A 44,364-nucleotide genomic window follows, 5' to 3' on the forward strand; every position below is an offset into this window, starting at 1 on the left:
GTCCCGATCCCCGTCCCGGCCCCGGTCTCCCGTCACAGCCCCAGCCGCGAGACGGCCTTGCCCGCGTCCAGTCCGCACGAGCCGCCCCCGGCGTGCGACCAGGCCGCCCCGCAGAGCGCCCGCAGCCCGTCGAGCACGTCCCCGTCCCCCTCCAGCACCAGTTCGTTCCCGCGCGCCGACGCCGTCCAGTCCCCGCACACGAAGCCGCGGCCGGTCTCCGTCACCTCGGGCTGCCCGGTGAGCAGCCCCCGCAGGTCCGCGTCCACGTAGGTGGGGCGGTGCCTCGGCCCGGCGGCCACCAACTGCGCCGCGTCCGTCACCCCGGTGAGCACCAGCAGGGAGTCCACCCCGCCGTTGAAGGCGCCCTCGATGTCCGTGTCCAGCCGGTCCCCGACCACCAGCGGGCGCTCGGCCCCGGTCCGCAGCACCGTCTCCCGGTGCATCGGCGGCAACGGCTTCCCGGCGACCTGTGGTTCGGCCCCGGTGGCGATCCGTACGACCTCCACCGCCGCCCCGTTGCCCGGCGCGATGCCCCGGGCACCCGGAATCGTCAGATCGGTGTTGGACGCGAACCACACCGCCCCGCGCGCGATCGCGTACGCGGCCTCGGCGAACCGCCCCCAGGCCATGTCCGGCCCGCCGTACCCCTGCGCCACCGCGACCGGTTCGTCGTCCGCGTGCTCCACCGGCACCAGGCCCCGCTCCCGCAGCGCGACCCGCAGCCCCTCGCCGCCCACCACCAACACCCTGGAACCGGCGGGCAGTTGGTCGGCCATCAGCCGGGCCACCGCCTGCGCCGAGGTGATCACGTCGGTCGGTTCGGCCGGAATCCCCAGCTCGGTGAGGTGCTCGGCCACCGCCGCCGGGGTCCGCAGGGCGTTGTTGGTCACGTACGCCAGGTGCATCCCGCCGTCCCGCGCCGTGCGCAACGAGTCGACGGCGTGGACGATCGCCCGGCCGCCCGCGTACACCACTCCGTCGAGATCGAGCAGCGCCGTGTCGTACGCCTCGTACAACGCGGTGCTGCTCCCCCTCGGTCCGCTCCTGCTCACCTGACTCATCCGTCGCGCTCCTCGCTCCATGCTTCCGTCCGATCATCGCTCATCGCCCGTCGCTCACCGGAGCCGCCCGCATACGATGCAGAAATGAACACACCAAGTCCGGCCGACCAGGGGCTGCGCCTGATCCCGTTCCGTGGACTGCGATACGTCCCCGAGCAGGTCGGCAGCCTCTCCGCGGTGACCTCACCGCCGTACGACGTCGTCGTTCGACCCGACGGGCTGCACCACTTGGAATCGGCGGATCCGCACAACATCGTCCGGCTGATCCTGCCCCAGGCCGACACCGCCGCCGCCCGCCACAAGCAGGCGGCCGAGACCCTGAACCGCTGGCTCTCCGAGGGTGTCCTCGCACCCGATGCCGAGCCGGCCCTGTACGTCTACGAGCAACGCGACGCGGAGATCCTGCAACGCGGCATCGTGGGCGCCCTCGAACTCTCCGCCCCCGCCGACGGCATCGTCCTGCCGCACGAGGACGTGATGTCCGACGTCGTCGAGGACCGGGCCGACCTGATGCGCACGACGGCCGCCCATCTCGAACCGCTGCTGCTCACCTACCGCAGCGACGACGGCGGTCCGGGCGCGACCGCCGTCATCGAGCGGACCGTGGACCGCCCTCCGCTGCTCGCCACCACCACCGAGGACGGCTTCCGCCACCGGCTCTGGGCGATCACCGATCCCGACGACCGGGCCGAGATCGACACCGACCTGGCACGCCGCCAGGCCCTGATCGCCGACGGCCACCACCGCTGGGCCACGTATCTGCGACTGCAGCGGGAGCACACCGGTCACGGCCCCTGGGACTTCGGCCTGGTCCTCCTGGTCGACACCGCCCGCTACCCGCTCCGGGTGCGTGCCATCCACCGGCTGCTGCGCCGCCTCCCGGTCGCCGACGCGCTCGCGGCGCTGGACGGTCTCTTCCACGTCCGGGCCCTGGACGGACCCCTCCCGCAGGCCCTGGAGGCGCTCGCCGAGGCCGCCTCGGAAGGCAACGCGTTCCTGCTCGCGGGCGACGGCGGGTTCCATCTCGTCGACCGCCCGGACGCCGCCCTGCTGGCCCGCGCGGTTCCCACCGACCGCCCGGACGCCTGGCGGACCCTGGACGCGACGGTCCTGCACTCGGCCCTGCTCGACGACGTCTGGCGAATCCCCGACGCCCCCGAGCACATCGCATACATCCACGACACCGCGGCAGCCGTCGAGCAGGCCGAACGCCTCGGTGCGACAGCGGTCCTGATGCATCCGGTACGGGAGGAGGTCGTCCGCGACCTCGCCCGGCAGGGCGTCACGATGCCCCGCAAGTCGACCTCCTTCGGCCCCAAGCCGGCCACCGGCCTCGTCCTGCGCAGCCTCACCCTCGACTGACCCGCGCCGACGACGGAGGGCGGCATCCCTTTCCTGGATGCCGCCCTCCGTCATGACTCACGCCTGGGACGCGCCGTTCCCGTCCTCGGTCCCGGCCTCGGCCTTGTCGGCCGCACCGTCCGCGGCGTCCGCGGCGTCCGCGACATCACCCTTGCCGGTGTCCTCGTCCGCCTTGTCCTCGTCGGCGTCTGTGGCGACGGCCGGGACGACGGCGGTGTCGTCCTCGTCGTCCCCGAGGGCGTCGACGAACTCGACGCCGTCCAGCTCCGCGAGCCGGTCCGAGGCGTCCGTGGAACCGTCCTTGTCCGCCTCCAGCGCCTTGCCGAACCACTCGCGCGCCTCGTCCTCACGCCCTGCGGCCAGCAGCGCGTCGGCGTACGCGTAGCGCAGCCGGGCCGTCCACGGGTGCACGGCGCTCGATGCGAGTTCGGGGCTCTGCAGCGTGACGATGGCGGCGTCGATCTGCCCCATGTCCCGGCGGGCTCCGGCCGCCACCAGCCGCATCTCGACCTGACCGGCCTTGTCGAGCTTCTGCACCTCGGGCTCGCCGGCCATGGCCATCGCCCGCTCGGGCCGCCCGAGTCCGCGCTCGCAGTCGGCCATGACGGGCCAGAGCTCCACGGAACCGGTCATCCGCTTCGCCGCCCGGAACTCCGCCAGCGCCTCGGAGTACTTCTGCGTCGCGTACGCGGCGAACCCGGCCGCCTCACGCACGGCGGCGACCCTGGAGGCCAGCCGCAGCGCGATCCGCGAGTACGCGTACGCCTGCTCGGGGTCCTCGTCGATCAGCCGGGCCACCATGACGAGGTTCCTGGAGACGTCCTCGGCCAGGGTCTTCGGCAGGCTCATCAGCTCCTGCCGCACGTCCTTGTCGATCTCGTCGCCGGTGACGTCCTCGGGAATCGGGAGCCGCTTGATGGGCTCGCGGTCCCGGTCGTCACGACGCTCGTACCCACCGCGGTCGTCACGCCCCCGGTAGCCGCCCCGGCCACCACGGTCGTCCCGCTGCCCGCGGTAGCCCCCACCCCGGTTGTCGTCCCGCCGGTCGTCCCGACGGGGGCCACGGTCCCGGTCGTCGCGGCGGAAACCGCCGCCGCGGTTGTCGTCGTCGCGGCGCAGGCCACGCGGACGGTCGTCACGACGCTCGAACCCACGACCACCACGGTCATCATCACGACGCGGACCACGGAACCCACCACGGTCGTCATCCCGACGCGGCCCACGATCCCGATCCCGGTCATCACGGCGGAACCCACCACTGCGGTTGTCGTCCCGCCGGTCGTCCCGACGCGGACCACGGTCCCGGTCCCGGTCATCACGCCGGAAACCGCCACCGCGGTTGTCGTCGTCGCGGCGCAGGCCACGCGGACGGTCGTCACGACGCTCGAACCCACGACCACCACGGTCATCATCACGACGCGGACCACGGAACCCACCACGGTCGTCATCCCGACGCGGACCACGGAAGCTACCGCCGCGGTCGTCGTCCCGACGGGGGCCACGGTCCTGGTCCCGGTCGTCGCGGCGGAAACCGCCACCGCGGTTGTCGTCACGCCGGTCATCACGGCGGAACCCACCACTGCGGTTGTCGTCCCGCCGGTCGTCCCGACGCGGACCACGGTCCCGATCCCGGTCATCACGCCGGAAACCGCCACCGCGGTTGTCGTCGTCGCGGCGCGGGCCACGCGGACGGTCGTCACGACGCTCGAACCCACGACCACCACGGTCATCATCACGACGCGGACCACGGAACCCACCACGGTCATCATCACGACGCGGACCACGGAACCCACCACGGTCATCATCACGACGCGGACCACGGAAGCTACCGCCGCGGTCGTCGTCCCGACGGGGGCCACGGTCCCGGTCCCGGTCGTCGCGGCGGAAACCGCCACCGCGGTTGTCGTCACGCCGGTCATCACGGCGGAACCCACCACTGCGGTTGTCGTCCCGACGCGGACCACGGTCCCGATCCCGGTCATCACGCCGGAAACCGCCGCGGTCGTTGTCCCTACGGGGCCCGCCGGCCCGGTCGTCACGGCGACCGCTGAAGCCGCCCCGGTCACCACCGTCCCGGCGACGCGGCTCGCGCTCCGAACGATCGTCGGGAGAGTTGGTGGACATCGGCGTGACTCCTGTCATCGGGTACTACAAGACATTCTGGCGCAGTCGGACATCCAACGCGCTCCGGAAAACAAAAAGGACCCTTGGTCCCAGCGTMKACGCTGGGACCAAGGGTCCTTCAAAGATTGTTCGGCGGCGTCCTACTCTCCCACAGGGTCCCCCCTGCAGTACCATCGGCGCTGAAAGGCTTAGCTTCCGGGTTCGGAATGTAACCGGGCGTTTCCCTAACGCAATGACCACCGAAACTCTATCGGGCCACCCCGCAAAACGGGGTATCGGCGCTTAGCGAACAAGCACACTTTTCAATTAATTAGTGAAGCTGTTCAACCGGTGCGACTGTTCGCAGCCCGGGAACAACACAGTGGACGCGAGCAACTGAGGACAAGCCCTCGGCCTATTAGTACCAGTCAGCTCCACCCGTTACCGGGCTTCCACATCTGGCCTATCAACCCAGTCGTCTACTGGGAGCCTTAACCAATCAAGTTGGTGGGAATACTCATCTCGAAGCAGGCTTCCCGCTTAGATGCTTTCAGCGGTTATCCCTCCCGAACGTAGCCAACCAGCCATGCCCTTGGCAGAACAACTGGCACACCAGAGGTTCGTCCGTCCCGGTCCTCTCGTACTAGGGACAGCCCTTCTCAATATTCCTACGCGTCGGGACAACACGACACGAGAGCGGGACAACCAGTCGGAATAGGACCGGCCGTCCACAGCGTCCTCGCTGTGCAATTGCCTGCCGGAACCCGAAGGATCCCGCAGGACTTTCAAAGGAACCACCAACCTGCCGTAGCAGGCCGGGGTATCAACATATCTGGCGTTGACTTTTGGCACGCTGTTGAGTTCTCAAGGAACGGACGCTTCCTTTGTACTCACCCTCTCGGGCTTTCCTCCGGGCTTTTCCCTCCGGTCTTGCGTTTCCGACTCTATCAGATCCTTRCGGACCCGATTCCCGGRCAGCGGGATTCGCCTTCCAGGTCCTCCGCTTCCGCGTTTTCCCTTTCCGGCGGTTCCGACTCTACCAGAACCTTTTCCCGTTCCGTTTCCGGACCGGATTCCGAATTCTCGGTGACCGTCGAAGTGGTCTTTTGCCTTTCGGCTTCCGCTACGTTAACCGATTTCCCTGGTGGCTCATAATCGAGCCGAGGAAACGAATTACGGCATGCCGAATTCGCACCCGTCCGGGTGAGTCGTAGGTAGTGGTTGGCCGCTGCCAGGTGCTCGGATTCGGTCCGGATGGACTGAATCGACAGCAGTACCCGTTCAAGCGGCTCGGACAACATTAGGTGTCCCTCAAGGGTGAGTCAAGTTGCGCGGCGGCGTGGCACATGGGCCCGGTAGGGACTCACCGTGGGATCTCCGTCGATCCAGAAGCGCCAGGGATGTACGGCCCCGTCGCCGCCCACCCCGGTGCGCGGACCGTTGCGTACCTGGTCGCGCGGTGGTGGGGTGCCGTGCAGCACGGAGAGCTGGGCCCCGGGGTGGGCGATGGCGTCGGTGCCGTTCAGTGCGCGGTCGATGCCGAGGGCGGTCGCCAGGCGGGCCGGCCCTTTGGCCAGTTCCTTGTCGTTGCGGGCCGAGTTCCGACGTTCGCGGGTGAGTTCCGCGCCGACCTGGATGTCGCCGGCGCGGAGCAGGACCCCGCTCGCCCTGCCCTCCGGGCCGCACACCAGATTGAGGCAGTGCCACATGCCATAGGTGAAGTAGACGTACGCGTGTCCCGGCGGTCCGAACATGACGCTGTTGCGCGCGGTGCGGCCCCTGAAGGCGTGCGAGCCGGGGTCGATCTCCCCCGCGTACGCCTCCACCTCGGTGAGACGGAGTTCGATCGAGCCCTCGGGGGTGGTGCGCACCAGGGTGCGGCCCAGGAGGTCGGGGGCCACGTCCAGTACGGGGCGGTCGAAGAAGTCGCGTGTCAGTGGCGTACGGTCCATGCCCTCGATCATGGCGGTCGAGGGTACCGGGAACCGACTACGGTCGTGACGCGTATGTAGGGGTCAGGACCAAGGAGGAGTAAACATGGGCTTCAAGCGGCTGCTCGCGAGTCTGGGTGCCGGTGGTGCTTCGGTGGAGACCGAGCTGACCGAACTCAATGTCGTACCGGGTGGGGTCGTCCAGGGCGAGGTGCGGGTCCAGGGCGGATCCGTGGCCCAGCAGATCGAGGGACTCTCCGTCGGCCTGCAGGCCCGGGTCGAGGTCGAGGGCCAGGACACCGAGACCAAGCAGGACATCGAGTTCACCAAGCTTCGGCTCGGTGGGGCGTTCGAGGTGCAGGCCGGTGCCGTGCACGTTGTGCCGTTCGGGCTGGAGATCCCCTGGGAGACGCCGATCACGATGTTCGCCGGGCAGCACCTGCACGGCATGAACATCGGTGTGACCACGGAGCTGGAGATCGCGCGGGCGCTGGACTCGGGCGACCTGGACCCGATCAACGTGCACCCGCTGCCGGCCCAGCAGGCCATCCTGGACGCCTTCGGGCAGCTCGGTTTCGGTTTCCGCAGCGCGGACATGGAGCGCGGTCACATCCGCGGCACGCGCCAGCGGCTGCCGTTCTACCAGGAGATCGAGTTCTTCCCGCCGCAGCAGTACCGCGGGCTGAACCAGGTCGAGCTGTCCTTCGTCGCGGACGACCGCGAGATGGACGTCGTCCTGGAGATGGACAAGAAGCCGGGGCTCTTCAGCGAGGGCAGCGACTCGTACCGCTCGTTCAAGGTCGGGCTGAACGACTACCAGGGGACCGACTGGGCGGCGTACCTCAACCAGTGGCTCGCCCAGGTCGGCGGTCGGCGCAACTGGCTCTAGGGTCGGTGGGGACCGGCTGACAGCAGTGACAGAACGAAGCGATCAGGAGAGGTGCTGACGTGACCGAGCCGAAGAGGGCGCCGCTGCCGCACGACTTCCACCCCGAGGTGCCGTCGTTCACGGTGGTGAGCGAGGACCTCGCCCCCGGTGCCGTGCTGGCGGACGCCCAGGTGTTCGCGGGCGGGAACACCTCGCCGCAGCTGCGGTGGGAGGGTTTCCCGGCGGAGGCCAAGAGCTTCGCCGTGACCTGTTTCGACCCCGACGCCCCGACGGGCAGCGGGTTCTGGCACTGGGTGGTCTTCGACATCCCGGCATCGGTCACCGAGCTTCCGGCCGGTGCGGGAAGCGGGAAGTTCGAAGGGCTGCCCGCCGGTGCCGTGCAGGTCCGCAACGACTACGGCTCGAAGGACTTCGGTGGCGCCGCACCGCCGGCCGGGGAGAACCACCGCTACGTCTTCACCGTGTACGCGGTGGACACCGAGAAGCTGGGTGTCGACAGCGACGCGTCGCCCGCGGTCGTCGGATTCAACCTGCGTTTCCACACGCTGGGCCGTGCCCAGCTGATCGGCGAGTACGCGTCCCCCGCCCAGGAGGCGTGAGCCGAGAGTTTCCCCGCTGTTCGCCCTGCCCTGGTCCCGAGGAGACCGGGGCAGGGCATTTTTTATTGCGTTGTCCATCCCGGCCCGCCCCGCCAGAGTTGATCCGGGCCTGCCAGGGGGCGGGCGGCACACGGGAGGTGGGCGAGATGCGGGACACGCTGGTGCTGAACGCGAGCTTCGAGCCGCTGTCGACGGTGACGTTGAACCGTGCGGTGGTGCTGATCCTGCAGGACAAGGCCGTCGTCGAACAGTCGCACCCCGACCTCCGCATGCGTGGCGCCGCCGTGGACATTCCGGTGCCCCGGGTGATCAGGCTCTGCCGGTACGTACGGGTGCCGTTCCGAAGACACGCCCCGTGGTCCAGGAGGGGGGTGCTGGTGCGGGACCAGCACCGGTGCGCGTACTGCGGGCGGCGGGCGAGCACCGTGGACCACGTCGTCCCGCGGGCCCAGGGCGGTCAGGACACCTGGCTCAACACGGTTGCCTCCTGTGCCGAGGACAACCACCGCAAGGCGGCCCGGACGCCCGAGCAGGCGGGGATGCCGCTGCTGCGGCAGCCGTTCGTCCCCTCCCCCGCGCAGGCGATGCTGCTGGCACTGGGGGCCGACGCGGGGGCGGAGCTGCCGGACTGGCTGGACAGTGCCGCGGCGTGACCGGCGTACGTGTTCCGTCGTGACGGAAGCCCGTCCCTCCGGGGGCGGGCTTTTGCGCGTCGGCCGGGTCAGCGCAGCAGCAGCTGGACGATGGCGACCGTGCCGACCGCGACGATGAGGACGCGCAGGACGGTAGGGCTGAGGCGGCGGCCTATCTTCGCGCCGATCTGGCCGCCGATCGCGGAGCCGACGGCGATCAGGACGACGGCCGTCCAGTCGAAGTCCGCGACGAAGAGGAAGAAGAGCGCGGCAATGCTGTTGACGATGGCGGCCAGTACGTTCTTGACCGCGTTGAGTCGCTGCATGGTGTCGTCGAGCAGCATGCCCATGAGGGAGAGGTAGATGATCCCCTGGGCGGCGGTGAAGTAGCCGCCGTAGACGCTGGCGAGCATCAGCCCGACGAAGAGGAGCGGGCCGCCGTCGGGGCGGGCGGGGGTGCCGTCGTGGTCGCGCCGGCGCTGGACGGCTTTGCTGATGCGCGGTTGCAGGATGACCAGGACGAGGGCCAGTGCCACCAGGATCGGCACGATCGTCTCGAAGGCCGTGGAGGGCAGGGCCAGCAGCAGGACGGCGCCGGTGAAGCCGCCGATGAGGGCGGCGACGGAGAGTCTGAGCACGCGGCTGCGCTGCCCGGTGAGTTCCGCGCGGTAGCCGATGGCGCCGCTGATGGAGCCGGGGATCAGGCCGAGGGCGTTGGAGACGGTGGCGGTGACCGGTGGCAGTCCGGTGGCGAGCAGCACGGGGAAGGTGATCAGTGTTCCCGAGCCGACGATCGTGTTGATCGTTCCGGCGCTGATGCCCGCGACGAAGACGGCGAGCATCTCCCAGATGTTCATTGCGTGTCCCCCCGTGCGGGATCGGTGCTTGGTGCACTGATCATGCACGAGGGTGTGTACACGTCAGTCGACTGGGGTGCCGTACCGGTCCTCAGTCGACCGGGGGCTCCTCGCGGCGTTCCTTGCTTGCGCCGGTGTCGAACCCGGGGGCGCCGTTGCCGAGGTTGCCGAAGGCTCCACTGAGGCCCTTGAGCGCGTCGCCGATCTCGCTGGGCACGATCCAGAGCTTGTTGGCGTCGCCCTCGGCGATCTTCGGGAGCATCTGGAGGTACTGGTACGAGAGGAGCTTCTGGTCCGGGTCCCCGGCGTGGATGGACTCGAAGACCGTACGGATGGCCTGGGCCTCGCCCTCGGCGCGCAGGGCCGACGCCTTGGCCTCGCCCTCGGCGCGCAGGATCGCGGACTGCTTCTCGCCCTCCGCGGTGAGGATCGCGGACTGGCGCGTTCCTTCGGCCTGGAGGATCGCGGCGCGCTTGTCACGGTCGGCGCGCATCTGCTTCTCCATCGAGTCCTGGATGGAGGTGGGCGGCTCGATCGCCTTGAGCTCGACGCGGTTGACGCGGATGCCCCACTTGCCGGTCGCCTCGTCGAGGACGCCGCGGAGGGCCGCGTTGATCTCCTCGCGGGAGGTCAGGGTCCGCTCCAGGTCCATGCCGCCGATGATGTTGCGGAGGGTGGTGACGGTGAGCTGCTCGATCGCCTGGATGTAGCTGGCGACCTCGTAGGTCGCGGCCCGCGCGTCGGTCACCTGGTAGTAGATGACGGTGTCGATGTTGACGACCAGGTTGTCCTGGGTGATCACCGGCTGCGGCGGGAACGGCACGACCTGTTCGCGGAGGTCGATGCGGTTGCGGATCGAGTCGATGAACGGAACGACGATGTTCAGGCCGGCGTTGAGCGTACGGGTGTAGCGGCCGAAGCGCTCCACGATGGCGGCGCTGGCCTGCGGGATGACCTGGATCGTCTTGATCAGGGCGATGAAGACGAGCACCACCAGAATGATCAGGACGATGATGATCGGTTGCATCGTTCCTCGTTGCCCTTCGGTTGCCGACGGATCGCGATGATCGAGGTCGAGATCGCGGGAGGGGCCGGCTGTCGTGACGGCCCCGGTCTCAATGATGATCTACATCGAGTCTGGCAGAACAGGCCCTGCCTTGTGGGTGGTTCGGTCACATGACGACTGCCGTTGCTCCGTCGATGTCGACGACATCGACCTGTTGGCCCGGGTCGAAGCTCTGGTCCCCGTCGAAGGAGCGGGCGGACCAGATCTCCCCGGCCAGCTTGATCCGGCCGCCGCTGCCGTCGACCCGTTCCAGGACGACGGCCTGACGGCCCTTCAGCGCGTCGATGCCGGTGGAGAGTTGGGGCCGGTCATTGCGGTGTCTGGCGGCGATCGGGCGGACCACGGCGATGAGCGCCACGGAGACCACGACGAACACCAGCACCTGGGCCACGATGCCGCCGCCGAGTGCCGCGACGACCGCCGCGGCGACCGCTCCGACGGCGAACATGCCGAACTCGGGCATCGCGGTCAGGACGAGCGGGATGCCCAGTCCCACCGCGCCGATCAGCCACCACACCCACGCGTCGATGTCCACGTGGTCATGGTAGGACCGCGAAGGCCCTCACGGACAGGGCACAATCGGGCAGCCCTGGCCCGTCGCGCCGGTCAGGTCCGCGGCGCGCGCCGGGTTCGCCCGTGCCCGTCGCCGTATCCGTCCGGGTCCGGGGCCCGCTGCGGCCCCGTGGCCGGCGGAAAGGCCCTACGGGGGCGGGGGCCTCAGGAGAGCGGCAGGCCGTGGGCGGTGTACCGGTCGCCGGTGTGCTCCACGACGAGCGGCAGGCCGAAGCAGAGGGAGAGGTTGCGGGAGGTGAGCTCGGTCTCCATGGGGCCGGCGGCGAGCACCTTGCCCTGGCGGATCATCAGGACGTGCGTGAAGCCGGGGGCGATCTCCTCGACGTGGTGGGTGACCATGATCATGGAGGGGGCGTACGGGTCGCGGGCCAGTCGGCCGAGGCGGCGGACCAGGTCCTCGCGGCCCCCGAGGTCGAGTCCCGCCGCCGGTTCGTCGAGGAGCAGCAGCTCGGGGTCGGTCATCATGGCGCGGGCGATCAGGGTGCGCTTGCGCTCGCCCTCGGACAGGGTGCCGAACTTGCGGTCGAGGTACTCGGTCATGCCGAGCCGGTCGAGGAAGGCGCGGGCGCGCTCCTCGTCGACGGCCTCGTAGTCCTCGTGCCAGGTGGCGGTCATGCCGTACGCGGCGGTGAGCACGGTCTGCAGGACGGTCTGGCGCCGGGGCAGCTTCTCGGCCATGGCGACGCCCGCGATGCCGATGCGGGGGCGGAGGTCGAAGACGTCGGTGCCGACGCCGCCGAGCTGCTCGCCGAGGACCTTGGCGGTGCCGGTGGTCGGGAAGAGGTAGCTGGACGCGATGTTGAGGAGGGTGGTCTTGCCGGCGCCGTTCGGGCCGAGGATGACCCAGCGCTCCCCCTCCTTGACCGACCAGGAGACGTCGTCCACCAGAGCGCGTCCGTCGCGGACCACGGATACGTCCACCAGCTCCAGTACATCGCTCATGGCGCGTTGTCTCCCCATGCAGTGTCGAGATCGTCGCGTGCCTGTGGGCACAGCTCCCAGGGAAATCTACGCCACCGCGCGAGTGCTTCCGGCGCTGGGCCCGTGTGACCACGGGGCCCCGGCCGGTTCCCTAGGCTGTCGCCATGCTTTCGGAACCACGCTCAGGGCTGTTGGCCGCTTGGGGAAACGCGCTTCTGGCGGGACTCGTGTCGCCGGACGACGCGGTGCTCGCCATTGTCGGAAAGGACGCGGTGCACCGCGTCGAGGGACTGCCGGGCGAGGCGGGGCCGGTCGGGCTCACGCTGGCGCTCGGGCGGTTGCGGGGGCTGGGGGTGACGGGGTTCCGGGTGGCGCTTCCGGCGCCCGGCCATCCGCTGGGTCTGAGCGGGCCGCCGGACTTCAACGCGCGGGCGCTGGAGGCCGAGGAAGCGGTGGTGGCCTTCGGTGCGCCGTACGGGCTGGTTCCCGAGGTGCGCGAGGCGGGGCCGGCGGGGGATCTGCACGTCGAGGTGGTGTGGCGGTGTCTGGCGGTGCGGGAGGCGCCGCCGGCCGACGTGCCGTCGCTGGGCGAGGCGGAGCGGGAGCTGGCCGAGGCTCTGCGGGACGCGACGGCGGTGCTGTCGCGGCTGGACGTGGCCGGTTCGGGGCCGGTGGCCGAGGCCGCCGTGGACGCGTACCGGGCGCGGACGGAGCGGGGGCGCGAGGTGCTGGCCCCGGGGTATCCGCCGCGGGCGGTGCGGGTGCTGGAGCTGGCGCAGCGGGTGGGGCTGCTGATCTCGGTGGCGTACGGGAACGGGCACGGCGGTGCGGTGAGCGCTTCGGAGATCGCGGCCCGGGGCGAGGCGCTGCGGCCGGTGGAGCGGGTGGCCCGGCGGGCGCAGGTCGCCGCGTACAACGCGTATGTGGAGGAGCGGGAGCGGGGGCGGTAGTCCGGTCCGGGGTTCGGGGCCGGTGCGGCCTGCGTGCTGTGCGGTGCCGCGGGGCGGGGCGGACGTGTCGTGTCCGTCCCGCCCCGCGGCGCACGACCGCGGGACCGGTCGATCCGTCCGGTCGGCCGGGTCAGCCGTTCAGGCCGAGGTTGCCGAAGGCCGGGTTGAGCAGGCCGATCACGTTGACGGTGTCGCCGACCGCGTTGACCGGGACGTGCACCGGGGCCTGGACGGTGTTGCCGCCGGCCACGCCCGGGGAGTGGGTGGCGATGCCGTCGGCGCCCGCGCCGTGACCGGTGGCGGAGGCCGCGCCCGCGCCGCCGGCGATGATTCCGCCGGCGATCATGGCGACGGCGGCGGCCTTCTTCAGGTTCTTCACTTCGGGGTCCTCCTGGTGTGGCTGCGGCCGACCGCCGCAGCTCCCTGGAGAACGCCTCTCCCCGGTACGGGTTGCGCCGTCCGGGTGACATACACCCGACAGTATGAATCTCAGCCCGGGGGGCGACGGTCCGCTCCACCGGCGTCCGGCTCCACCGGTGGCCGGACCCGCCGGTGGTCAGCTCGCCGCTCCGTGCCGGACGGCCCACAGGGCCGCCTGGGTCCGGTCCGAGAGGTCCAGCTTCATCAGTATGTTCGAGACGTGCGTCTTGACGGTCTTCTCGGAGAGGACCAGCGCTCGCGCGATCTCGCGGTTGGAGCGGCCGTCGGCGATCAGGCCCAGCACCTCCCGCTCCCGTTCGGTGAGGGTGTTCCCCCGGCCCGTCCCCCCGCCCGGTTCCTCCTGGGCGAGCAGGGCCTCCGCGACCTCCGGCTGGAGCAGTACGTGTCCCGCGTACACGGAACGGATCGCACCGGCCAGGGCGTCCGGGTCGACGTCCTTGTACACGTAGCCGGAAGCCCCGGCGCGCAGTGCGGGGACCACGGTGCGCTGCTCGGTGAAGCTGGTGACTATGAGGACCCTGGCCGGGTTCTGGAGTTCGCGCAGTGTGCGCAGCGCCTCGATGCCGTCGGTGCCGGGCATCTTGATGTCCATCAGGACGACATCGGGACGGAGCTCCTCGGTCCTGGCCACGCCCTCGGCGCCGTCGGCCGCCTCGCCGACCACCTCTATGTCGTCCTGGATCTCCAGGAACGTGCGCAGACCGCGGCGGACCACCTGGTGGTCGTCGACCAGCAGCACCCTGATGATCTTGTCAGCCACCGGGTACCTCCATCTCGATCGTGGTGCCCTCGCCGGGCGCCGATTCAACGGTGAGCCTGCCGCCGACGCCACTGGCCCGGTCGCGCATCGACACCAGGCCCAGGTGCCGGCCCGCCTGCCGGGTCGCCGCGGGCTCGAAGCCGCTGCCGTCGTCGGCGATCCGCAGCAGCGTGCCGCCGTCGCGCCGGGCCAGGGTGACCGCGACGTGTTCCGCACCGGAGTGGCGCAGCGCGTTGTGCAGGGCCTCCTGGGCGACCCGGAGCAGCGCCTCCTCCTGGGCGGCCGGCAGGGCCCGTACGCCCAGGCTCTCGAAGGTCACCCGGGCCGTGTGGGCCCGGTCCAGGACCTGGACTTGGGTACGGAGCGTGGCGACGAGACCGTCCTCGTCGAGCGCGGCGGGGCGCAGCTCGACGACGGCGGCCCGCAGCTCGTCCACGGCTTCGGCGGCGAGCACGGCGACCTGTTGCAGCTCGCCCTTGGCGCGGGCCGGGTCGCGGTCGACCAGGGCGGTGGCGGCCTGGGCCGTCAGCCGCAGGGAGAAGAGCTTCTGGCTGACCGCGTCGTGCAGCTCGTGGGCGAGCCGGGAGCGTTCCTCGGCGATGGTGAGCTCGCGGCTGCGTTCGTACAGCCGGGCGTTGGTGAGGGCGATCGCGGCGTGCTGGGCGAGGATGGCCAGCAGGTCCTCGTCCTCGGCGGTGAAACCGCAGCTGCCCTCGGGTTTGGGGCAGCGCTTGTTGGCGAGGAAGAGCGCGCCCATGACCTCGTCGCCGTCCCTGATGGGCAGGCCGAGGAAGTCGGACATGTCGGGGTGGGCCTCGGGCCAGCCCTCGAAACGGGGGTCCTTGCGGACGTCGGCGAGGCGCTCGCACTTCGCCTCGCGGAGCATCGCGGCGAGGATGCCGTGCTGCCTGGGCAGGGGGCCGATGGCCTTCCACTGCTCGTCGCTGACGCCGTCGACGACGAACTGGGCGAAGCCGCCGTGGTCGTCGGGGACGCCCAGCGCGGCGTACTCGGCGTCCAGCAGCTCGCGGGCCGAGGCGACGATCGTCTTCAGGACGTCACGCACTTCGAGGTGTCGGCTCATGGCGAGCAGCGCGGCGCTCACGGCGGCCAGGCCCGATGGCGTGCGGTGGCTCATGGACCTCACCGTACCGGCGGGGTGCGCACGCCGTATCGGCCTGTGGACGGCCCCGCATTAGGACCGTGGGACTAGGCCGCCCGGCCCGTGGGCACACGGCGGGACCTCCGCCCGCTGCCGGGTCCCGCATGCCTCACCGCCCGGTCCTGCCTGCCCCGCGGCCCGGTCCCGCCTGCCCCCGCGGGTGCGCCGCAGAGCGTCCGAGGCGGTCGACGCACCTCCCACAGGGTCGGATCATGACACTCCGAATTGCGGAAGCAACGGTTGGTGAAACTGTTACGCGCCCGATGTGAGGCCGCGCATAGGACCCACATCACTTACGAAGTCGACTAGTGGAGACATAAGCGCCGCATCAATGGGCATGAGAACGGGCCCGCACGACCGGGCCGGGCACTGATCCACTACTCGGGTTCGTACGTCACACCTTTGCCACCCGATTTTGCCGCCGCTAAGAATTGCTCCCGTCCCCGACGGAGATGCGAAACGCGCTTCCCGTCTTCGTCCTCCGTGAGGACTTCCGCGATTCGAAGAGGTACGTCTGCATGTCCGCGTCCAGCACCACCGGCCGTCGCCGTCGCCTGAACAAGGCCCAGAAGTTCTCCGTCGCGGGTGTTTCCGCCGCCGCGGTCGCCGCGCTCTCGTTCTCGCTCGTCCCCGCCAACGCCGAGCCCAAGACCGAGGCCGAGGCTCCCGTCTCCGCCGCCCCCGTGGTCCTCGCGTCGGCCGCCGGTGCCCCGCAGGCCAGGACGGTGCAGGCAAGCATCATCGAGCAGCACTCCACCGCCGAGAAGCTGGTGAAGGCCGCCGACCTCGCCAAGGCCAAGAAGGCCGCCGCCGAGAAGGCCGCCGCCGCCAAGAAGAAGGCGGCCGCCGAGGCCAGGGCCGCGGCGAAGGCCGAGGCAAAGGCGAAGGCCGCCTCCCGTGCGAAGGCGAAGGCCGTCGCCGAGCGCACCGAGACGCGTGCCGCCAGCCGCTCCCAGGCCCGCACCCCGGTGTACGCCAACAACCTGGACGGCTGGATCCGGCAGGCCCTGGACGTCATGCGCGCCAACGGCATCCCGGGCTCGTACGAGGGGCTGCACCGCAACATCATGCGCGAGTCGACCGGCAACCCGAACGCGGTCAACGGCTGGGACGTCAACGCCCAGAACGGCACCCCGTCCTGCGGTCTGCTGCAGGTCATCCAGCCGACGTTCAACGCGTACCACGTGCCCGGCACCTCGTCGAACATCTACGACCCGGTCGCCAACATCACGGCCGCCGCCAACTACGCGGCCGACAGGTACGGCTCGATCGACAACGTCAACAGCGCGTACTGAGCCGGCGCCCGGACGCCGCACGCACATGCCGAAGGGCGGCACCCCGCAGGGTGCCGCCCTTCGGCGTCCGGTACCGGCGCGTCCGCCCCGGTACCCGTGATCACTTGCGCATGACCTCGGGCTCGTGGCGGCGCAGCAGCCGCGCGACCGCGAAGCCGCAGATCACGCCGAGGAACAGGAGCACCGTGATGTTGATGCCCCACTGACCGGCCGAGTGCTCCCACAGCGGGTCCAGGTCGGTCGGGTTCTTCGGGTCCCACGGCGGCATCAGGTGCGCCAGGTCGAGCGTGGCGCCCGCGCCCGCGATGGCCCAGCGGGACGGCATCAGCCAGGCGAACTGCTCCAGGCCGGGCGAGCCGTACACCTGGAAGAGGATGCCGGTGAAGACGACCTGGACGATCGCGAACATGACCAGCAGCGGCATGGTCTTCTCGGCGGTCTTCACCAGCGAGGAGATGACCAGGCCGAACATCATCGAGGTGAAGCCGAGCGCGATGATCGTCACGCAGAGCTCGACGGCCGGCGGCATGAACAGGCCCTCTTCGGGCAGGTCGCGGGTGGCGAAGCCGATGCCGCAGATGATGACGCCCTGGAAGGCGGTGATCACGCCGAGGACGATCACCTTGGACATCAGATAGGCCGAGCGGGAGAGGCCGGTGGCCCGTTCCCGTTCGTAGATGACGCGTTCCTTGATCAGTTCTCGTACGGAGTTGGCCGCCGCGGAGAACGTCATCCCGATCACCAGGATCAGCATGATCGTTCCGGCGTCCCCGTTGAACCGGGACGGCGGCTTCGGCGGTGCCAGGCCGAAGTCGGCCGGGATGACCACGCTGACGACGCCGAGCACGGCGGGCAGGATCACCATCAGACCCATGAAGCCCTTGTCGGACGCGATCACCGAGACGTAGCGGCGCATCAGCGTCCACAGCTGGGCGGACCAGCTCTGCGGCTTCGGCGGGCGCATCTGCTGCGGGGGCGGCATGTGCACGGACTGCGCGGCGACGGCGTCGATGTCCGCGGCGTACATCTGGTAGTGCTGCGAGCCGCGCCAGCGGCCCGCCCAGTCGTAGTCGCGGTAGTTCTCGAACGCGGAGAAGACGTCCGCCCAGGTGGTGTAGCCGAAGAAGTTGAGCGCTTCCTCCGGCGGGCCGAAGTAGGCGACGGAACCGCCCGGCGCCATGACGAGCAGCTTGTCGCAGATGGCCAGCTCGGCGACGGAGTGCGTGACGACCAGGACCGTGCGGCCGTCGTCGGCCAGGCCGCGCAGCAGCTGCATGACGTCGCGGTCCATGCCCGGGTCGAGACCGGAGGTCGGCTCGTCGAGGAAGATCAGCGACGGCTTGGTGAGCAGTTCGAGCGCGACGGAGACGCGCTTGCGCTGACCGCCGGAGAGCGAGGTGACCTTCTTGTCCTTGTGGATGTCGAGCTTGAGCTCGGCGAGGACTTCGAGGATCCGGGCCTGGCGCTCCGCCTCGGTGGTGTCCGCGGGGAAGCGGAGCTTGGCCGCGTACTTGAGCGCCTTGATGACGGTGAGTTCCTTGTGCAGGATGTCGTCCTGCGGGACCAGACCGATGCGCTGGCGCAGCTCGGCGAACTGCTTGTAGAGGTTCCGGTTGTCGTAGAGGACGTCGCCCTGGTTGGCGGGCCGGTAACCGGTGAGCGCCTTGAGCAGGGTGGACTTTCCGGAGCCGGACGGGCCGATGACCGCGATGAGCGACTTCTCCGGGACGCCGAAGGAGACGTCCTTGAGGATCTGCTTCCCGCCGTCGACCGTCACCGTGAGGTGGCGGGCGGAGAAGGAGACCTCACCGGTGTCGACGAACTCCTCGAGCCGGTCGCCGACCAGGCGGAAGGTCGAGTGACCGACACCGACGATGTCGTTGGGGCCGATGAGCGCGGAGCCGGACTTGGAGAGCGGCTGACCGTTGACGTACGTGCCGTTGTGGGATCCGAGGTCGCGGATCTCGAAGCGGCCGTCGGGGGTCGCGTGGAATTCGGCGTGGTGGCGCGAGACCTGGAGGTCGGAGACCACCAGCTCGTTCTCCAGCGCACGACCGATGCGCATGACGCGGCCGAGGGCCAGCTGGTGGAACGTGGTGGGGCTGCGGTCGCCGTACACCGGCGGGGCCCCCGCGGCACCGCCCGCGCCGGGAGTGTTCGGCATGCCCTGGTGCGGGACCTGGGGCTGCGGCTGCACGGGCTGCTGGGGCTGCCCCTGGGGGGCCTGCTGCCAGCCCTGCTGCTGCGGAGCGGGGTTCTGCGGGGCGGGCCAGCCCGTGCCGCCCTGCTGCTGCGGCTGCTGCGCGGGGGCCTGCGGGGCACCCGCGCCCTGGCCGCTGTACGCGGCGCCCGCCGGGGCGCCCAGGCTCAGCAGCGGCCCGTCGGTGGCGTTGCCGAGATGCACGGCGGAGCCGGGACCGATCTCCAGCTGCTGGATCCGGCGTCCCTGCACATAGGTGCCGTTGGTGCTGCCGTGGTCCTCGATGAACCAGCTACGGCCGTTCCAGCTGATCGTGGCATGCCGCCACGAGACCCTTGCGTCGTCGATCGTCAGGTCGCCCTGCGGATCGCGCCCGAGGGTGTACGACCTGGACGGATCGAGCGTCCAGGTCCTTCCATTCAATTCCAGTACGAGTTCCGGCACTCCGCGCCCCACTAGTTGTCCCCCGAGTTGCCCCCATCACAGGGAGCCTAGGGATGCTGAACATCGTGGGGAACTATTCCAGGAGCGGTCCCGGATACGAAAGTCGGACGGGGTGAAGACCCTGCCGAGACCTGCATCGTTACGGTGTCGGCACGAAAAACTGCGGACAGGAGCCGCAAGTCCCGACGAATGGCGGCAGATCGTCGGCAAGCGGGCCGAAGTACGGCATTCACCCGTGAACGCGGGACGATCCAGGTCATACACGCTCCGTCACCTTCCGGGTACGCGACCCGGTCACCGGGGATCCACCCGGTGGCCACCCGGCGTTCCGGGGAGGCGTCGCCCCCGGCCGTTTCCCGCCCGCGCCCGGTGCCCGGCGCGGGCGGGAAACGGGGTCGACGCGCTGTCCGGCACTCGGGACGGACCTTCGGTGCCGCGGGAGGGACCGATACGGTGGAAGCACCATGAGCGCATCTCAGCCCCCTCAGTCCTCCCGGTCTCCTGAGCCCTCCGAGCCCCTCCGGGGCGCGGACACACCCACCCTTCTCGTGAAGATCTTCGGGAAGGACCGTCCCGGCATCACCGCCGGGCTCTTCGACACCCTCGCCGCCTACTCGGTCGACGTCATCGACATCGAGCAGGTCGTCACCCGTGGCCGCATCGTCCTGTGCGCGCTGGTCACCGCCCCGACCTCGGGCGGCACCACCGAGGGCGACCTGCGGGCGACCGTGCACAGCTGGGCCGAGTCCCTGAAGCTCCAGGCCGAGATCATCTCCGGCACGGGCGACAACCGGCCGCGCGGCCACGGGCGTTCCCACGTGACGGTGCTCGGGCACCCGCTGACCGCGGAGTCGACCGCCGCCATAGCGGCCACGATCACCTCCACCGGCGGCAACATCGACCGCATCTTCCGGCTGGCCAAGTACCCGGTCACGGCGGTCGAGTTCGCGGTGTCGGGCACCGGCACCGCGGAGCTGCGCACGGCCCTGGCCACGGAGGCGGCCGGGATCGGCGTCGACGTGGCGGTGGTGTCCGCCGGGCTGAGCCGCCGGGCGCAGCGGCTGGTCGTCATGGACGTCGACTCGACACTGATCCAGGACGAGGTCATCGAGCTCTTCGCCGCCCACGCGGGCTGCGAGGACAAGGTGGCCGAGATCACCGAGCGGGCGATGCGCGGCGAACTCGACTTCGAGCAGTCGCTGCACGCGCGGGTGGCGCTGCTGGCGGGGCTCGACGCGTCGGTGGTGGACAAGGTGCGCGCCGAGGTGCGGCTGACGCCGGGCGCGCGCACCCTGATCCGTACGCTGAAGCGGCTCGGGTACCAAGTGGGCGTGGTTTCGGGCGGGTTCACCCAGGTCACCGACGACCTGAAGGAGCGGCTCGGGCTCGACTTCGCCTCCGCCAACACGTTGGAGATGGTCGACGGGAAGTTCACCGGGCGGGTCGTCGGCGACATCGTCGACCGGGCCGGCAAGGCCCGGCTGCTGCGCAGTTTCGCCAAGCAGGCCGGGGTGCCGCTGGCGCAGACCGTGGCGATCGGTGACGGTGCGAACGACCTGGACATGCTGAACACGGCCGGTCTCGGGGTGGCGTTCAACGCCAAGCCGGTGGTCCGCGAGGCCGCGCACACCGCGGTGAACGTGCCGTTCCTGGACACCGTGCTGTATCTGCTCGGCATCACCCGCGAGGAGGTCGAGGCCGCCGACGGCCTCGTCGACTGACGCGTTCCCGCACGGCACTTCTGTAGGAACGTTCCTGCGGTGGCGGCCCCGTGACGGGTCCCGTACCGGGACGTTCCCGTACGTGCAGGGGCCCCGGTGCGATCGCACCGGGGCCCCTGCACGCGCCCGTCCCTTTCCCCGCCCGTACGCGCACCGGCCGCCCCGCGGCGAGCGGGCGCGTCGAGCCGGCGGGGGCCGCGGGATCAGTCGTTGGGCGTCCAGTACTCGACCAGCTTGCCCACTCCGTGTTCCACGCCCTTCCAGGAGCCGTTGAACTCGACGACGGCGAACGCGGCGGTCGGGAAGCCGCCGCGGGACATCCGGGCCAGGGCGTCGCCCTCGGCCGAGTTCGAGAGGGCGTCGGCGACCGCGTGCATGCCGGGGTTGTGGCCGATGACGAGAAGGTCGCGCACGTCGTCGGGGGTTTCGTTGATCAGGGCGATGAGCTCGCCGGGGGACGCCTCGTACAGGCGCTCCTCGTACACGGTCCTCGGCCGGTGCGGCATCTCGTGCACCGCCAGCTTCCACGTCTCGCGGGTCCTGGCAGCGGTGGAGCAGAGAGCCAGATCGAGGACGATCCCGGAGTCGACGAGTTTGCGGCCTGCGACGGGGGCATCCTTGCGGCCGCGCTCCGCGAGGGGCCGCTCGTGGTCGGAGTCCTGCGACCATTCCGCCTTTGCATGCCTGAGAAGGACGATCCTGCGAGGTGTATCGACGCTCATACACCTCAGCTTCGCACGAAACCGCCCGCCCGGCGCAGGGTGTTGACGTGCTCGTGCGACGGGCGCGGGCGGCTCGGGCCGGTCCTCGGGGCCGGGGACGGAGTGCGTCGGCCGGTCTTCGGGCCGCGGGCGGACGGCGTCAGGCGCTCACCAGGGCCATGACACGTGCGAGAAGTCGGCCGATCGCGGGGTCGGTGGTCGCGGCCTGCGCGTCACCGGTGCCGATGATCAGCAGCATCAGCGCGGCGAACGCGACCGCCGGCAGCGCCACGGCCCACCACGGCAGCCGGACCTCGACGCCGCCCGTGGCCGGGTGGGTGGTCCGGGGGTGGTGGTGCGTACGGGCCGCCATGTCCGCCTCCGTGGGGCTTCGGTGCCGAATCCGGGGGTTGCCGGTTCCGATACCGAGAAACCTACGGATCCGCGGGCGCCGTTCCCATCCGGTGACCCACCCACTTCACCCTGACCCCAGCCCCCTAGGGGATGGTGGGGACAGCCCCACCCCCGGCCGAGGCGCCGGGCCGGATCAGGGGGAGGCGACCGAGGCGATCACCGCGACCACCACGGTGATCAACAGCATCGCCCCGAGCACGAGGAGGAGCTTCTTCTGGCCGTTCTGGGGATTCGGGTCGAGCACAGGAGACATGGGCACAGTCTCCCACCTCAGCATTCGTCCTCGATCGTCCGGGCCCGCCCCGCCAGGAACCCGGCCGCCATCTGGGGCACCATGAGGCCCGCCATCAGGGCGATCGGCACCTCCCAGCCGCCGGTGTGCTGGTAGAGCACGCCGATCAGCAACGGTCCGGGGATCGAGATCAGGTAGCCGACGGACTGCGCGAAGGCGGACAGCCGCACGACTCCGGCACCGGTGCGCGAGCGCATGCCGATCATCGTCAGGGCGAGCGGGAAGGAGCAGTTCGAGATCCCCAGGAGCAGCGCCCAGGCCCAGGCCCCGCCGGCCGGTGCGAGGTAGAGGCCGGCGTATCCGACGAGGCCGCAGCCGCCGAGGAACAGGACGATCGGGCCCTGGTTCCGCATCCGGGAGGCGACCTTCGGGATGACGAACGCGAGGGGCACCCCCATCGCCATGGTCACGGCGAGCAGCGCGCCCGCGGTGCCTGCCGAGACCCCCGCGTCGCGGAAGATCTGCGGCATCCATCCCATGGTGATGTACGCGGCGGTGGCCTGCAGGCCGAAGAAGCAGGCGAGGGCCCAGGCGGTGCGGCTGCGGGTGATCCGGAGGGCCGGGGCGTCCTGGCCCCGGCCGCCCGGCCGGGCCGAGGGGCCGCGCCGGTCCCGTACCACCGGGAGCCAGGGCAGGATCGCGACGGCGGCGAGCGCGGCCCAGACGCCGAGGCCGAGCCGCCAGCTGCCGCCCAGCGCGCTGGTCATGGGCACGGTCACGGCGGCGGCGAGCGAGGTGCCGAGGGCCAGGGCCATCGAGTAGAGCCCGGTCATGGAGCCGACGCGGTCCGGGAACCAGTGCTTGACGATCACCGGCATCAGGACGTTGCTGACGGCGATGCCCATGAGGGCCAGGGCGCTCGCGGCGAGGAAGCCCGCGGTACCGCCGACGAGCGGACGGATCACCAGGCCGGCGGTGATGGCGATCATTCCGGCGCAGACGACGGCGCCGGGCCCGAAGCGGCGGGCGAGGCGGGGCGCCATGATGCCGAAGACCGCGAAGCAGAGCGGCGGCACGGAGGTGAGGACACCGGCCACGCTGCCGCTCATGTGCAGGCCGTCCCGCACCTCTTCGAGGAGGGAGCCGAGGCTGGTGATGGCGGGGCGGAGGTTGAGTGCGGTGAGGACCAGCCCGACGGCGACCAGCCGGAGCAGCCAGGGCGCGGGCCCGGAAGCGGGCCGGGTCGCCCCCGGGCCCTGCGGGGCGCGCGGGGCCGGGGAATCCATGGGGGCTTCCGCCGTGGCGGCGGGGCTGAGGGCCCGGGTCTGGGGCTGATTCTCGTCGGACATGACTCCATCATAGAATCATGGGATGATTGGTTGTCCAATCCTCCGAGAACGTTCGGGGACCCCCGGGGAACCGTGAGGTGTTCGCGGGACGGCGCGAATCGTCCCCGCTCCCCCGGACACCTGGAGCAACCCGCGCGCGTTGGGCGAGTGGGGCGGCCCGAGCACCTCGAACCACCCGCCCCGCACCCCGACTCCCCACAACCCGACCAAGGAGCACCATGACGCTGACGTCCCCGCGGCGTTCGGCACTCGCCGACCAGGTGATTGCCCAGCTGAGGAATCAGATCACCTCCGGCGAATGGCCCGTGGGTTCCCGGATTCCCACCGAGCCCGAGCTGGTGGAACAGCTGGGGGTGGCCCGCAACACGGTCCGGGAGGCGGTGCGCGCCCTCGCGCACAACGGCCTGCTCGACATCCGGCAGGGCTCGGGCACCTATGTCATCGCCACCAGCGAGCTGGCCGGGGTGATGCGCCGCCGCTTCGCCGCCGCCGATCCCCGCCACGTCGCCGAGCTGCGCGCCACCCTGGAGTCGTCGGCGGCCCGGCTGGCCGCCGTGCGGCGCACCGAACGGGACCTGAAGCAGCTGGACGCGCTCATGGCGCGGCGGGAGGAGACCTGGGCCGCGAACGACGCCGAGGCGTTCGTGGCGGCGGACGCGACGCTGCACCTGGCCGTGGTCGCCGCCTCGCACAACGACGTACTGACCGGCCTCTACGCCGACCTGGCCGATCTGCTGCGCGACTACCTCAGGGACGACATCGGTCACGAGCTGCGGCCGGAGAACCACATGGACCACAGCAGGCTGGTCGAGGCGATCCGGTCGGGGGACGCGGAGACGGCGGCCGCCGAGGCCGCGGGCCATGCGCTGAGCTGCCGGGCGGACCGGGTCTGAGCGGACCGGGCCCCAGGGGCCGTCCCGCGGGGCCTCTCCCACGGACCGGTACACGCGGCCCCGCGCCCGCAGACCGGGCGCTCCGGAAACGGCGCCCGCGACCCGCGCTCCGGGGTGGTGTTCACGATCCGCGTTCCTGGGCAGCGCCCGCGACCCGTACTACGGAACAACGCTCATGGTCCGCATCCCCGAACGACGCCCACGGTCCGCGTTCCCGGACGGCGCCCGCGGACCCGTGTTCCGGGGCGGCGCTCAGAGCTCGTCCCGCACCCGGTGCGTGATCCAGGCGGCGTCGACTTCCTTCCAGCAACGGTCGTCCAGCCGTACGGTCCGCCCCGGGGCCACGTCGACCGGGGCCGCGTCGGCGTCGATGTCCCACCAGCGGCGGCACTCGGTGTGCAGCTGCACGCGGTCGGTGGAGGGGTACGGATTGTGGCAGTAGGCCACGACCCGGGAGCCCAGCACGGAGGTACGGCATTCGGCTCCGGCGGGTTCCGGGCCGGTGGCGGCGGGTGCGGGGGCCGGTGCCCCGGCTCGGCCCGCCATGGATATCCCCATCGGGGCGGCCAGCGCGGCGACGGCCATGGAGGCCGCCAGCAGGGCCCAGGTCCGGCGACGCGTGGAGCGCATGGCGTCCTCCCTCCCCCGCAGCCTGACCAGAAGTCCGGTTCACCACATTCTGCGGTGGATCGACCTTCTTTTCGACTTGAGTGGCCCGGGGGTGGACCTCGATCGGCCCGGGGCCGGGCGAGGACGCGCGACGGCCGCGTACCGCCCGGTCCGGGGCGGTACGCGGCCGTGTCACAGCCTGTGGTGCGGGATCAGGCACCCATCATGTGCACGCCACCGTCGACGTGGATGATCTCGCCCGTGGTCTTCGGGAAGAAGTCCGAGAGCAGGGCGACGACACCGCGTCCGGCCGGCTCCGGGTCCGCCATGTTCCAGGCCAGCGGGGAGCGGGTGTTCCACACGTCCGCGAGCTCGATGAAGCCCGGGATGGACTTCGCGGCCATGGAGCCGATCGGTCCGGCGGAGATCAGGTTGCAGCGGATGTCGTCCTTGCCCAGGTCGCGGGCGAGGTAGCGGGAGGTGGCCTCCAGCGCGGCCTTGGCCGGGCCCATCCAGTCGTACTGCGGCCAGGCGTACTGCGCGTCGAAGGTGAGGCCGACGATCGAGCCGCCGTCGTTCATCAGCGGCTTGCAGGCCATGGCGAGCGACTTCAGCGAGAACGCCGAGACGTGCATCGCCGTGGCGACGGACTCGAACGGGGTGTTCAGGAAGTTGCCGCCGAGCGCGTCCTGCGGCGCGAAGCCGATGGAGTGGACGACGCCGTCGAGCGAGCCGAGCTCGTCGCGGACCAGGCCGGCGAGGCGGTCCAGGTGCTCGGTGTTGGTCACGTCCAGCTCGATGACCTTGGCGGGCTTCGGCAGCTTCTTGGCGATGCGCTCGGTCAGCGTGGGCCGCGGGAAGGCGGTCAGGATGACCTCGGCGCCCTGCTCCTGGGCCACCTTGGCGGTGTGGAAGGCGATGGACGACTCCATCAGCACACCGGTGACGAGGATGCGCTTGCCGTCGAGAATTCCGCTCATGCTGATCAGTGACCCATGCCCAATCCGCCGTCAACGGGGATGACGGCTCCAGTGATGTACGACGCGTCGTCGGAGGCGAGGAAGCGCACCGCGGCGGCGATCTCCTCGGGCCGCGCGTAGCGGCCGAGCGGCACCTGGGACACGATGCCCTTGCGCTGCTCCTCGGTGAGCACCTGCGTCATGTCGGTGTCGACGAAGCCGGGCGCGACGACGTTGAAGGTGATGTTCCGCGAGCCGAGTTCACGGGCCAGGGACCGGGCGAAACCGACCAGACCGGCCTTGGAGGCGGCGTAGTTCGCCTGCCCGGCGGAGCCGAGGAGCCCGACGACGGAGGAGATGAGGACGACCCGGCCCTTCTTGGCGCGCAGCATGCCGCGGTTGGCGCGCTTGACGACCCGGAAGGTGCCGGTGAGGTTGGTGTCGAGCACGGACGTGAAGTCCTCCTCCGACATCCGCATCAGCAACTGGTCCTTGGTGATACCGGCGTTGGCGACCAGTACCTCGACGGGGCCGTGCTTCTCCTCGATCTCCTTGTAGGCCTGCTCCACCTGTTCGGCGTCCGTGATGTCGCAACGGACCGCCAGGCAGCCCGCTTCGGTGAGGACTTGGGGCGGCTCGCCGGAGCGGTAGGTGATCGCGACCTTGTCGCCGTTGTCGGCGAAAGCTCGGGCGATGGCGAGGCCGATGCCCCGGTTTCCTCCGGTGACGAGAACCGAGCGGCTCAACGGATCACCCTTTCGATAGCGGTCTGGTACATCGAAAACCTATCGGTACCACCCGCCCGGCGAGGACTCGGCCCCTGACAGCGCCTTCGGCCGGGCACTGTGGGGTTCCTACAGATGATCGCCCATGGGGCGCATCCCGGCTGGCCCCGGCGGGCGGCGCCGGATATCCCCGGGTGCGGTCACCGTGCGGCGTGATTCACTTCCGTGGTGTATCGAGAAGGGAATTCCCTGTGCCCCATGAGGTAGATCAGTCTTTTCTGGCCCTGCCCCTGCGCGCCCTCGCCGACGCGGCGCTCGCCCGCGCGCGGGCGCTGGGCGCCGCGCATGCCGACTTCCGCTTCGAGCGGGTGCGCAGCGCGTCCTGGCGGCTGCGGGACGCCCGGCCCGCGGGCTCCTCGGACACCACCGATCTCGGGTACGCGGTGCGGGTGGTGCACGGCGGCGCGTGGGGGTTCGCGTCCGGCGTCGACCTGACGATGGACGCGGCGGCGAAGGTGGCCTCGCAGGCCGTGGCCATGGCGAAGCTGTCGGCGAAGGTGATCGCGGCGGCCGGCTCGGACGAGCGGGTCGAGCTGGCGGACGAGCCGTCGCACGGCGAGCGGACCTGGGTCTCGGCGTACGAGGTCGATCCCTTCGACGTGCCGGACGAGGAGAAGGCGGCGCTGCTCGCCGAGTGGAGCTCCCGGCTGCTGGGCGCCGAGGGCGTCGCGCACGTGGACGCCTCGCTGACGGCCGTGCACGAGAACAAGTTCTACGCGGACACGGCGGGCACCGTGACCACCCAGCAGCGGGTCCGGCTGCACCCGGAGTTCACCGCGGTGGCCGTGGACGGGACGACCGGCGAGTTCGACTCGATGCGGACGATCGCCCCGCCGGTGGGACGCGGCTGGGAGTACATGACCGGGACCGGCTGGGACTGGGACGACGAACTGGCGCGGATTCCCGGCCTGCTGGCCGAGAAGATGCGGGCGCCGAGCGTCGAGGCGGGGACGTACGACCTGGTCGTCGACCCGTCCAACCTCTGGCTGACCATCCACGAGTCGATCGGCCACGCCACGGAGCTGGACCGGGCGCTGGGCTACGAGGCGGCGTACGCCGGGACCTCGTTCGCCACCTTCGACCAGCTGGGGAAGCTGGCGTACGGCTCCTCCGTGATGAACGTGACCGGTGACCGCACCGCCGAGCACGGGCTCGCAACCATCGGGTACGACGACGAGGGCGTCGAGGCGCAGTCCTGGGACCTGATCAGGAACGGGACGCTGGTCGGGTACCAGCTGGACCGGCGGATCGCGAGGCTGACGGGGCTGGGCCGGTCCAACGGCTGTGCCTACGCGGACTCGCCGGGTCACGTCCCCGTCCAGCGGATGGCGAACGTGTCGCTGCGGCCGGAGCCGGGCGGGCTGTCCACGGAGGACCTGATCGGCGGGGTGGAGCGCGGGATCTACGTGGTCGGCGACCGGTCCTGGTCGATCGACATGCAGCGCCACAACTTCCAGTTCACCGGGCAGCGGTTCTTCCGCATCGAGAACGGCCGGCTGGCCGGTCAGCTGCGCGATGTCGCCTACCAGGCGACGACGACGGACTTCTGGGGCTCGATGGAGAAGGTCGGCGGCCCGCAGACGTACGTCCTGGGCGGCGCCTTCAACTGCGGCAAGGCCCAGCCCGGCCAGGTCGCGGCCGTCTCGCACGGCTGCCCCTCCGCCCTCTTCCGGGGCGTGAACATCCTCAACACGACGCAGGAGGCCGGACGATGAGCCGCGTCAGCAAGCCGCACGAGATCGTCGAGCGGGCGCTCGAACTGTCCACCGCGGACGGGTGCGTGGTCATCGCCGACGAGGAGTCGTCGGCGAACCTGCGCTGGGCCGGCAACGCCCTCACGACGAACGGGGTGACGCGGGGGCGGACCCTGACCGTCATCGCGACCGTGGACGGTGCGCAGGGCACCGCGTCCGGGGTGGTGTCGCGGTCGGCCGTCACCGCGGACGACCTGGAGCCGCTGGTGCAGGCCGCCGAGGCCGCCGCGCGCGGGGCCGGTCCCGCGGAGGACGCCCAGCCGCTGGTCGGCGGGGTGCCCGTGTCGCCCGGCTTCACGGACGCGCCGGCCGAGACGGGCTCGGACGTCTTCGCGGAGTTCGCCCCGGCGCTCGGCGACGCCTTCGCCCGGGCCCGTTCCGGCGGCCGTGAACTGTACGGCTTCGCCAACCACGAGATGACCTCCACCTACCTCGGCACATCGACGGGGCTGCGGCTGCGCCACGACCAGCCGAACGGGACGCTGGAGCTCAACGCGAAGTCGCCCGACCGGACCCGCTCGACCTGGGCGGGCCGTTCCACGCGCGATTTCAAGGACGTCGACCCGGCCGAGCTCGACACGGAGCTGGCGCGGCGGCTGAGCTGGTCGGAGCGCCGGATCGAGCTGCCCGCCGGGCGGTACGAGACGCTGCTGCCGCCGACCGCGGTGGCCGATCTGCTGATCTACCAGCTGTGGTCGTCGACGGCGCGGGACGCCGCGGAGGGCCGGACGGTGTTCTCCCGGCCGGGCGGCGGGACCAGGCTCGGCGAGAAGCTGTCCGGGCTTCCGCTGACGCTGCGCAGCGATCCGCACGCGCCGGGGCTCGAATCGGCGCCGTTCGTGATCGCCCACTCCTCCGGGGACAGCGCCTCCGTCTTCGACAACGGTCTGCCGCTGGCGCCGACCGACTGGATCCGGGGCGGCGAGCTGGCGCACCTGACGACCACCCGGCACACGGCGGGGCTGACCGGGCTGCCGGTCGCGCCGGCGATCGACAACCTGGTGCTGGACGGCGGCGGCGAGCGGTCCTTGGACGAGATGGTGGCGTCCACGACCGGGCGCGGGCTGCTGCTGACCTGCCTCTGGTACATCCGGGAGGTCGACCCGGCGACGCTGCTGCTGACCGGGCTGACCCGCGACGGGGTGTACCTCGTCGAGGACGGCGAGGTCGTCGGCGAGGTGAACAACTTCCGGTTCAACGAGTCGCCGGTGGACCTGCTGTCCCGGGCCACCGAGGCGGGCCGCACCGAGAAGACACTGCCGCGCGAGTGGGGCGACTGGTTCACCCGGGCCGCGATGCCCGCGCTGCGCATCCCCGACTTCAACATGAGTTCGGTGAGTCCGGGCGTGTGACCCGCCTAGACTGACTGTTGCAGTTCACCACACGTCTGAGGAGAGAAAGAACCGTGACGGACATCGTCGACGAGCTGAAGTGGCGCGGGCTGTTCGCCCAGTCCACCGATGAGGACGCACTGCGCAAGGCTCTCGCGGACGGTCCCGTCACCTTCTATTGCGGTTACGACCCCACCGCGGCGAGCCTGCACGTCGGGCATCTGGTGCAGGTGCTCACCATGCGCCGGCTCCAGCGGGCCGGTCTGCGTCCGCTCGCCCTGGTGGGCGGGGCCACCGGTCAGATCGGTGACCCGCGGCCGACCGCGGAGCGCACGCTGAACGATCCGGAGACGGTCGCCGGCTGGGTGTCGCGGCTGCGGGCCCAGATCGAGCCGTTCCTGTCCTTCGAGGGCGAGAACGCGGCGGTCATGGTGAACAACCTGGACTGGACCTCGGGCATGTCCGCGATCGAGTTCCTCCGGGACATCGGCAAGCACTTCCGCGTCAACAAGATGCTGACCAAGGACTCCATCGCCCGGCGGCTGGAGTCCGACGAGGGCATCAGCTACACCGAGTTCAGCTACCAGCTGCTCCAGAGCATGGACTTCCTGGAGCTGTACCGGCGCTACGGCTGCACCCTCCAGCAGGGCGGCAGCGACCAGTGGGGCAACCTCACCGCGGGTCTCGACCTGATCCACCGCCTGGAGCCGGGCGCCGAGGTGCACGCGCTGGCGACCCCGCTGATGACGAAGGCGGACGGGACGAAGTTCGGCAAGTCCGAGGGCGGGGCCGTCTGGCTCGACCCGACGATGACGACGCCGTACGCGTTCTACCAGTTCTGGCTGAACGTGGACGACCGGGACGTCTCGCGGTACATGCGCATCCTCAGCTTCCGCAGCCCCGCCGAGCTGGAGGAGCTGGAGAAGGTCACCGAGGAGCGTCCGCAGGCCCGGACGGCGCAGCGCGCGCTGGCCGAGGAGCTGACGACGCTGGTGCACGGCGCCGACCAGTGCGCCGCGGTCATCGCGGCGTCGAAGGCGCTCTTCGGCCAGGGCGAGCTCGGCGAGCTGGACGCGGCGACGCTGGACGCCGCGCTGTCCGAGGTGCCGCACGCCCGGGTCACCGAGCTCGGCCCCCTGGTGGACCTGCTGGTGGAGGTCGGTCTGACGCCGAGCAAGTCGGGTGCCCGTCGCACGGTGAAGGAGGGCGGCGCGTACGTGAACAACGTCAAGGTCACCGACGGCGAGAGCGCACCGGCCCGTGAGGAACTGCTGCACGGGCGCTGGCTGGTGCTGCGCCGGGGCAAGAAGAACCTCGCCGCCATCGAGGTCACCGGCTGATCCCGGAGCCGATCGGCACTGCGGCCGGACACGCGTACGAGCGTGTCCGGCCGCAGTGCGTCGTGCCGGTGGTTCAGGTCTTCTGTCTGGTGCCGCGGAGCGAGGCCCACAGCATGTCGCCGACCCCGACGACGGCCACCGCGCCGATCAGCTGGAGCAGATGGCGCGTCCAGTCGATGCCCTTGGTTTCGTTCACACCGATCCAGGTGGCGACCGCGTTGCCGAGGACGCTGCCGATGATGCCGAAGACGGTCGTCAGCCAGAGGGGGATGTTCTGTTTGCCGGGCAGGATCGCCTTCGCGATCAGGCCGAGCACCAGCCCCACGATGATTGCCCACAGCCAGCCCATGTCGCCTCCTCGTGCGACGCCATGTCACACATGTCCCGCCCAGTGTCGGCCCGCGGGGCGCGGCCCGCACGTCGGGGGAGCCCGGACGTGCGGTACGGGTACCGGTGTGTACGAACCGGGCGTGCCCCGGTCTCGAAGCCGTCGCGGGCCGGGCGTACCGTGGATGCGGTCCGGTCCGGGAGCGTCCGGCGCGGGAAATGAGGTGCCCCCGGTCCGTCGGTGTCGGGGGAAGGGTGGAGACGTGATGCGGAAGCGGAGCGGCGACGAGGTCTTCCGGATCACGGGGGCCCGGCAGGGACTCGCGGACGACGTGCGCGGCAGACAGCGGCGCTATGTGATCTCGATGTCCGTGCGGACGGTCTCGGTGATCCTGGCCGCCGTGCTGTGGAACGTGGAGCGGTACGTCGCGATCGTGGCCCTGGTGCTCGGTGTCCTGCTCCCCTACGTGGCGGTGGTCATCGCCAACGCGGGCCGGGAGAACACTCCTTCGCTCCCCTCGACCTTCGTACCGGCGCCGATGCGGCCGGTCCTCGACGCGGCGCCGGTGTCCGGCGGCACGGACCCCGGACCGAAAAATGGCGAAACATCCCGGGGTGCCGGATCGGCGTGAGCCCGGTCGGGGGCGACCCTCACCGAATCCTCAAGAGAACCTCAGATCAATCATGAAGTTACGGTGCACCGCACCCCGATGTGCGTGACATACTGCGTAGGCGCTCCGCATCCCCCGTCGGAGCGACAGACCGACGCCGGGCAGCTCCCCCCGTGGCTGCTCGGCGTCGCTTTTCTCCGGCACGGGGTGACGTGGACGGCCGGGGAACCCCGGTTCGGCGGCACCGCCTAGGGTTGAGTCCGTGAACTCCCCTGATACCGCGGCCTCTGACGCCGCCGCGCCCATCTGTTCCGCCAAGGGCTGTCGGGCCGACGCCGTGTGGGTGCTCGCCTGGAACAATCCGAAGCTGCACACCCCGGAGCGCCGCAAGACCTGGCTGGCCTGCGAGGAGCACCGGGAGCACCTCTCCTCGTTCCTCGGCGTCCGCGGCTTCCTCAAGGACGTGGTGACGCTGGCGGAGTGGGAGTCCGCCGGACCGGAAGCGGGCGCCGAGTAACGCTCCTCCGCCTTGCGATGCACCGCATCCGACGCCGCGCGCTGATCCACCGAGGGTCACGGGACAGCCCTCAGCCGCCGATCGCCGACATGGGCCGGTCCGGCTGGAGGAAGGAGGGGTCGTCCAGTCCCGATCCGGCCTTCTTCCCCCACATCGCCTCCGTCCAGATCCGGGCGATCTCCTCGTCGGGTGCGCCCGAGCGCAGGGCGGCGCGCAGGTCCGTCTCCTCGCGGGCGAAGAGGCAGGTGCGGACCTGGCCGTCGGCGGTGAGTCTGGTCCGGTCGCAGGCCCGGCAGAAGGGGCGGGTGACGGAGGCGATGACCCCGACCCGGTGCGGTCCGCCGTCGACGATCCAGCGCTCCGCGGGGGCGGAGCCGCGTTCCGTTTCGCCCTCCTCGGTGAGGGTGAAGCGGGTGCGCAGCGACTGGAGGATGTCGCCCGCCGTGATCATGCCGTCGCGCTTCCAGCCGTGCTGGGCATCGAGCGGCATCTGCTCGATGAAGCGGAGCTCGTAGTCGTGCTCGACGGCCCAGGCGAGCAGCTCGGGGGCCTCGTCGTCGTTGAGCCCGGGCATGAGGACGGTGTTGACCTTGACCGGGGTGAGTCCGGCGTCGCGGGCGGCTTCGAGGCCGGCCAGCACGTCGTGGAGGCGGTCGCGGCGGGTGAGTGCCTTGAAGGTCTCGGGGCGCAGGGTGTCCAGCGAGACGTTGACCCGGTCGAGCCCCGCCGCCCTGAGCGCGGCAGCGGTGCGCTTCAGTCCGATGCCGTTGGTGGTGAGCGACATCCTGGGGCGGGGGTCCAGGGCCGCGCACCGCTCGACGACGGAGACCAGGCCGGGGCGCAGCAGCGGCTCGCCGCCGGTGAACCGGACCTCGGTGATGCCCAGCCGGGTGACGGCGATGCGGATCAGCCGGACGATCTCGTCGTCGCTGAGCAGGTCGGGCTTGGCCAGCCACTGCAGGCCCTCCTCGGGCATGCAGTACGTGCACCGGAGGTTGCACCGGTCGGTGAGCGAGACGCGCAGGTCGGTGGCGACCCTGCCGTAGGTGTCGATGAGCATGTGGCCCCCTCCCCCGGTGGCTTTCCGGTGCCGGTCCCGGGTGTCCGGGCGGCGGTTCCGGCTGGCTCCTTCGAGACTACGCGAGAGCTGTGACATCGCGGGGGCCCGTAAGCCACGAGGAGCGGCACGGCCGTGTCGTAGGGTCCTACGACACGGCCGTGTGCGGTGTTCGTTCAGTGCGCCCCGACGCCGGTGAGGGACTTGACCTCCAGCTCGGCGTACTTGCCCTTGTCCGGCTCCTCCTTCGAGAGGAGGGAGCCGATCCAGCCGAGCAGGAAGCCCAGCGGGATGGAGATCAGGCCGGGGTTCTCCAGCGGGAACCAGGCGAAGTCGACGCCCTTGAACATCGACGTCTTCGGGTTGCCGGAGACGACCGGCGAGAACAGCACCAGGATCACCGAGCTGGCCAGGCCGCCGTAGATCGACCACAGCGCGCCCTGGGTGGTGAACCGCTTCCAGAAGAGGCTGTAGAGGATGGTCGGCAGGTTGGCGGACGCGGCGACGGCGAAGGCGAGTGCCACGAGCCCGGCGACGTTCATGTCGCGGGCGAAGGCGCCCAGGACGATCGCGACCGCGCCGATGAGGACGGTGGCCCAGCGGGCGGCCCGCATCTCCTCCTTCTCGGTGGCCTTCCCCCTGCGGATGACGTTGGCGTAGATGTCGTGCGCGAAGGAGGACGAGGAGGCGAGGGTGAGTCCCGCGACGACGGCGAGGATGGTGGCGAAGGCGACGGCGGAGATCACCGCGAGCAGCACGGCGCCGCCGGTGGAGCCGACCCCGCCGAGGTATTCGGCGAGTTGCGGGGCGGCGGCGTTCCCGGCCGGGTTCTTGGCCTTGATCTCGGCCGGGCCGATCAGGGCCGCGGCGCCGAAGCCGAGCGCGATCGTCATCAGGTAGAACGCGCCGATGATGCCGATGGCCCAGTTGACGGACTTCCGGGCGGCCTTGGCGGTCGGCACCGTGTAGAAGCGGATCAGGATGTGCGGCAGGCCGGCGGTGCCGAGGACGAGCGCGATGCCGAGGGAGAGGAAGTCCAGCTTCGAGGTGCCGGTGACGCCGTACTTGAGGCCGGGTTCCAGGAACGCCGCCCCGTGGCCGCTCTTCGCGGCGGCCGTGCCCAGCAGGTCGGAGATGTTGAAGTCGAACTTCAGCAGCACCAGGAAGGTCATCAGCAGGGCACCCGCGATCAGCAGGACGGCCTTGACCATCTGCACCCAGGTGGTGCCCTTCATGCCGCCGATGGTCACGTACACGATCATCAGCACGCCGACCAGGGAGACGATGAGGATCTTGCCGGCGTCGCTGGTGATGCCGAGGAGGAGGGCGACCAGGACGCCCGCGCCCGCCATCTGCGCCAGCAGGTAGAAGATCGAGACGACGATGGTGGAGACACCGGCGGCGGTGCGGACCGGGCGCTGGCGCATCCGGTAGGCGAGGACGTCGCCCATCGTGTAGCGGCCCGAGTTGCGCAGCGGTTCGGCGACCAGCAGCAGGGCCACCAGCCAGGCGACGAGGAAGCCGATGGAGTACAGGAAGCCGTCGTAGCCGAAGAGGGCGATGGCGCCGGCGATGCCGAGGAACGAGGCGGCGGACATGTAGTCGCCGGAGACCGCGAGTCCGTTCTGGAAGGCGGTGAACTGGCGACCGCCCGCGTAGAAGTCGGCGGCGCTCCTGGTCTGGCGGCCGGCCCAGACGGTGATGCCGAGGGTGGCGGCGACGAAGACCGCGAACAGGGTGATGATCAGCGGCCGGTGTTCGCTGGTGGACGAGGCGGCCAGTGTCACGGCGGTGTGGGAGTGGTACGCGGCGCTCATGCGTCGGCCTCCATGCGGGACTTGATCGCCTCGGCCTTCGGGTCGAGCTTCGCCGCGGCGTGGCGCGAGTAGAACCAGGCGATGAGGAAGGTGGTGACGAACTGGGCGAGACCGAACACGAAGGCCACGTTGATGTTGCCGTACACCTTGGTGCCCATGAAGCCGCCCGCGTAGTTGGACAGCAGCACGTACAGCAGGTACCAGAGGACGAAGGCGACGGTCAGCGGGAAGGCGAACGAGCGGTACGTGCGGCGCAGTTCGCCGAACTCCTCGCTCTCCTGCGTCTCGAGGAACGCCTCGGTCGTGGGCCGGGTGGGGCGGGTGTCCGTACTGCCCTCGGGCGGCGGCGGTGCATCGGTAGCCACGGAATCTCCTCGCGACGCGGGTGCGGTGGTGTGGGTGACGGTCGGTCTCATCGGGAAGGCCGGGTGCGAAACCCCTTCCCGGCGGGGGGCGGGGAGCGCTCTCCCCGTCATGGGCACGGAGGGTTCCGCGGGGCGGTTCACCGCGGATGTGCACTTCTCCCGCCGCTTCCTGCCGCAATCCGGTCGAATCCGTTACCACGAACTCATTGATGAGCGGGGATGATCAGCGATAACTTCACACGTCATGTACGCGATCGGCCACATCCGTGCCGGTCGCTCGGCACGGATGATGTGGAGACCCCATGGCTCAGCTGGGATCCAGACGGACGCGCGCACTGACATTGCCCGTCGGGCTGGCCCTCACCGCTTCGCTCGGCTTCCTCCCCGCGGGTGCCGCCTCCGCCGCACCGGTGGACGCGCAGCCCGCGGCGGCGGTGTCGACGGACGGACCGAAGCTCTCCTACGTGGTCAACACGCGCGGAAACCACGGCACGGTCAAGCGGGTGAAGAAGGCGATAACCGAGGCCGGTGGCACGGTCGTGGTCGCCTACGAGCAGATCGGCGTCATCGTCGCCCACTCGCAGAACCCGGACTTCGCGAAGACGATCCGCCGGGTCAAGGGCGTGGATTCGGCAGGGGCCACCCGTACCAACCCCATCGTCCCGCAGGCCACCACGGACACCGGGGACGACCAGCCGCTCAGCGCCGCCCAGGCGAAGAGCGCGGCGGCGCGGGCCGCGGCGGACCAGGACCCGATGGAGCCCCTGCAGTGGGACCTGCCCGCCATCAAGGCGGACCAGGCGCACAAGAAGACGCTGGGCAGCAGCAAGGTCACGGTCGCGGTCATCGACACGGGCGTCGACGACACCCACCCGGACCTGGCGCCGAACTTCGACCGCGGGGCCTCGGCGAGCTGTGTCTCCGGGGCGCCGGACACGACGGACGGCGCCTGGCGCCCGAAGGCCGGCGAGAGCAACCACGGCACGCACGTGGCCGGCACCATCGCCGCCGCGAAGAACGGCATCGGCATCACGGGCGTGGCGCCGGGGGTGAAGGTCGCCGGCATCAAGGTGGCGAACCCGGACGGCTTCTTCTACACCGAGTCGATCGTCTGCAGCTTCGTCTGGGCCGCCGAGCACGGGGTCGACGTCACCAACAACAGCTATTACACCGACCCGTGGATGTTCAACTGCAAGGAGGACGAGGACCAGGGCGCCCTGGTCGAGGCCGTCGCCCGTGCCACGCGGTACGCGGAGCGCAAGGGCGCGGTCAACGTCGCCTCGGCCGGCAACAGCGCCTTCGACCTGGCCTCCGACGCGATCGAGGACACGACCAGCCCGAACGACACCGAGCCGGTCACCCGCACGATCGACCCGAGCGAGTGCCTCGACATCCCGGCGATGCTGCCGGGCGTGGTGACGGTCTCCGCGACCGGTGCCAAGGGCCTGAAGTCCTCGTACTCGAACTACGGGAACGGCGTCATCGACGTGGCGGCCCCGGGCGGTGACTCCACGGTCTACCAGACGCCCGCCCCGCCGGCCACGAGCGGCCTGATCCTGTCCACGCTGCCGGACGGCAAGTACGGCTACAAGGCCGGTACGTCGATGGCCTCCCCGCACGTCGCGGGTGTCGCGGCCCTGATCAAGTCGAAGCACCCGTACGCGCCCGCGGCCGCGGTGAAGGCGCTGCTGCTCGCGGAGGCCGACGCCACCGCGTGCGGCGAGCCGTACGACATCGACGGCGACGGCACGATCGACGCCGTCTGCGAGGGCGGCAAGAACCGCAACGGCTTCTACGGCGCCGGTGTGGTGAACGCGCTGAACGCGGTCCGCTGGTAGCGGGAAGCGGCACGAACGGGAGGGTCCGGGGTCTTCGACCGGGCCCTCCCGCTGTTCACCGGGGTACCGGCACGCCTTCCCCCGTGGTGGCACCCGGTGCCATAGTGCGGGGATGAACCAGGTACGTGCATCCGGCATCGAACAGGCGTGGGCGGCGCTGGGCGGTGATCCCGCCCTGCTCGCCCGCATCGGGACGGGCGGTCGCGGCGGGACGCTCCCCGCACGGCTGCCCGTCATGGAGCTGGCCCGGTCCACCGTGGCGGTCTGCTCGCTGGCCGCCGCCGAGCTGGCCGCCCGCCGGACCGGCGGCCCGGTGCCGCGGGTCCGGATCGACGACGGCGCGGTGGCGACGGCGTTCACCGGCGAACGCCATCTGCGGATCGACGGGCGGGCGGCGGCCACCTTCGCCCCGCTGTCCAGGTTCTGGCGCTCGGCGGACGGCTGGGTCCGTACGCACGCCAACTACCCGCACCACCGGGCCCGGCTGCTCGCCGCACTGGGACTGCCCGGGGACGCCCCGGACGACGTCGCGGTGGCCGCGGTGGCCGCCTCGTTCGCCGGGCTCCGGGGCGAGGAGATCGAGCGGACGGTGTACGCGGCGGGCGGCCTGGCCGTGGCCGCCCGCACCCCGGCGCGGTGGGCGGCCGATCCGCGGGGCGCCGCCCTGGCGGGCACGCCGCTGGTGGCCGGGGAACGGCTCGACGACGCGCCGGTGCGCCGGGCGGCGGCGCCCGGCGGCGAACCGGTACTGCCCGCCGCCGGGTTGCGCGTGCTGGACCTCACCCGGGTGATCGCCGGGCCCGTCGCCACCCGGACCCTGGCGCTGCTCGGCGCGGACGTGCTGCGGATCGACTCGCCGCGGCTGCCGGAGAGCCCGGACGCGCACGGCGACACCGGCTTCGGGAAGCGGTCGGCGGACCTGGATCTCGGCCGCCCTTCCGGCCGGGCCGCTCTCGACGCGTTGCTGGACGACGTGGACGTGGTCGTCCTCGGGTACCGGCCGGGGGCGCTGGACCGGTTCGGGCTGACGCCCCGGGCCCTGGCCGCGCGCAGGCCGGGGCTGGTCGTCGGGCGGTTGTCGGCCTGGGGGTTCTCGGGCCCGTGGGCGGAGCGGCGCGGCTTCGACAGTCTGGTGCAGGTGGCCACGGGCATCGCCTCGGTCCAGGCCGGGCCGGAGGGCCCGCCGGGTGCGCTGCCCGCGCAGGCGCTGGACCACGGCACCGGCTATCTGCTGGCCGCCGCCGTGCTGCGGGCCCTGACCGAGCAGCACGACGGGGGCGGCTCCCGGCTGGTCACGCTCTCGCTGGCCCGTACCGCCGCCTGGCTGCTGGACGAGCTGCCCGCCCCGGCCCCGGAGGGCTCCGGCACCGGCTCCGATGCCCGCTCCGGCTCCGATGCCGACACCGACGGGCCGTGCGACTCGTACGACCCGGAGAAGTGGCTCACGGAGACGGACAGCCCGCTGGGCCGGCTGCGGCACGCGCTGCCGGCGGTCGCCTTCGACGGCTCCCCCGCGAACTGGTCGCGCCCGCCCGGCCCGCTGGGGGCGGACCGGCCGGTCTGGCTCGCGGCCCGGTGAACGTCCTCAGTCCCGGGGCCCGTCCGTCGTGGTGCGCCCCGTCCGCTCCGGGGCGGGGGCGAGTGCCCCGGTGGTCAGCAGGTACTGCGCCGCGAGGTAGGTGAACATGACCCAGAAGTCGGGGGCGGGCAGTTGCGGCCAGTCGGCGATCCCGGTGGCGATCAGCCCGTCGGAGAGCAGGAACAGCCCTCCGCCGACGGCCGCGCGCATGCCGAGGGCGCCGGCCCGGCACGCCATCGCCGTGAGCAGCATGCTGTAGCCGGCGATCGGCACCCGCATGTCCGCGGGCAGCCCGTTCCAGAGCAGCGCGACGAAGACGGTCAGGACCACCGCGTATCCGAGCGCGGCCACCGGTGAGCTGTGGGCCCGTCCGAAGAGCCACAGGTAGCAGATGTGGCCGACGGCGAAGGAGCCCATCCCGACCAGGAAGGCCGTGTCGGAGTCGAACAGCAGGAAGGTGTCGCCGCCCCAGCCGAACAGCAGCGCCGCGACGAGCAGCCGGGGACCGCGCCGGGCGAGGGCGTACCCCGCCAGCAGCGGCATCAGCAGGGGTTTCGCGATCTGGTGGGCGAGTTCGATCCCGGCGAGCACGCCGACGAGGTCGACGGCGCCGGCCACGAGGAACGCGATGAGCAGCGGGCGCACGAGGCGGTCCCGGCGGCCCGGGCCGGCGTCGGCCCCCGTCCGGCCCGCGCCGCGGGGGCCTCGGCCGGTGTCGGTGTTCGTCCGGCGGTCCCGGTCGGCTTCGGCGCTCATCCGGCGCGCTCCTCGGTGGGAAGGGTCGTGGTCGTGGTCGTGCTCGTGGAGGCCGCGGAAGCCGCGGCAGGCTGCCAGCCCGGCCCGCGGAAGATCCGTCCGGCGCGCTCGCTCCAGCTGCTCGCCGCCCGTACGTCGCGGGCGATGGCGACGTACTCGTGGGTGGCGACCCGCAGGGGGTTGAACGTGTCGATGTTCTTGGTGAGGCCGAACACGGGGCGCTCCGTCTCGGCCGTGAAGGACCCGAAGAGCCGGTCCCAGACGATCAGGATGCCGCCGAAGTTCCGGTCCAGGTAGCCGCCCTGCGACGCGTGGTGCACCCGGTGGTGGGAGGGCGTGTTCAGCACGTACTCGAAGGGCCGGGGCAGCTTGTCGACGCGCTCGGTGTGCACCCAGAACTGGTAGACGAGGTTGGCCGACGAGCAGAAGGCGAGCGCGGCCGGGTGGACCCCGCAGGCGATCATCGGCAGGTAGAACGGCCAGACGGTCAGCGAGGTCCAGGGCTGGCGCAGCGCGGTGGAGAGGTTGAACTTGCGGCTGGAGTGGTGGACCACGTGGCAGGCCCAGAGGATCCGGATGACGTGGTGGCCGCGGTGCGACCAGTAGTAGAAGAAGTCCTGCGCGAGCAGCATCAGCAGAACGGTCCACCAGAGCACGGGGACGCGCAGCGGGGTCAGCTCGTAGACGGCCGTGTAGATCGCGACGACGGGCACTTTCCACAACAGGTCGAAGGCCAGGCTGCCCAGCCCCATGCTGATGCTGGTGACGGTGTCCTTCGTCCCGTACCCGGCGGCCTCCTCGTCGGGATGGAAGTGGTGGAGGGCCATTTCCAGGACGGTGAGCAGGACAAAGGCCGGTATGGACCAGAGCACTACATCGGGCAGGTTCGTCGGCATGTCAGCACCGTAGAGCCGCAGGTGGGCCGGGGGCCAGACGTTGTTACCAACAAGTATGCGAGACGCGTTGTCAGCAGTCTTTGGTGACTTCTGCCAACACGCTCGTCGTACGATCCTTTGACCTGAGCCGCCCCGGGGAGGAAATGCCGTGCAGGGTCTGGAAGTTGCGCTGGTCCGGCTGGCGACGACGGTCATCGGCACGGTGGCCAGGTCACTGGTCGCGCCGCGGCCGGGAGCGGGCCTGGTCCCGGACCCGGTGCGCCCGCTCCCCCGCCCGGCGAAACCGGACCGGCTGGCGAGGGTGCTCGGCGGACGGCTGGCGGAGTCGTACGCCGGACTGCCCGAGCACGAGCGGCTGGCCGCCGTGGAGGCGGTGCGGGACACCTTCGCGGCGGCGGGCGAGCTGACGGCGGACCGGCTGTTCGCGGTCGGCCTGGAGCCCGAGCGGCTGCGCGCCGCGCTGTCGGCGCCCGCCGCGGGCCTCTCGGGGCGGGCGGTCGAGCTGTACGAGGAGCTGCTCGGCCGGTGCTGCGCGCATGCCGTGGAGCAGCTGACCGCCCAGCCGGCGTTCGCGGCGCGGGCCGCCGTGGAGCAGACCCGCGCGACGGAGCGGACGCGGGAGCTGGTCGAGGACGTCCGGGCCCGGGTGGGCCCGCGCCCGGACGCTGCGGCGTCGGCCTTCGAGCAGCGGTACGCGGAGTTCGTGGCCGCTGCCCACGGCCGGATGGGGCTGTTCGGGCTGACGCTGGGCCGGTCGGCGGCCGAGTGGCCGCTGGAGACGGCCTACATCAGCCTGACGGTGAGCGGGAGCGGTGCCCGGCAGGGCGGGCTGGAGCACCCGGCCGCGGTGCCGGTCTCCGTCGAGCAGGCGCTGTCCGGGACGGACCGGCTGCTGCTGCGGGGTCCGGCCGGTTCGGGCAAGAGCACGCTGGTGCAGTGGCTCGCGGTGAACGCCGCCCGTCGCACGTTCGGCACCGGCCTGACGGACTGGAACCGCTGTGTGCCGTTCGTCCTGCGGCTGCGCGCGTTCACCGCGCACGGGACCCTGCCCACGCCCGAGGAGTTCCTGCGCGCGGCCGGGGTGCCTCTGCACGGCGCGGCGCCCGCCGGCTGGGCGGACCGGCTGCTGACCGAGGGCCGGGCGCTGGTCCTGGTCGACGGGGTGGACGAGGTCCCGACGCGGCTGCGCAGCCGGACCGATCGCTGGCTCAAGGACCTGATCACGGCCTACCCGCGGGCCCGTTACGTGGTGACGACCCGGCCGTCCGCGGTGCCGGAGAACTGGCTGTCCGGTTCCGGCTTCGAGGCGCACTCGCTGCTGCCGATGAACCAGAGGGACATCCGCTCGTTCGTCGACCACTGGCACGCGGCGGCCCGCTCCGAATGCCCCGGCCCCGAGGAGCGCGAGCAACTGGACGTGTACGAGGCCTCGCTGCGGCGCGCGGTGGGCATGCGCCGCGACCTGGCGCGGCTCGCGACGAATCCGCTGATGTGCGCCCTGCTGTGCGCGCTGAACCGGGACCGCAGGATGCAACTCCCGCGCGCCCGCAAGGAGCTGTACGACGCGGCACTGGACATGCTGCTGGTGCGCCGGGACACCGAGCGGGAGATCGCCGGGGTCGAGGGCGTGGACCTGACCCGCGAGGAGCAGACGGCGCTGCTCCAGCGGCTGGCGTACTGGCTGATCCGCAACGGCCAGGTGGAGGCGGACCGCGACGAGGCCGGGGCGATGGTCGCCGAGTGGCTGACGGCGATGCCCCAGGTGCGGGGGACGCCGGAGCAGGTGTTCGCGCACCTGTTGATCCGCAGCGGTCTGCTGCGCGAACCCGCGCCGGGCGCGGTGGGGTTCGTGCACCGGACCTTCCAGGACTACCTGGGCGCGAAGGCCGCGGTGGAGGCCCGCGACTTCGGCGTCCTGGTCAAGCACGCGCACGACGACCAGTGGCACGACGTGGTCCAGATGGCGGTGGGCCACGCCCGCCCCGACGAACGGGCCCGGCTGCTGCGGCGGTTGCTCAAGCGCGCGGACCAGAACCGCGAGCACGCCCACCGGCTCGTCCTGCTGGCCGCGGCCGGCCTGGAGCACGCGCCGGAACTGGACCCGGCGGTGCGCGCCGAGGTCCAGGAGCGGACGGCCGAGCTGCTGCCGCCGCGCACCCGCCCGGAGGCGGAGGCCCTGGCCGAGGTCGGCGAACTGGTCCTGGAACTGCTGCCGGGGCCGGAGGAGGTTCCCGGTGAGGACGCGGCGGGGTACGTGGTGCTGACGGCGGCCCTCGTCGGCGGCGACGGGGCGTACGAGGTGATCCGGCGCTACCGGAACGACGAGCGGGAGTGGACGGCCGCTCAGCTGACCCAGGCCTGGGGCAAGTTCGATGCCGATGCCTACGCCCGGGAGATACTCGCGGCGCAGACGTGGGACGAGGTCAGCCTGTCCGTGACGGACGTCCGGCAGATGGCCGCGCTCCGGCACGTCCCGGTGGCCCGGCGGATCCGCCTGCAGGGCGATCACGAGGACCTCTCCCGTCTGGTCCCCCGGCGCGAACTGAAGAGGGTCTTCGTCTACGACAACGCGGTACTGAGCGATGTCGGCCCCCTGGCCCGGATGGCCTCGCTCACCGGGGTGGGGCTCAGCCTGTGCCCCCGGGTCCATGATCTCAGCCCGTTGGCGGACCTTCCGCTGACCTGGCTCTCCCTGGTCCATCTGAATCCCTGCCTGCCCAAGGAGCATCTGGAACCGCTCACGGAGATCCGCGACCTCTTCCTGAACCACCGCTTCCCCGTCGACGACCTCTCCGGGCTGGCGCTGGGCCCCCGCCTCAGGTCTCTGTCGCTCGGCCCCCGGGTCGGGGGCCTGGGCCTGGAGGGCATCGAGCGGTGGACCGAGCTGGAGGAGCTCGGGCTGCAGGACCTGCGGCACGTCCGGCTCATGGGCCGCATCCCGCTCCTCCGGCGCCTCATCCGGCTCGACCTCAACCGGCTGGCCCTTCCCGATCTGGGCGTACTCGCCTGCCTCGAATCCCTGCGGACGCTCGTCCTCACCCACTGCCTGTTCACCGAGGGCCTGGCGCCCCTCCGGGAGCTGCCCGCGCTGACCCAGCTGTACCTGTACAACACGTGGGACGACGGACCGGTCGACCTGACCCCGCTGGCCGGTCTCGACGACCTCACGATCCATCTCGGCAGCGAGACGATGGCCACCGGCACCGAACTCTTCCCGCCCGAGCGCCTCGTACGGCCCGTCTGAGGGACCGGGCCCCTCACACCCCC

Annotated in this window: 41 protein-coding genes, 1 rRNA gene and 1 other annotated feature; of the genes, 16 read left to right on the top strand and 26 right to left on the bottom strand. The window is 71.1% G+C overall.

Translation table 11 applies throughout. The features are described from left to right. Window positions 1-32: 32 nt before the first annotated feature. Window positions 33-1,061: an HAD hydrolase-like protein gene (locus tag EAO76_RS05590; protein ID WP_148833924.1), complete on the bottom strand. Its 1,029-nt coding sequence runs from the start codon at window positions 1,059-1,061 to the stop codon at window positions 33-35. Window positions 1,062-1,145: 84 nt separating this feature from the next. On the opposite strand from EAO76_RS05590, the gene EAO76_RS05595 reads away from it, so the two are divergent. Continuing rightward, complete coding sequence (locus EAO76_RS05595) at window positions 1,146-2,423, top strand: DUF1015 domain-containing protein (protein WP_148833927.1); 1,278 nt, start codon at window positions 1,146-1,148, stop codon at window positions 2,421-2,423. Window positions 2,424-2,480: 57 nt separating this feature from the next. Here the strand turns inward: EAO76_RS05595 and EAO76_RS45350 are convergent, their stop codons facing one another. The 4 genes from EAO76_RS45350 to EAO76_RS05615 form a co-directional block, all read right to left on the bottom strand. Beyond that, window positions 2,481-3,272: a tetratricopeptide repeat protein gene (locus EAO76_RS45350; RefSeq protein ID WP_222872138.1), complete on the bottom strand. Its 792-nt coding sequence runs from the start codon at window positions 3,270-3,272 to the stop codon at window positions 2,481-2,483. Further along, window positions 3,272-4,342 (bottom strand): hypothetical protein, encoded by a 1,071-nt coding sequence (locus tag EAO76_RS45355; RefSeq protein WP_262375348.1) that lies wholly within the window; start codon window positions 4,340-4,342, stop codon window positions 3,272-3,274. Before EAO76_RS45355 ends, EAO76_RS45350 begins: the two co-directional genes overlap by 1 nt. 332 nt (window positions 4,343-4,674) lie before the next feature. Then, window positions 4,675-4,791, bottom strand: a 5S ribosomal RNA gene (gene rrf, locus EAO76_RS05605). Window positions 4,792-4,936: 145 nt separating this feature from the next. Beyond that, window positions 4,937-5,199: a sequence feature (23S ribosomal RNA rRNA prediction is too short), on the bottom strand. Between the two features lie 649 nt (window positions 5,200-5,848). Further along, entirely contained in the window at window positions 5,849-6,490 is a 642-nt protein-coding gene (locus tag EAO76_RS05615; protein ID WP_148833930.1) for a DNA-3-methyladenine glycosylase, read from the bottom strand. 73 nt (window positions 6,491-6,563) lie between these two features. Between EAO76_RS05615 and EAO76_RS05620 the strand changes: the two genes are divergently transcribed. From EAO76_RS05620 to EAO76_RS05630, 3 genes are all read left to right on the top strand, one after another. Further along, window positions 6,564-7,346 carry a sporulation protein gene (locus tag EAO76_RS05620; RefSeq protein WP_148833932.1) on the top strand — a complete coding sequence of 261 codons (783 nt, stop codon included), beginning with the start codon at window positions 6,564-6,566 and terminating at the stop codon, window positions 7,344-7,346. 59 nt (window positions 7,347-7,405) lie between these two features. Next, entirely contained in the window at window positions 7,406-7,945 is a 540-nt protein-coding gene (locus tag EAO76_RS05625; RefSeq protein WP_148833935.1) for a YbhB/YbcL family Raf kinase inhibitor-like protein, read from the top strand. A gap of 146 nt (window positions 7,946-8,091) precedes the next feature. Next, complete coding sequence (locus EAO76_RS05630; RefSeq protein WP_148833936.1) at window positions 8,092-8,598, top strand: HNH endonuclease; 507 nt, start codon at window positions 8,092-8,094, stop codon at window positions 8,596-8,598. A 68-nt stretch (window positions 8,599-8,666) separates the two neighbouring features. Here the strand turns inward: EAO76_RS05630 and EAO76_RS05635 are convergent, their stop codons facing one another. The 4 genes from EAO76_RS05635 to EAO76_RS05650 all read right to left on the bottom strand — a co-directional run bounded on the left by EAO76_RS05635 (window position 8,667) and on the right by EAO76_RS05650 (window position 12,015). Further along, complete coding sequence (locus tag EAO76_RS05635) at window positions 8,667-9,434, bottom strand: sulfite exporter TauE/SafE family protein (protein WP_148833939.1); 768 nt, start codon at window positions 9,432-9,434, stop codon at window positions 8,667-8,669. Window positions 9,435-9,525: 91 nt separating this feature from the next. Beyond that, window positions 9,526-10,461: an SPFH domain-containing protein gene (locus tag EAO76_RS05640; RefSeq protein WP_148833941.1), complete on the bottom strand. Its 936-nt coding sequence runs from the start codon at window positions 10,459-10,461 to the stop codon at window positions 9,526-9,528. 145 nt (window positions 10,462-10,606) lie between these two features. Next, window positions 10,607-11,035: an NfeD family protein gene (locus EAO76_RS05645; RefSeq protein WP_148833943.1), complete on the bottom strand. Its 429-nt coding sequence runs from the start codon at window positions 11,033-11,035 to the stop codon at window positions 10,607-10,609. 182 nt (window positions 11,036-11,217) lie between these two features. Next, window positions 11,218-12,015: an ABC transporter ATP-binding protein gene (locus EAO76_RS05650; protein ID WP_148833945.1), complete on the bottom strand. Its 798-nt coding sequence runs from the start codon at window positions 12,013-12,015 to the stop codon at window positions 11,218-11,220. 143 nt (window positions 12,016-12,158) lie between these two features. On the opposite strand from EAO76_RS05650, the gene EAO76_RS05655 reads away from it, so the two are divergent. Then, window positions 12,159-12,944 carry a hypothetical protein gene (locus EAO76_RS05655; RefSeq protein ID WP_148833947.1) on the top strand — a complete coding sequence of 262 codons (786 nt, stop codon included), beginning with the start codon at window positions 12,159-12,161 and terminating at the stop codon, window positions 12,942-12,944. A gap of 130 nt (window positions 12,945-13,074) precedes the next feature. Here EAO76_RS05655 and EAO76_RS05660 read toward each other — a convergent pair whose 3' ends face one another. From EAO76_RS05660 to EAO76_RS05670, 3 genes are all read right to left on the bottom strand, one after another. Next, window positions 13,075-13,323, bottom strand: a complete 249-nt coding sequence (locus EAO76_RS05660; RefSeq protein WP_148833949.1) for a chaplin — start codon at window positions 13,321-13,323, stop codon at window positions 13,075-13,077. Window positions 13,324-13,500: 177 nt separating this feature from the next. After that, the gene (locus tag EAO76_RS05665) at window positions 13,501-14,145 is read right to left on the bottom strand and encodes a response regulator transcription factor (protein ID WP_148833951.1); all 645 of its coding nucleotides are present in this window, start codon (window positions 14,143-14,145) and stop codon (window positions 13,501-13,503) included. Then, window positions 14,138-15,283 (bottom strand): GAF domain-containing sensor histidine kinase, encoded by a 1,146-nt coding sequence (locus EAO76_RS05670; protein ID WP_148833953.1) that lies wholly within the window; start codon window positions 15,281-15,283, stop codon window positions 14,138-14,140. The genes EAO76_RS05665 and EAO76_RS05670 overlap by 8 nt, the downstream gene beginning before the upstream one ends. A gap of 542 nt (window positions 15,284-15,825) precedes the next feature. Here EAO76_RS05670 and EAO76_RS05675 point away from each other — a divergent pair. After that, window positions 15,826-16,602 (top strand): transglycosylase SLT domain-containing protein, encoded by a 777-nt coding sequence (locus EAO76_RS05675; RefSeq protein WP_148833955.1) that lies wholly within the window; start codon window positions 15,826-15,828, stop codon window positions 16,600-16,602. A 100-nt stretch (window positions 16,603-16,702) separates the two neighbouring features. On the opposite strand, the gene EAO76_RS05680 is transcribed toward EAO76_RS05675, so the two are convergent. After that, the gene (locus EAO76_RS05680; protein WP_148833957.1) at window positions 16,703-19,258 is read right to left on the bottom strand and encodes an FHA domain-containing protein; all 2,556 of its coding nucleotides are present in this window, start codon (window positions 19,256-19,258) and stop codon (window positions 16,703-16,705) included. Window positions 19,259-19,710: 452 nt separating this feature from the next. Here EAO76_RS05680 and serB point away from each other — a divergent pair, with 452 nt between their 5' ends. After that, window positions 19,711-20,967 carry a phosphoserine phosphatase SerB gene (serB, locus tag EAO76_RS05685; RefSeq protein WP_148833959.1) on the top strand — a complete coding sequence of 419 codons (1,257 nt, stop codon included), beginning with the start codon at window positions 19,711-19,713 and terminating at the stop codon, window positions 20,965-20,967. Between the two features lie 203 nt (window positions 20,968-21,170). On the opposite strand, the gene EAO76_RS05690 is transcribed toward serB, so the two are convergent. The 4 genes from EAO76_RS05690 to EAO76_RS05700 form a co-directional block, all read right to left on the bottom strand. Next, window positions 21,171-21,689, bottom strand: coding sequence for a histidine phosphatase family protein (locus EAO76_RS05690; protein WP_148833961.1), 519 nt, complete (start codon window positions 21,687-21,689; stop codon window positions 21,171-21,173). Between the two features lie 139 nt (window positions 21,690-21,828). Next, window positions 21,829-22,041: a hypothetical protein gene (locus tag EAO76_RS05695; RefSeq protein WP_148833963.1), complete on the bottom strand. Its 213-nt coding sequence runs from the start codon at window positions 22,039-22,041 to the stop codon at window positions 21,829-21,831. A 174-nt stretch (window positions 22,042-22,215) separates the two neighbouring features. Next, window positions 22,216-22,326 carry an SGM_5486 family transporter-associated protein gene (locus EAO76_RS45895; RefSeq protein WP_262375349.1) on the bottom strand — a complete coding sequence of 37 codons (111 nt, stop codon included), beginning with the start codon at window positions 22,324-22,326 and terminating at the stop codon, window positions 22,216-22,218. A 26-nt stretch (window positions 22,327-22,352) separates the two neighbouring features. Next, on the bottom strand, window positions 22,353-23,663 hold the full coding sequence (locus EAO76_RS05700; RefSeq protein WP_148833965.1) for an MFS transporter: 1,311 nt from the start codon (window positions 23,661-23,663) through the stop codon (window positions 22,353-22,355). Between the two features lie 218 nt (window positions 23,664-23,881). Here EAO76_RS05700 and EAO76_RS05705 point away from each other — a divergent pair, with 218 nt between their 5' ends. Beyond that, the gene (locus EAO76_RS05705) at window positions 23,882-24,556 is read left to right on the top strand and encodes a FadR/GntR family transcriptional regulator (protein ID WP_148833967.1); all 675 of its coding nucleotides are present in this window, start codon (window positions 23,882-23,884) and stop codon (window positions 24,554-24,556) included. 252 nt (window positions 24,557-24,808) lie between these two features. Here EAO76_RS05705 and EAO76_RS05710 read toward each other — a convergent pair whose 3' ends face one another. The 3 genes from EAO76_RS05710 to fabG all read right to left on the bottom strand — a co-directional run bounded on the left by EAO76_RS05710 (window position 24,809) and on the right by fabG (window position 26,870). Further along, on the bottom strand, window positions 24,809-25,186 hold the full coding sequence (locus EAO76_RS05710) for a hypothetical protein (protein ID WP_148833969.1): 378 nt from the start codon (window positions 25,184-25,186) through the stop codon (window positions 24,809-24,811). Between the two features lie 191 nt (window positions 25,187-25,377). Next, the gene (gene fabI, locus EAO76_RS05715) at window positions 25,378-26,145 is read right to left on the bottom strand and encodes an enoyl-ACP reductase FabI (protein ID WP_148833971.1); all 768 of its coding nucleotides are present in this window, start codon (window positions 26,143-26,145) and stop codon (window positions 25,378-25,380) included. A 5-nt stretch (window positions 26,146-26,150) separates the two neighbouring features. Beyond that, on the bottom strand, window positions 26,151-26,870 hold the full coding sequence (fabG, locus tag EAO76_RS05720) for a 3-oxoacyl-[acyl-carrier-protein] reductase (protein ID WP_148833973.1): 720 nt from the start codon (window positions 26,868-26,870) through the stop codon (window positions 26,151-26,153). A 230-nt stretch (window positions 26,871-27,100) separates the two neighbouring features. Here fabG and EAO76_RS05725 point away from each other — a divergent pair, with 230 nt between their 5' ends. Genes EAO76_RS05725 through tyrS form a run of 3 tightly spaced genes read left to right on the top strand, consistent with a single transcriptional unit; the run spans window position 27,101 to window position 31,334 of the window. Continuing rightward, entirely contained in the window at window positions 27,101-28,624 is a 1,524-nt protein-coding gene (locus EAO76_RS05725; protein ID WP_148833975.1) for a TldD/PmbA family protein, read from the top strand. Further along, a complete protein-coding gene (locus EAO76_RS05730) occupies window positions 28,621-30,015 on the top strand; it encodes a metallopeptidase TldD-related protein (RefSeq protein WP_148833977.1) in 1,395 nt (464 codons plus the stop codon). Before EAO76_RS05725 ends, EAO76_RS05730 begins: the two co-directional genes overlap by 4 nt. A 53-nt stretch (window positions 30,016-30,068) precedes the next feature. Then, window positions 30,069-31,334, top strand: a complete 1,266-nt coding sequence (tyrS, locus tag EAO76_RS05735) for a tyrosine--tRNA ligase (protein WP_148833979.1) — start codon at window positions 30,069-30,071, stop codon at window positions 31,332-31,334. 73 nt (window positions 31,335-31,407) lie between these two features. Here the strand turns inward: tyrS and EAO76_RS05740 are convergent, their stop codons facing one another. Continuing rightward, complete coding sequence (locus EAO76_RS05740) at window positions 31,408-31,683, bottom strand: GlsB/YeaQ/YmgE family stress response membrane protein (protein WP_148833981.1); 276 nt, start codon at window positions 31,681-31,683, stop codon at window positions 31,408-31,410. A 244-nt stretch (window positions 31,684-31,927) separates the two neighbouring features. Here EAO76_RS05740 and EAO76_RS05745 point away from each other — a divergent pair, with 244 nt between their 5' ends. Next, window positions 31,928-32,293, top strand: coding sequence for a DUF3099 domain-containing protein (locus tag EAO76_RS05745; RefSeq protein WP_148833983.1), 366 nt, complete (start codon window positions 31,928-31,930; stop codon window positions 32,291-32,293). Between the two features lie 241 nt (window positions 32,294-32,534). Further along, on the top strand, window positions 32,535-32,789 hold the full coding sequence (locus tag EAO76_RS05750) for a hypothetical protein (protein WP_148833984.1): 255 nt from the start codon (window positions 32,535-32,537) through the stop codon (window positions 32,787-32,789). A gap of 70 nt (window positions 32,790-32,859) precedes the next feature. Here the strand turns inward: EAO76_RS05750 and moaA are convergent, their stop codons facing one another. The 3 genes from moaA to EAO76_RS05765 form a co-directional block, all read right to left on the bottom strand. Continuing rightward, the gene (gene moaA, locus EAO76_RS05755) at window positions 32,860-33,849 is read right to left on the bottom strand and encodes a GTP 3',8-cyclase MoaA (protein WP_187438472.1); all 990 of its coding nucleotides are present in this window, start codon (window positions 33,847-33,849) and stop codon (window positions 32,860-32,862) included. A 173-nt stretch (window positions 33,850-34,022) separates the two neighbouring features. Next, entirely contained in the window at window positions 34,023-35,663 is a 1,641-nt protein-coding gene (locus tag EAO76_RS05760) for a cation acetate symporter (RefSeq protein WP_148833987.1), read from the bottom strand. After that, the gene (locus EAO76_RS05765) at window positions 35,660-36,028 is read right to left on the bottom strand and encodes a DUF485 domain-containing protein (protein WP_148833989.1); all 369 of its coding nucleotides are present in this window, start codon (window positions 36,026-36,028) and stop codon (window positions 35,660-35,662) included. The genes EAO76_RS05760 and EAO76_RS05765 overlap by 4 nt, the downstream gene beginning before the upstream one ends. 302 nt (window positions 36,029-36,330) lie before the next feature. Between EAO76_RS05765 and EAO76_RS05770 the strand changes: the two genes are divergently transcribed. Next, entirely contained in the window at window positions 36,331-37,866 is a 1,536-nt protein-coding gene (locus tag EAO76_RS05770) for a S8 family serine peptidase (protein ID WP_148833991.1), read from the top strand. Window positions 37,867-37,978: 112 nt separating this feature from the next. Next, a complete protein-coding gene (locus EAO76_RS05775) occupies window positions 37,979-39,445 on the top strand; it encodes a CoA transferase (RefSeq protein WP_148833993.1) in 1,467 nt (488 codons plus the stop codon). A gap of 6 nt (window positions 39,446-39,451) precedes the next feature. On the opposite strand, the gene EAO76_RS05780 is transcribed toward EAO76_RS05775, so the two are convergent. Next, window positions 39,452-40,201: a lysoplasmalogenase gene (locus EAO76_RS05780; RefSeq protein WP_148833995.1), complete on the bottom strand. Its 750-nt coding sequence runs from the start codon at window positions 40,199-40,201 to the stop codon at window positions 39,452-39,454. Next, window positions 40,198-41,097 (bottom strand): sterol desaturase family protein, encoded by a 900-nt coding sequence (locus EAO76_RS05785; protein WP_148833997.1) that lies wholly within the window; start codon window positions 41,095-41,097, stop codon window positions 40,198-40,200. Before EAO76_RS05785 ends, EAO76_RS05780 begins: the two co-directional genes overlap by 4 nt. Before the next feature lie 148 nt (window positions 41,098-41,245). Between EAO76_RS05785 and EAO76_RS05790 the strand changes: the two genes are divergently transcribed. After that, window positions 41,246-44,341 carry an NACHT domain-containing NTPase gene (locus tag EAO76_RS05790; RefSeq protein WP_148834000.1) on the top strand — a complete coding sequence of 1,032 codons (3,096 nt, stop codon included), beginning with the start codon at window positions 41,246-41,248 and terminating at the stop codon, window positions 44,339-44,341. The last annotated feature ends 23 nt before the right edge of the window (window positions 44,342-44,364 follow it).

The organism is Streptomyces sp. sk2.1 (genome assembly GCF_008120935.1).
GTDB lineage: Bacteria > Actinomycetota > Actinomycetes > Streptomycetales > Streptomycetaceae > Streptomyces.

Bases quoted from the DNA above. Each gene is read 5' to 3' on its own strand.
- EAO76_RS05700 (WP_148833965.1), bottom strand. From the start codon at position 23,663: ATGTCCGACGAGAATCAGCCCCAGACCCGGGCCCTCAGCCCCGCCGCC.
- EAO76_RS05695 (WP_148833963.1), bottom strand. From the start codon at position 22,041: ATGGCGGCCCGTACGCACCACCACCCCCGGACCACCCACCCGGCCACG.
- EAO76_RS05760 (WP_148833987.1), bottom strand. From the start codon at position 35,663: ATGAGCGCCGCGTACCACTCCCACACCGCCGTGACACTGGCCGCCTCG.
- EAO76_RS05590 (WP_148833924.1), bottom strand. From the start codon at position 1,061: ATGAGTCAGGTGAGCAGGAGCGGACCGAGGGGGAGCAGCACCGCGTTG.
- EAO76_RS05690 (WP_148833961.1), bottom strand. From the start codon at position 21,689: ATGAGCGTCGATACACCTCGCAGGATCGTCCTTCTCAGGCATGCAAAG.
- EAO76_RS05710 (WP_148833969.1), bottom strand. From the start codon at position 25,186: ATGCGCTCCACGCGTCGCCGGACCTGGGCCCTGCTGGCGGCCTCCATG.
- EAO76_RS45350 (WP_222872138.1), bottom strand. From the start codon at position 3,272: ATGAGCCTGCCGAAGACCCTGGCCGAGGACGTCTCCAGGAACCTCGTC.
- EAO76_RS05620 (WP_148833932.1), top strand. From the start codon at position 6,564: ATGGGCTTCAAGCGGCTGCTCGCGAGTCTGGGTGCCGGTGGTGCTTCG.
- EAO76_RS05595 (WP_148833927.1), top strand. From the start codon at position 1,146: ATGAACACACCAAGTCCGGCCGACCAGGGGCTGCGCCTGATCCCGTTC.
- EAO76_RS05745 (WP_148833983.1), top strand. From the start codon at position 31,928: ATGCGGAAGCGGAGCGGCGACGAGGTCTTCCGGATCACGGGGGCCCGG.
- EAO76_RS05635 (WP_148833939.1), bottom strand. From the start codon at position 9,434: ATGAACATCTGGGAGATGCTCGCCGTCTTCGTCGCGGGCATCAGCGCC.
- moaA (WP_187438472.1), bottom strand. From the start codon at position 33,849: ATGCTCATCGACACCTACGGCAGGGTCGCCACCGACCTGCGCGTCTCG.
- fabI (WP_148833971.1), bottom strand. From the start codon at position 26,145: ATGAGCGGAATTCTCGACGGCAAGCGCATCCTCGTCACCGGTGTGCTG.
- EAO76_RS05615 (WP_148833930.1), bottom strand. From the start codon at position 6,490: ATGATCGAGGGCATGGACCGTACGCCACTGACACGCGACTTCTTCGAC.
- EAO76_RS05640 (WP_148833941.1), bottom strand. From the start codon at position 10,461: ATGCAACCGATCATCATCGTCCTGATCATTCTGGTGGTGCTCGTCTTC.
- EAO76_RS05670 (WP_148833953.1), bottom strand. From the start codon at position 15,283: ATGAGCCACCGCACGCCATCGGGCCTGGCCGCCGTGAGCGCCGCGCTG.
- EAO76_RS05675 (WP_148833955.1), top strand. From the start codon at position 15,826: ATGTCCGCGTCCAGCACCACCGGCCGTCGCCGTCGCCTGAACAAGGCC.
- serB (WP_148833959.1), top strand. From the start codon at position 19,711: ATGAGCGCATCTCAGCCCCCTCAGTCCTCCCGGTCTCCTGAGCCCTCC.
- EAO76_RS05705 (WP_148833967.1), top strand. From the start codon at position 23,882: ATGACGCTGACGTCCCCGCGGCGTTCGGCACTCGCCGACCAGGTGATT.
- EAO76_RS45355 (WP_262375348.1), bottom strand. From the start codon at position 4,342: ATGACCGGCGTGACGACAACCGCGGTGGCGGTTTCCGCCGCGACGACC.
- EAO76_RS05775 (WP_148833993.1), top strand. From the start codon at position 37,979: ATGAACCAGGTACGTGCATCCGGCATCGAACAGGCGTGGGCGGCGCTG.
- EAO76_RS05770 (WP_148833991.1), top strand. From the start codon at position 36,331: ATGGCTCAGCTGGGATCCAGACGGACGCGCGCACTGACATTGCCCGTC.
- EAO76_RS05650 (WP_148833945.1), bottom strand. From the start codon at position 12,015: ATGAGCGATGTACTGGAGCTGGTGGACGTATCCGTGGTCCGCGACGGA.
- EAO76_RS05730 (WP_148833977.1), top strand. From the start codon at position 28,621: ATGAGCCGCGTCAGCAAGCCGCACGAGATCGTCGAGCGGGCGCTCGAA.
- EAO76_RS05785 (WP_148833997.1), bottom strand. From the start codon at position 41,097: ATGCCGACGAACCTGCCCGATGTAGTGCTCTGGTCCATACCGGCCTTT.
- EAO76_RS05740 (WP_148833981.1), bottom strand. From the start codon at position 31,683: ATGGGCTGGCTGTGGGCAATCATCGTGGGGCTGGTGCTCGGCCTGATC.
- EAO76_RS05655 (WP_148833947.1), top strand. From the start codon at position 12,159: ATGCTTTCGGAACCACGCTCAGGGCTGTTGGCCGCTTGGGGAAACGCG.
- EAO76_RS05630 (WP_148833936.1), top strand. From the start codon at position 8,092: ATGCGGGACACGCTGGTGCTGAACGCGAGCTTCGAGCCGCTGTCGACG.
- EAO76_RS05780 (WP_148833995.1), bottom strand. From the start codon at position 40,201: ATGAGCGCCGAAGCCGACCGGGACCGCCGGACGAACACCGACACCGGC.